This is a genomic window from Corynebacterium sp. LK26 (genome assembly GCF_014335085.1).
Taxonomy (GTDB): Bacteria; Actinomycetota; Actinomycetes; order Mycobacteriales; family Mycobacteriaceae; genus Corynebacterium; species Corynebacterium jeikeium_D.
Genome location: NZ_PDHB01000001.1, coordinates 115,343 through 173,013, shown reverse-complemented (window position 1 = coordinate 173,013; position 57,671 = coordinate 115,343). Strand labels below are relative to the sequence as shown.

Below are 57,671 nucleotides of genomic sequence, written 5' to 3'. Positions count from 1 at the left end.
TCGCTTATCGACGGGAATTTGCTGTTTCTGGGCTGTTAGCGGTGAAGCGGAAGCCTAGAGCTGCGCAGCCGCAGCATCGTCAACAAAGACAACGGTTTCCTGAACACCGCGAACCCCGGCCGCTGGCCACTGCGCTGGGTCGTCCTGCTGAGCGATAGCTGCAATTGCCTCAGCCTTTTCGCCGCCCGCTACAAGTAGCCACACACGCTGAGAGCTGGCGATGGCCGGCATCGTCAACGTGATGCGGGTCGGCGGTGGCTTCGGGCAGTTATGCACGTCCACGACCAAGCGTTCCTGCTCAGCCAGCGCTGCGGTATGTGGGAAAATCGAGTTGATGTGTCCCTCTCCGCCCATACCAAGAAGGTGAAGGTCAAAGCCATTTGGAGCCATCTCCCGAACGATAGCTTCGTAGCTTTCGGCGGCCTCCGTGGTGGTCACGCCGCTGTCGGCAGCGGCAAACTCGAAGATGTTTTCCTCCGGCACGCCGACAGGGGACAAGAGACGCTTACGAGCAGCCAACGCATTGCGATCTGCCGAGTCGGCAGCGACAAAACGTTCATCTCCGAAGAACACCAGGACTCGGTTCCAGTCGATGTCTCCGGAATCGTCGGCAAGCGCACTGAGCAAAGCGGTACCCGCGCCGCCACCGGTGAGAACGACGCGTACGAAACCGTCATCGGTGACCGGAGAGGCGTTGCCATGTAGGACGGCGACAACCGCATCGATGAAGCGCTGACGTGCAGCCTCGACGATACCCGCCTGGTCAGCGGCGCGGTGGAACTGAGGGGCAGGGACGGTATTCGACGCGTTATCGGTGGTCACTTGTCAGAGACTCCTGGTTCGTTAGCGAAGCTAGTTGTTGTGGACGTCGGAGGTTGCATTCCCACCGTGTGAATCTGGCTGAGGCCACGCAGGGCACGTCCGTAGGCAGTATCGTGGTCGAGGTGACGCAGCTCCTCTGCCAAACATTCGGAGCGTGTTGGACGCGATACTGCAACCTTGAACGGGGGCTTTTCTCCGTTGGTGACCGATGCAGTGGTGGCGCTTTCAATATCGATGCGCAAAGTCTGGCCATTTTCACGCTCAAAGGCGACGGAGGTCACCGGTGGCTTGGCGCGGCCCTTTTCGTCCACCGGAATCTTCTTCTCACCGGTGGAGTAACGGTTGACCGGCAGCCCCAGGCGATCTGCCAACCATCCAGCGGCGACCTCGACCGATGGCGAGTCCTGTGGGCCGTAGATGGACACGGAGGTCACCGGCGAGTGCGGCGGCAAGTCGAAAGCGGATGCCAACACACCGCGCCAGTTCGTCAGCCGCGACCAGCTCAGGTCGGAATCGCCGGGCGTGTAGCCCGTACGGCGCGTGTAGATAGCGTTGCTATTCGGGTCACAGAGTGAATCGGTGATACGGCGCTGGGCAATTCGGCCGATTGGTGTCGCCGCTGGGACTTGCGGCGCCTCAGAAGGCCACCACGCCACGACCGGCGTATCCGGCAGCAGCAGGGGAGTCACCACAGAGCTGTGGTGCTGACCAATCTCTCCGGACATGTGCATAACGACGATCTCAGCGGCACCGGCATCACCACCGACGCGGAGCTCCGCGTCAAGGCGATTGTCCAGGCGTGGATCATCGGAGACCAATACCAGCACACGGGATGGGTGCTCGCGGGAAACGGAGTTGACCGTGGAAATAATGTTTTCCAGGTCGTCTTCGCTTTTGGCCAAAACAATCAGGGTGAGGACACGGCCCGTGGTAACGATGCCGCCCTGCTCTCGAAGCTGCACCAACTGACGAGCAATGCTCGCGGTGTCAGTGTCTGGCAAATTGACAATCATGAAAGTGTTCTTTCTGTCAGAAAATTCTTAAGAACTGAGAGGTCGGCGGCCTATGGCCGTCGCCAAGCGCGACCGTCGCGCTCGAGCATGTGGTCAGCGGAGGAAGGCCCCCACGAACCTGCGGGGTAGCCCTCGGGACGACCGCGCTTGGCCCAGTACTCGATGATGGGGTCAAGAATCTTCCAGGACAGCTCGACTTCCTCGTTGGTGGGGAAGAGGCTGGCCTCGTCGAGAAGCGCATCCAGAATCAGGCGCTCGTAGGCCTCTGGCGACTGCTCGGTAAACACCTCGGAGTAGGAGAAGTCCATGTTGACATCGCGCACCTCCATGGCCGAGCCCGGGACCTTCGAGCCGAAGCGCATGAGCACGCCTTCGTCTGGCTGAACACGGATGACCATTGCGTTCTGGCCGAGAGCGGCAGTCATTGTCTCTGCGAAGGGAAGGTGAGGTGCGGACTTAAAGACCAGCGCAATTTCAGTGACGCGGCGGCCGAGGCGCTTGCCGGTGCGCAGGTAGAAGGGGACACCGGCCCAGCGACGGGAGTTGATCTGCAGCGTACAGGCGGCGTAGGTCTCGGTCGTGGATTCGGGGTCGAAGCCTTCCTCATCGCGCAGCCCTGGCACGAAGTTGCTGCCCTGCCAATCCGCCGTGTACTGGCCACGAGCGGTGTATTTCGAAAACGGACGCACTGGCTCGACGGCACGCAGAACCTTGATCTTTTCCGCTTGCAGCTCTTCCGGGGTAAAGGCGATGGGCTCTTCCATTGCCACCAGCGCCAGGAGCTGGAGTAGGTGGTTCTGAATCACGTCACGAGCTGCACCGATACCATCGTAGTAGCCGGCGCGACCGCCCAAACCGATATCCTCGGCCATGGTGATTTGAACGTGGTCAATGTAGTGAGAATTCCACATCGGATCGAACAACTGGTTGGCAAAACGCATGGCCAGAATGTTCTGGACGGTTTCCTTGCCCAGGTAGTGGTCGATGCGGAACACAGCGTCTTCTGGGAAGACCGAGTTCACAATCCGGTTGAGTTCCTGAGCGGAGGCCAGGTCGTGTCCGAATGGCTTCTCAATAATCACGCGACGCCAATAATCCTCGCCCGACTGCGCCAGCCCCGAACGATCGAGCTGATGACAGACATCGGGGAAGTTAGCTGGCGGAATGGACAGGTAGTAGGCCCAGTTGCCAGCGGTGCCGCGGGAGCGATCGAGCTCCTCAAGTTGTGCGGCCAGGCGATCGAAGGCCTCGTCATCGGTGAAGGTACCGGTGACAAAGTGAATGCCCTCAGCCAGGCGCTGCCAGACACTCTCACGGAAGTCTGTGCGGGCGCCCTGTTCCACTGCGGTGCGCACATAATCCTCAAAGTCCTGTTTCGACCATTCGCGACGACCGTAGCCAACTAACGCGAAGGAGGCAGGCAGTAGACCGCGGTTGGCCAGATCATAGATGGCAGGCAGAAGCTTCTTTCGGGCCAGATCGCCCGTCACTCCGAAAATCACCATGCCACCCGGGCCGGCAATACGCGGCAGGCGTTTATCCTGCGGGTCGCGCAGCGGGTTGATGTATCCGTCGTGGTTGGTGCTGTCGTCTCCGTTGTGCGGAGAGCTGGCAGTAGGGGAGTTCGAATCGTTGCGTTGCAGAGAATCACTCACGGTTTACATAATGTCATATCGAGAAAAGTCCGGTGGAATCGTTTCCGATTCCTCCGATGGGGCCTTGACGGACCCCTTTCTTCTGCCATAGGTTTATGACCTAGGTGGTATACCCATAAACCACGGAGGTGGATATGCAGGCGAAGGAGGCGGACCCTCGGCCCATCTACGTCCAGATCGCCGAGGATCTGAAATCAATGATTTTGTCCGGGGAGCTCTCGGCTGAGGATCGTGCCCCTTCAACCAAGGAGCTCTCGGAGTTCTATCAGGTCAACCCAACCACGGCCGCCAAGGCCATGACGGAACTGTCGATGGTGGGGCTTGTGGAGAAGAAAAGAGGACTCGGCATGTTTGTCACTCCAGATGCCCGTGAGCGCATTCGCGCTGAGCGTCGTGAAGCGTTCCAGCGCACCTACATCGAGCCATTAAAAGTGGAGGCCGGCATTCTCGGCCTCACGCTCCACGACATCATCGCCATGCTGGAGGAGGAGAAATGAGCATCTACGGCGTGATTGGCCCCAACGGCGCCGGCAAGACTTACTACCTGCGTACCCTCGCGCAGATGCCTACGGCGGCCCTGGCGAAGGCTGCACCCGACACCCAGGTCTTCGGTGCCACCCCGCGCGAATATTTCCAGATCCTGCGCACCGGCTGGGATCAGCTCGATGTGCCCCACGCGGAGTCCCTCCTCGATTTCCCCGCTGACACCCCTATCAAAAAGCTCAGCCTGGGCCAGCGCCAGCTGCTTATCGCCGCTGCCACCCTGGCATCGGGCAAGGAAGCATTGCTTTTCGACGAGCCCTTCAACGGCCTCGATGTCGAGCACCGCGCCACATTGCGCGGCATGCTTATCGACTCGGCCGAATCGGCCAACCTTGTGGTCACCTCGCAGCACTCCCAGGATCTAGCCGGCCTAGTCGACACCTTGATTGTCATCCACAAGCAGGATGCGTACGGGCCCTATGACGTCGATAAGCTGCGCGCTAGCCATCCGGTGCTGCGCGGCCCTACGGATCTCGTGGCGCAGGTGGCCGGCCCAGTGCTCGCTAAGAAAACCCTCGGCGAGCGCTGCGAGGCAATCCTGTCTACAGAGCTCAGTTCGTCTGCCGCTGCGCATGCCCGCGCCCTCGGCGTTGAGGTGAGCTACCTCGACCCCGCGGCCCTCATCGACCTCGCAAGCACCTCCTCCTACATCGAACGGAGCAAGAAATGAGCACCGGAGCTTTCATCGCGACCAACAAGAAAACCTTCCTCGGTGTTGCCGCCGTGGCCATCCTGTACTCGGCCTTCGGGCGCATGCTCGTAGGCAGCGGAACCGGCAACACCTTGCTTGGCATTATCGCGCTGGGCATCCTCTTCCTCATCACAGCCCGGCGTTCGGTCACCCTGCGTGACTACGGCGTGAGCATCGCCCGCTGGGTACGCTCCGCAATCATCGCAATCTTGGGCACATCGTTGGTGGCTACCGCCTTCATCGTCACGGCGATGGTCATCGAACAGAACAAGTCCGGTTACTACCGCGGATTCGATAGCTTCATTGTCACCTCCGGACCGGCCCTGTTTCCGGACACTAACGGGGAGCTGTACATGATTGAGGATTCCGGGCAGAACTACACCACAGTTCTGCTCACCGCGCTGTGCGTCTTCTTGAGCTTCCTCATGGCTACCGTGGCGAGCACCGCAGTCGGCACCGTCGCCGGCGCGAAGGGCACTCGTGCAGGATCGATCACCATTGGCCTGGCCCTGGTCACGCTCTTCCTCTTCAGCTATCTGCTGGACGTGACCGACTCCGTACCGGGCGCCCCCTGGCCGGCTGTGCCGATCTTTGCCTCAATCATCACCGTAATCTCTGCGTTCGTGATGGCCTGGGCATTAAAGGAAGAGAAACGCCCGCTGCCCACTGTGCGCCCCGCCTTCGCCGCGTCCTAGCTCCATTAAAAAAGCTCCCCTGCGCGGGGAGCTTTTTCATGTCCAACGTTGAACATGCGGGTTAAGTAACACAACAGGCGAACCGAAACTGACAACCCCAAAAGTTACGGGCTGCAGATGTGAAACTGTGCAAGTTTATGACACCTTCAGGCTATTTTTCGGGCCGTTTTTGACATAAACGCAGTCAGTAACTCGGATCGCCAGGCGACCTGCTGGCGCCAGCCAGAAACGCAGCCACTACCAACAGGCACCTAGATAATCAGCAGGCTTACTTCAGCTGCTCCATGCGCTGTGCAATCGACTCGAGCAAGGACTGCCAGGAGTCCACGAACTTCTCCACGCCCTCGCGCTCCAGGACAGCGAAGACGTCATCGAGGTCGATGCCAATCTCGCTGAGCTGAATCATAACGGCGTTGGCTGCGTCACCCTGGCCGCTGACGGCGTCGCGAACCTCGCCCTCGAAGCCCGCGGCAGCACGCAGCGTCTTCTCCGGCATGGTATTCACAGTCTGCGGTGCAGCCAGCTCAGTGACGTAGAGAGTGTCCGGGTAAGCCGGGTTCTTCACACCGGTCGAAGCCCACAGCAGGCGCTGCGGCTTAGCACCGGCGTTTTCCAGCTGTGCCCAGCGAATATTCTGCGCCGAGAAAGTCTCCTCGAACTTGGCGTAAGCTGCACGGGCATTGGCCAGACCAGCCTTGCCGCGCAGAGCCAGGGCCTCCTCGGAGCCGATCTTGTCCAGGCGAGCATCGATTTCGGTGTCAACGCGGGAAACAAACAGCGACGCAACAGAGTGAACCGAAGCCAGGTCTACGCCGTTGTCCTTCGCACGCTCAATGCCCTCGATGAACGCATCAATGACCTGCAGGTAGCGCTCCACCGAGAAAATCAGGGTGACGTTTACCGAGATTCCCTCGGACAGAGCCTGGGTGACAGCCGGCAGGGAAGCATCGGTCGCCGGAATCTTAATCATCGCGTTCTGCTTGCCGACGCGCTCCCAGAGCTTACGGGCCTGCGCAATCGTGGCCTCGTAGTTGTCGGCGTAGCGAGGATCGACCTCGATGGACACACGGCCATCGACACCGTCGGTTTCTTCGGATACACCAGCGAAAAGGTCACAGGCATCGCGGACGTCGTCGATTGCCATCGCGAACACAGCATCTGCCGGGTTCGCACCCTCTGCAGTGAGCTGCGCCAGCTGAGAGTCGTAATCCTCACCGGCGGTCATCGCCGAAGAGAAGATTGCCGGGTTAGTAGTGACACCGACAACCCGAAGCTCTTCAATAAGATTTTTCAAATCGCCCGAGGTGAGGCGCTGGCGCGAAAGATCGTCGAGCCACGCCGAAGTCCCTACCTTGGCGAGCGCTTCCATCGTGGTGTTTCCCATAGTGTTTAACGCCTTTCTGTCAATACCGCTTCGTTGCCTAAAGACTTCGCTAAAAGTTGTATGTCCTTAAACTACTGTGCGTCACAAACAATACTGGCGCTACCGGAGCGCGGTACGGTTTTCACAAATCCCGTCCCGACAACGGCCGATAGCGCCAGGTTTTAACAAACTTACTTAGCAGCCTCGATGGACTCCTTGGCGGCATCGACAACAGCCTCTGCTGTGATGCCGAACTTCTCGAACAGCTCCTTGTACGGAGCCGATGCACCGAAGTGCTCCAGGGAGACAGCGCGACCAGCATCACCCAGGTGGCGGTACCACGGCATTGCAATACCGGCCTCAACCGAGACACGAGCGCGGACGGACTTCGGCAGAACCTGCTCGCGGTAGGCATCGTCCTGCTGCTCGAACCAGTCAAGACACGGAACGGAGACAACGCGGGCGCTGACGCCTTCCTCAGCCAGCTTGTCAGCAGCTTCGACAGCGAGGTGAACTTCCGAACCGGTAGCCATCAGGATGACGTCCGGGGTCTCCTTGGCGCCGTCGACAAGCACGTACGCACCACGACGGACGCCCTCAGCGGCCTTCTCCTTGGTGCCTTCCAGGACCGGAACGTTCTGGCGGGTCAGAGCCAGAGCCTTCGGGCCTGCCTCTCCCTGAAGAACAGCGGCCCAAGCCTGAGCGGTCTCGTTAGCGTCAGCCGGGCGGACAGTGGACACACCCGGGATAGCGCGCAGCGAAGCCAGCTGCTCAACAGGCTGGTGCGTCGGACCGTCTTCGCCCAGACCAATGGAGTCGTGAGTCCAGACATAAATAGGGGAGATGCCCATCAGCGATGCTAGGCGGACAGCCGGACGCATGTAGTCCGAGAAGATAAGGAAGGTGCCACCGTACGGACGGGTACCACCGTGGAGCAGAATGCCGTTGAGGATCGAGCCCATGGCGTGCTCACGAATACCGAAGTGCAGGTTGCGGCCGTACGGGTCGGTGGTCCAGGTGCCGGTGGTGATGGACTTCGGACCGAAGGACGGCTCGCCCTTCAGGACGGTGTTGTTGGAGCCAGCCAGGTCAGCCGAGCCACCCCACAGCTCCGGCAGGGTCTTGCCCAGTGCCTGCAGCGCGGCCTCAGAGGCCTTGCGGGTAGCAACGCCCTTCTCGTCCGGCTCCCAGGTCGGCAGCTCAGCGTCGAAGCCCTCCGGCAGCTCGCCAGCGGTCAGACGGTCCAGCAGAGCCTTGCGCTCCGGGTTAGCCGCAGCCCACTCGTCGAACTTGACCTGCCACTGTGCGTGAGCCTCAGCACCACGCTCAACCAGCTTGCGGGTGTGCTCAATGACCTCGTCAGCGACGTTAAAGCTCTTGTCGGTATCGAAGCCAAGAGCTTCCTTGATGCCGACAATCTCCTCGCCACCAAGAGCAGCACCGTGCGAAGCGCCGGTGTTCATCTTCGTCGGAGCCGGGTAAGCGATCACAGTGCGAACGCGAATGAAGGTCGGACGCTCCGTATCCTTCTTGGCCTCCTCGACAGCAGCCTCGAGTGCTGCGACGTCCTCGCCGCCGTCGACCTCAATGACCTGCCAGCCGTAAGCACGGTAGCGATCCGCGACATTCTCGGTGAAGGCAATGGTGGTGTCGTCCTCGATGGAGATGCCGTTGTCATCCCAGAAGACAATCAGGTTGCCCAGCTGCTGAGTGCCGGCCAGCGAGCCGGCCTCGGCAGTGACACCCTCCTGAACGTCACCATCAGAAGCGATGACGTACACGTAGTGGTCGAACGGAGACTCACCCGGAGCAGCTTCCGGGTCGAACAGCCCACGTTCCCGTCGCGAAGCCATGGCAAAACCGACAGCCGACGCCAGCCCCTGACCCAGCGGGCCAGTGGTGATTTCCACGCCGTCAGTGTGGCCGTACTCCGGGTGACCCGGGGTGAGTGCATCCCACGTACGCAGCGCCTTCAGGTCATCGAGCTCCAGGCCAAAACCGCCGAGGTAGAGCTGGACGTACTGCGTCAGAGAGGTGTGACCACAGGAGAGAATGAAACGGTCACGGCCAATCCACTTCGTATCCTTCGGGTCATGGCGCATAACGCGCTGGTAAAGAGAGTAAGCCAGCGGTGCGAGGCTCATCGCAGTGCCGGGGTGCCCCGAACCTGCCTTTTCAACGGCGTCTGCAGCCAGCACACGGGCCGTATCTACGGCCTTCGTATCCAAGTCAGACCAGTCCGAGGGGTAGTTGCGCACAACCCGTGCTTCATGCTCAGTCGACAGTGTCACGTGAATGACTCCTAGTATCCAAATGGATTAGTAAAATTCTCTTCCATACTAACTAGGATTGCGCGCTCCGGGTTCAAACCGGGCCGAATAGCTGAGAGATAAGTCTCAGAGGGCGCGCCGCACATGCTTTACGACGGTCATTATTGGAACCGTTATGATTACCGGTAAACTGATTGCCTGCCCCTCATTTAATTTTGCGGAAAAACTCGTCGGGAACTTTCCGACCGTTACATCCGACTATCTGTAAACGGGGGGTTTGTTTATGGCGCGTGAAAGGGACATTGCTTTGTTGGAAACAGTCAAGGCGTATATTGCACTGACTAAGCCAAGAATTATCGAGCTCCTGCTCGTCGCGGCCATTCCCGCAATGCTTCAGGCTGATCGCGGTCATGTTCACGTTGGACTGATTCTTCTCACCTTGTTCGGTGGTTGGTTGGGTGCCGCAGCTGCGCACACCTTCAACATGGTCATGGATTACGACATTGACCAGAAGATGCGCCGTACTCGCCGTCGCCCGCTCGCGCGCAACCAGGTTAGCCGTCGAGCGGCAGCGATTTTCGGCACTGTCTTGATGATTGCGTCGTTCCTATGGCTGTGGTTGCTGTGTAACTCGCTGCTGGCCGCCGTTTTCATTCTGATTACGATTGCCTTCTACATCTTCGTCTACACGTTGTGGCTGAAGCGCCGTACTGATCAGAACGTAATTTGGGGTGGCGCTGCGGGTTGTATGCCGGTGATGGTCGGCTGGGCCGTAATCACTGACAACAACCCGGAGATTACGGGGCTCGCTCACTGGTGGCAGGCATTCATCCTGTTCCTGCTTATCTTCTTCTGGACTCCGCCGCACACCTGGGCATTGGGCCTGCGCTACAAGGAGGACTACAAGGCCGCTGGCGTGCCGATGATGCCAGTGGTCAAGCCGGCAATCGTCGTTTCCAAGCGCATTATTTACTACACCGCCGCGACCGTGATTACCACTCTGCTGTTGGTTCCGTACGCGGGTTGGATTTATCTGATTGGCGCCGTTGGCGCTGGTGCCTGGTTCCTGTGGGGCGCCATTGACCTGCACCGCCACGTTAAGACCGGTGGCAAGATCAAGCCGATGAAGCTGTTCTTCATGTCGAACAACTACTTGTCTATCGTCTGTGTGGCGCTTTCTCTCGATGCCGTACTCGGATTGCAGACAATTTCGAGCATGTTCTAGGGCAGTTGCTGAGCTCCTTTGAAGAGGCCCTTTCCGGTTGCGGGAAGGGTCTCTTTTTGTGTGTGGAGATGGGCACGGGCTGCAAATGTGAAACTGTGCGAGTTTATGACACTTTCAGGCCATTTTTCGCGCGATTTCTGTCATAAACATAGTCAGTAACTCGGATCGATAAGTGGGCAGACCGCCCCCTTGCACCGCCCGCGCAGCCCGCACCGCCCGCGCAGCCCGCTAGCCACTGGGAAACGCACATCCGAGCACACGGAGCCGAGCAGACAGCAGAACCGCCTAAACACGCACAACCAAAGCGCGTGTTTAGGCGGTTCGAGAAGGAATCAACGGCCGGTAACCACAGTCGTTAACACAGCCGCTGACCGGCAGCTAGCTACGCGGTAACCTCGACGTTCTTCTCCGAAGCAACAGTGGCGGCAGCCGCATCGCCTTCAAGCGAGCCAGTGACTTCTGCGCTCCCACCGACAGTGCGGTAACCGTGCTGGAAAAGTACTGCAGTCAAAGCGGTGCAGATACCAGATCCGGCAACGTGAACCGGCACCAATGCCTCCGGTACACCGGACCAATACTGAATCATTCCAACTACGCCCTGAGCCAAAATGAACACAACGAGTGCGATGGCAACCTTACGCACAGGTGCAAAGGCTTCCGAGGCCAGCAGACCGAAAATGAGGCCGATAACCAGGCCAAGGTAGAGGTACATAAAACCAGCGTGGATATGTGCCAGGTCAACAATCGGTAGCTGGAGGCGATCCTCCGGGAGCACCGAAGCATCTCCAGCGTGTGGTCCCGCACCGGTGACCATAGTTCCGGTAATCAGCGTCATCGTCAGGGCCAAGCCGGAGGCGGCAGCCAGATAGCGCAGATAGCGCGGGTACATGCGGGTAGCAGTGCCGTCGTCAGGCTCCGAAATCTTGACGAAAAGCATGCCAGCGAGCCAGACCAGAATCATCGAAGGCAGGAAGTGCAGCGCTACGGCGTACCACTTCAGGTCAACCCAAACGGAGATACCGCCGATAACAGCCTGGACGATAACGCCGAGACCGTTGAGGAAGGCCAGCAACTTTATTTCCTGACGGCGACCGACACGCATAACCGAAAGGAAGAGCAGAAGTGTCAGAGCAACCAGCACAAAGGTGAGCAGCCGGTTGCCAAACTCAATAATCTGATGGAGCATTTCTGCTTCCCCCGCGACAGGAACGAAGCTGCCTGGGTGACATTCAGGCCACGAAGCACAACCGAGACCTGAACCAGTAACACGGACGATAGAACCGGTTACCGCAATTGCCGCCTGTGCAATCAAAACCAGCAGGGCATAGAGCTTCTGGCGCCCGATTGGTGTCAGCGGCAAAAACGATAGGGGCAAACTTCGATCTGCAGTATTCACATTAAGAAATTCTACCCATGCTGGCGGAAAATGGTAATAAGCGAAACCCCTGCGTTGGGCTGCGCTTTTCTATGCAGATTTCCCGACAGATTCCTAGTCATTCGGCATATCAAAACGGAACCAGCGAGCCGCCAGTGCAGCGCCAAGGACACCCCATGCGATTAGCACCCCGATAGCTGACCAATGGACGGACATGGCCAATGCCGCGGAGATCACGTCGGTAAGCGCGACGGACGGCAAGAGGTGTAGCAGTACAGAGCTGATGTCATCTAACGATGGCGCGACGGCCACATACGTAGTAGCACCAATGAGGATGAACCAGATCAGGTTGGCCAGACCTAGGATTAGCTCGGCTCCCAACGTACCGCCCATGAGCAAGCCCAATGAGGTAAAGACGAACGTTCCCAGAAGCATCCCCACATAAGCCAGCAGCCAGCCGCCAATCGACAGCTCTGCGCCAAGGGAGAGCCCCACGAGACTAAACAGTACGTACTGCAACGTGACGGTGGTGCAGACCGACACAATCTTGCCAGCGATAATGCCCCAGGGTGGCACACCTGAGGCACCGATGCGCTTCAGGGCTCCGTAACGGCGGTCAAAGCCCACGGCAATTGCCTGCCCGGTAAACCCTGCAGACATGACGGAAATCGCCAGCACCATGGGGAAGATACGCTCGAGCGGATCATCGAGCTCCAACACCGGCACCATCACCAGGCCGATGAGCATCGCCAACGGGATAATGATGGTGAGGAGCATTTGCTCACCGTGTCGCCAGAAGAGCTTCGTCTCCAACCACGCCTGCGACATGACCAACTTCGCCATGTCCGAACGCTGTGGCGCTGGGGCGAAAGTGCCCTTCGCAAAGCGGGAGGCATCAGACCTCGGTGCGGTAGTCATTAGCTCCTCATCTCCGTTCCAGTGATCTGCAAGAAGACATCTTCAAGCGATTGCGTCGCCCTATTCATCGAGGTGATCAGCACCTCTTGCTGCTCGCAACTCTGCGCCAAGACAGTCAAGGCGCGCGGTGAAGCCTCACCAATCAGGGAAAACTCTCCACCGCCAGAACGCTGCAGACGCTGTGGAAGACCGGACTCGCTGAAGTTGCGGTTGACCTCTTCGAAGTCAAGGCTGCCTCGAACGCTGATCTTCATAGCAGTGCTTGACGACGTTCCCTGGAGAGCCGATGCGCCTGCGCTAGTGATCTCCTCGGTGGTACCGGCCACAACTAAATGGCCCCGGTCGATAATCGCAACGTCGTCGGCAAGCGATTCGGCCTCGTCCATGAGGTGCGTTGTCAGGACCACGGTGACCCCATCACGGCGCAGCGACGAGATGAGATCCCAGACGGCTAGACGGGACTGAGCATCGAGGCCTGCTGTCGGCTCGTCGAGGAACACAAGCTCCGGGCGTCCGACCAGGGCACATGCGAGCGACAGTCGCTGCTGCTGACCGCCAGAGAGCCTGCGGTAGTTCGTCTTACGATGGCGTTCTAGGCCAACGACTTCAAGGAGCCAATCAGTGTCCAGCGGGTTTGCGGAGTAACTGGCAACGAGGTTCAGCATTTCGCCAACGCGAACACCGGGGTAGGCACCTCCGCCCTGGAGCATGATGCCAATGCGACTGCGCAGTGCTGTGGTTTGAGTGACCGGGTCGAGATCAAGAATGCGAATTCGCCCTTCATCCGGCTTGATGAAGCCCTCACACATTTCAACGGTTGTGGTCTTACCAGCACCGTTGGGGCCGAGGAGCGCAAGAACCCTACCTCGATCCAGGGAAAGCGAAAGGTCTGATACAGCCTCAACGTCATCGAATTTCTTCGTTACGTTCTCAAGGCGCAGAGCAGGAGAATTGGCAGCGTTATTCACGGTTAGTCAGTCTAATCTCACAGTTTTAATGAAGGCGAAATACCTTAGATCGCGTCGAGTACGCCAAGATGACGAACATGACTGCGACGAAGAATACCAACGCCAGTAGGTAAATCTGAGCGACGGTGCCCGGAGGCAACCCCAGGCCGCGTGGTAGTACTACAAAACTGAAAATTGCCGAGTACAGAACCACGGCAATGCGAAATTGTACCCGGTTGGCCCAAGCGGACAGGGGCACGATGGCCCATAGCAGGTACCAGGGGTGCACGACGGGGAAGAGGATTACTAGAGCGAACATCGCGAGGCCGTAGCCGCCGAGCGGGTGAATGCGCCCACGGAACGTCGCTAACAGCATGCGCAGGAGCCAGGCAGCCACCAGCACTACGCCAATGCCGCGGGTAAACAGCAAAGCACTGTCGCTGATATCGCCGAGCCCCAGAAGCCTGCCGAAGAAACCAGCGATAATCCCGAGCAGGGTAGTCAACGACATCCAACTGCGCACCGTTGCGGCGCCACCCTGCGCGGTGATCCAACCAAAGCCCAGACCAGTTGCTAAGGAAACAACGACTGCCGTGACGACGGTTATTGCGCCCGTCACTACCGCGGAAAGAGCAACGGCCTTCCAGGTGCTGCCAAACTTTCGGGCCAGCCACATGCCGGCAAAGCCGAGCGCCACGAAACCGGTGACTTTGACCATTCCGGCGAGGCTGATGAGCACGATACCGCCTGCATACAGCGCCCACGATCTACCTCGGCTTTGGTTCTCGTGTCCGATCGGTCCGGGTTCTGGCAGCTCATCGGGCACCATCGATTGCGCAGGGCCGTGGATAGCTCGCAGACACAGTTCGAGACCAACGAGCAGGAGAGCCAGCAGCAGGGCCTCATTGTGGATACCGCCCACCAGGTGCAGCAATACCAGCGGATTGAGCGTGCCCAGCCAGAGCGTGAACTGAGAGCTAACGCCGCAGCGGCGACCAAGCTGCACCAGCGCCCAGGACACCACGAGAAGCGAAACAATGGCGACGAGTCGATGCAGAAAGACGGAAGCGATCACCCCGTCGCTGGTTATTTTGGCGATACCCCATGCCACTGCGAGGGCTGTGGGGCCGTATGGGCTCGGAGAGTGCGACCAAATCAATGGCACCGATCGGGCAAGTGGGTCGTTGGCTCCCAATAGGTCAACAGGCCCTGCGAGGTAGGGATCCATACCCCGCTCCACAATTGCAGCCTGCGCCAAATAGGAATAGATATCCTGCGTAAACAGGGGAGCGGTAAACATCAAGGGCAATACCCATGCCGCGTAGGTGCGTATGAGCATCGGAGTAGTCACTGCGGTGACGCGAGTCCGCGCACCGGCCAGAACGAAAGCGCCGACACCCAACCAGGCTGTGACTAACATGCCAATGCCCACGAAGGTGACGATTGTCGTTGCCACCAACATTCGACCGAGGATTAGCCCAAGTGGTGTACCCCAAAACTCATTTCCAACCACCGGTGTCGCGCCTGCGCCGATCCCGGCGACCATAATAAAGACCGCCCCGAGAGCACCCAGCCAACGCAGCCAGGTGAAGCGTCGGAGTTCGCGGTAATTGATGCGGTGTTGGAGCGGCTGTTCTGAGCCCTGGTGGAGGGTTGCCGACCTAGAACCGGCCAGACCAATCTTCGGAATGGCGTCACGCACCCCGAGAGCGTCGTCGAAGGTGGACGAGCGGCGCGGGGTAGGTCGGTTAGTTTTCACAAGGTCACATAGTAGACGATTCGACACGCCGAAAGGGCGTTCTAATCAGCGACGTTGCATTGATATTTAAATGCGTTGGACATTGTGACCCAATTACGACACAATTATGTTGTCTAATACACCAGCGGCGCAAGTGGGATACTTGCCTCGCTGAGCCACCTAGACACCCATTATTATCCAGCAGTCCAATCGCAGGAGGTGACTCACCAGTCATGGCAGATCGGAAGCCGACAGTCAATGATGGTGATACGCGCAAGCGCATTCTCCAATTGCTTCTGGAACACAACCCGGCGTCCGCGACTTTTATCGCAGACACCCTGGGACTATCCGCTGCAGGCGTCCGCCGTCATATTGACATTCTGGTGGACGAAGGTCTTGCCGAAACCGCTCCGGCACCCAGCACCGGCCCCCGGGGCCGAGGCAGGCCAGCAAAGTCCTATCGCCTGACAGATCGGGGCCGCGCTAGATTCGGGCACGCTTACGACGATCTTGCCAGTGCAGCTCTGACCGCACTGCGCAAGGCCGGTGGTGAGCAGGCAGTTGCCCAGTTTGCCCGTCAGCGCATTGATGACATTCTGCTCGGCGTCACGCCAGTGGGGCAGGACGCAGAGAAGGAAGAGGTCGTAGAGGCCGTCGTCGATGCTTTCCGACGGGCCGGGTACGCGGCAACTATCAACCAGAACACTGGCGGCGTGCAAATTTGCCAGCACCATTGCCCAATTAGCCACGTAGCCTCCGAGTTTCCGGAGCTCTGCGCGGCGGAGCATGAAGCCGTTAGTAAATTATTAGGTCAGCACACCCAACCGTTGGCGACTATCGCTGATGGAAACGGTATCTGCACTACGAATATCCCACTCACTCCCGTAACAAAGACACTTACTGAATCGCCACAAGAAAGGAGCGGAGAATGACCCTCGCCCATGAGAACTCCACCGACGTGGCTGAATCCACGAAGGCTGCCACTCCGCAGACTGACGAAGAGATTATCGAGTCCATTGGTGCCTACCAGTTCGGTTGGCACGACCCGGATACCGCTGGCGCTTCCGCGAAGCGTGGCCTGTCTGAAGCGGTCGTTCGCGATATTTCGGCTAAGAAGAACGAGCCGGAGTGGATGCTTGAACGTCGCTTGAAGGCTTTGGAAATCTTCGACCGCAAGCCGCTGCCCACCTGGGGCGCGGATTTGTCGGGCATCGACTTCGACAACATTAAGTACTTCGTTCGCTCCACCGAGAAGCAGGCCCAGACCTGGGAAGACCTGCCGGAGGATATTAAGAACACCTACGACAAGCTCGGCATTCCGGAGGCTGAGAAGCAGCGCCTGGTCGCAGGTGTCGCCGCTCAGTACGAGTCTGAGGTTGTCTACCACCAGATTCGCGAGGATCTGGAGGCCCAGGGCGTTATCTTCCTGGACACCGACACCGCTCTCAAGGAGCACCCGGAGCTGTTTAAGGAGTACTTCGGCACCGTCATTCCGTCCGGTGACAACAAGTTCTCCGCTCTTAACACCGCAGTCTGGTCCGGCGGCTCCTTCATTTACGTGCCGAAGGGCGTCCACGTGGACATCCCACTGCAGGCATACTTCCGTATCAACACGGAAAACATGGGACAGTTCGAGCGCACGCTCATTATTGTCGACGAAGATGCCTACGTGCACTACGTCGAGGGCTGTACCGCTCCGATTTACAAGTCCGACTCGCTGCACTCGGCTGTTGTGGAGATCATCGTGAAGAAGGGTGGCCGCTGCCGCTACACCACGATCCAGAACTGGTCGAACAACGTCTACAACCTGGTTACCAAGCGCACCAAGTGCGAAGAGGGCGCAACCATGGAGTGGATTGACGGCAACATCGGTTCCAAGGTCACCATGAAGTACCCGGCAGTGTGGATGACCGGTCCGCATGCCAAGGGCGAGGTGCTGTCCGTGGCTATGGCTGGCGAGGGCCAGTTCCAGGACACCGGCGCCAAGATGGTGCACATGGCTCCGCACACGAGCTCCAACATCGTGTCCAAGTCCGTGGCCCGCAACGGTGGCCGCGCTGCCTACCGCGGGCTGGTGCAGGTCAACAAGGGTGCCAAGCACTCGCACTCCAACGTCGAGTGTGACGCACTCCTGGTGGACACGATTTCACGTTCGGACACGTACCCATACGTGGATGTCCGCGAGGACGACGTCACCCTCGGCCACGAGGCAACGGTTTCCAAGGTCTCTGACGATCAGCTTTTCTACCTGATGAGCCGCGGCATCGAGGAAGAAGATGCAATGGCCATGGTCGTGCGCGGCTTTGTCGAGCCCATCGCCAAGGAGCTCCCGATGGAATACGCCCTCGAGCTCAACCGCCTCATTGAACTGCAGATGGAAGGTTCGGTCGGTTAATACCAATGACTACGACGATTAACAACGAAAACCAGGCTGCTCATAGCCGCCGCGTGCTGGCGAACAAGGGCGACGTTTTCTCATCCTTCAACGTGGAGGACTTCGCCGTGCCACATGGCAAGGATGAAGAGTGGAAGTTCACGCCGCTGCGTAAGCTCCGCGGTCTCCACAACGGCACCGCAGCAGAGCCGGTTGCAGCCTCCATTTCGGTCGAGACTGCTGGTCAGGATGGCGTCGCTGTGGACGTCGTTAAGCGTGACGACGAGCGCCTTGGTCGCGCCGGCGCCCCAACGGACCGCGTGGCAGCACAGGCGTACTCCAACTTCGACGATGCGCACATCGTTACCTTCGCGAAGAACTCGGTGTCCAAGGAGCCTGTCGTCATCGACATCGATGGTCCGGGCGAGGACAACGTGTCCTACGGCCACATCGTCATTGACGTGCAGTCTCACGCCGAGGCCGTCTGCGTCATTAACTACCGAGGCAGTGGCACGTTCGCGGACAACATCGAGTTCGTAATCGGCGACGGCGCCAAGCTGGGTGTCGTGACCATGGTGAACTGGAACGAAGATGCCGTTCATGGCTCTGCGCACCACGTTCGTGTCGGCCGGGATGCTACGCTGCGCCACACTGTCGCAACGTTTGGCGGCGAGGTTGTCCGTATCGTTCCGCGCGTTGCTTTCACGGCACCCGGCGGCGACGTCGATCTGCTGGGCGTGTACTTCGCCGATGCCGGTCAGTACTTTGAAAACCGCATGCTGGTCGACCACGCTGTGCCGAACTGCCGCTCCAACGTAATGTACAAGGGCGCGCTGCAGGGCGAGCCGAATGTCGCTCATCGTGAGGCCCGCACCGCGTGGGTGGGAGACGTGCTCATTCGTGCAGAAGCTACGGGCACCGACACCTACGAGCTCAACCGCAACCTGCTGCTCACCGAGGGCGCGCGTGCCGACGCAGTTCCGAACCTGGAAATTGAAACCGGTGAGATTGCCGGTGCTGGTCACGCTGCCACCGTTGGCCGCTTCGACGAGGAACAGCTCTTCTACCTGCTCTCGCGTGGTATTCCGGAGCTGGCCGCTCGCCGTCTGGTGGTTCGCGGCTTCTTCAGCGAGGTCATCAACCTGATTCCGGTCGAGTCCGTTCGCGAGAAGCTTGAAAAGCTCGTTGACGAAGAGCTCAACACCGCTGGCTTCTAACCGCTTATCTTCTTTCTCACCCTTTCCGTCCTGTCACCCCGGAAGTGCCGGGGGACAGGCCACTTACACCGATTAAAGGAAAAGATTTCACTATGAGCACTTTGGAAATCCGTAACCTCCACGCGCAGGTGCTGCCGACCGACGAGTCCGCCGAGCCCAAGGAGATTTTGAAGGGCGTCAACCTGACGATCAACTCCGGCGAAACCCACGCTGTGATGGGGCCGAACGGCTCTGGTAAATCCACCCTGAGCTACACCATCGCAGGTCACCCGCGTTACGAAGTCACCGAGGGCGAGATTCTCCTCGACGGCGAAAACGTGCTGGAGATGAGCGTCGACGAGCGCGCTCGCGCTGGCCTCTTCCTGGCAATGCAGTACCCGGTCGAGGTCACCGGCGTGTCCATGTCCAACTTCCTGCGCTCTGCAGCAACCGCTGTCCGCGGCGAGGCTCCGAAGCTGCGCCACTGGGTCAAGGAGGTCCGTGAGGCAATGGCTGACCTGGAGATCGATTCGTCGTTCTCCGAGCGCTCCGTCAACGAGGGCTTCTCCGGTGGCGAGAAGAAGCGTCACGAGATTCTGCAGCTCGACCTGCTGAAGCCGAAGTTCGCCATCCTGGACGAGACCGACTCCGGCCTGGACGTCGACGCTCTGCGCGTTGTCTCTGACGGCATTAACCGCTACCAGGACGAAAACGACGGCGGCATTCTGATCATTACTCACTACCAGCGCATCCTGAACTACGTGAAGCCGGACTTCGTCCACGTCTTCCACGATGGTCGCTTCATCACCTCCGGTGGCCCGGAGCTTGCAGACGAGCTGGAAGAGCACGGCTACGAGAAGTACATCAATGCCTAACGCCGAACTACTCAGCCCATCACTCCGGGAGGACTTTCCGATTCTGTCGCGCACTGTCCGTGACGGAAAGCGGCTGGTCTACCTGGACTCCGGAGCGACCTCGCAGCGCCCCAAGCAAGTCATCGATGCTGAGGTGGAGTTCCTAACCCACCACAATGCACCGGTGCACCGCGGTGCCTACGAGATTGCTGAGGAGGCCACGGACGCCTACGAAGATGCCCGCGAAGCCATTGCAGGCTTCATCGGCGCCGACTATGACGAGCTGGTCTTCACCAAGAACGCCACCGAAGCGTTGAACACAGTGGCATTCGTGCTTGGCGACGACCGCGCAGGTCAGTACCAGGTCGGCGAGGGTGACGAGATTGTCGTCACTGAGCTGGAGCATCACGCGAACTTGGTGCCGTGGCAGGAGCTGGCTCGCCGCACTGGTGCGACACTGCGTTGGTATGGCGTGACTGAAGACGGCCGCATTGATATGGACTCGCTGGAGCTCAGCGAGAAGACCAAAGTTGTGGCCTTTACCCATCAGTCAAACGTCACCGGTGCAGTAACCGATGTGAAGGAAATGGTGCGCCGTGCTCGCGAGGTCGGAGCGCTGGTAGTCCTCGATGCCTGCCAGTCGGTGCCGCATATGCCTGTCGACGTCAAGGAGCTCGATGTGGACTTCCTGGCGTTCTCCGGCCACAAGATGCTCGGCCCCAACGGGGTCGGCGCGCTCTACGGTCGCCGGGAACTGCTCGAGGCACTGCCGCCGTTCCTCACTGGTGGCTCGATGATTGAGGTCGTCACCATGGAGAAGACCACCTTCGCGGCGCCTCCGCAGCGCTTCGAGGCGGGTACCATGATGACCTCCCAGGTCGTCGGCCTGGGGGCTGCGGTGAAGTACCTGGATGCCATCGGTATGGATAAGGTAGCTGCTCATGAGCACCACCTGACCGCGCTCGCACTGGAGAAGCTGCAGGAAATTGATGGCGTGACCATCATCGGTCCGACTACTCCAGAACAGCGTGGCTCTGCAGTCTCCTTCAAGGTCGAGGGCATTCACCCGCACGATCTTGGCCAGGTTTTAGACGACCAGGGCGTGTGCATCCGCGTCGGTCACCATTGCGCGTGGCCAATTCACCAAATCCTCAACGCCCAGTCGACCGCCCGGGCATCCTTCTACATCTACAACACGGAAGAGGACGTTCAGGCGCTTGCCGACGCAGTGCGCCATGCACAGAAGTTCTTCGGTGTCACCCCGTAACTTTAAGAAAGGAGAAGGACATGAAGCTCGAGCAGATGTACCAGGAAGTTATCCTGGATCACTACAAGCATCCGCAGCATGCGGGTTTGCGGGAGCCTTTCAATACGGAAGTGCATCACGTCAACCCGTCGTGTGGCGATGAACTCACGCTTCGCGTCACTCTGAACGACGACCTCACCGTCGTCAATGACGTCTCCTATGACGCCGTGGGCTGTTCTATCTCGCAAGCCTCTACCTCAGTTATGGCTGAGGAGATTGTCGGCAAGACTGTCGACGAGGCCATGGCCAAGCTTGCCGAGTTCGAGAAGATGGTCACCTCCCGAGGCAAGATTGAGGGCGATGAGGACATTATCGGCGATGGGATTGCCTTCGCTGGAGTTTCTAAGTACCCCGCCCGCGTGAAGTGCGCACTTCTCGGATGGAAAGCTTTCCAGGCCGCAACCGCTGAGGCCCTGGCCAACGCTGCTGAAGGCAACGGCGTTGGTACCGCGACTGTAACCGTTACCAATGACGAGGAAGGCCATCGCCATGACTGAACCAATCGCTAATGACGCCACCTCGCCCGCACAGCCTGATGCTGTCGACGAGGACACCATGACTACTGGTGCTCCCATTGATGAGGGGGATGCGTACGAGTCCATCACCGTCCCGCCGGCACCGGAGCAGACCGAAGCCGATAACAAGCTGGCCATCCAGGTTGAAGAGGCAATGTACGAGGTTGTTGATCCGGAACTCGGAGTCAACGTCGTGGACCTGGGCCTGGTATATGACATCTGGATTGAAGAAGGCGACATTGCCGCTATCTTCATGACACTCACGTCCCCGGCCTGCCCGCTGACCGATATGCTCACCGACCAGACTGCCTCCGAGGTTATGAAGGTCGAGGGTATCCGCGACTTCCGCCTCAACTGGGTCTGGTCTCCGGCATGGGGCCCACACATGATCACTGAGGACGGCCGCGAGCAGATGCGCGCTCTCGGCTTCTCGGTCTAGATGATCAGTGACAGCGGTGATTAGAGAACCGCTACGTTAAAAGTGCTTGGCGACGAGCTCCTGGCTCGTTCAGCTAGGCACTTTTTCGTTTGTTTATGAGTTGCTGACTGCGTTTATGGCCGGGATCGGTAGGGCGATGCGAGTTACTGACTGCATTTATGTCAAAAATGGCTCAAAAAATGGCCTGAAAGCGTCATAAACTTGCACAGTTTCACATCTGCAGCCCGTATTCACACGAGCATCCCCGCAATTTTTTCAAGCTGTCCGACTCGGAGTTAAAAACGACCCCACCTGGCACTGAAAAGTGCCAAGCGGGGTCGCTATTGTCTTCGACTGCTAATCCAAGTTGTGAGAGTTAGATGCGAGATGCATAGCTACTCGCATCTATTCACAGCCCTTCGCAGCTATTCGCGAGTCATGTCTGCGGTGGCCGGGTCAACGAGCTTGGAGCCCGTGACCTTCTTATGGATGAACCACAGCAGGACGAATACCGGAATACCCAGGTACGGAGTGAGGATAGCAAAGATATTTTCGCCAGTACGGATCGGATCAAGTGCCTGTCCTGCCACCACAAAGAAGCACATAATCAGTGCCAGCACAGCACCGGCGGGGAAAAAGTTCGCCTTGTAGGGAAGCGAATCCAACGGGATATTTTGGGCTTTCAGACACTTGCGGAAGCGGTAGTGGCTGAAAGAGATACCAAACCAGGTGATAAAGCCCGCGAGCGCAGACAGCGTCAGCAAGAAGGTGTACGCCACACCATCGCCTACCAATGAGGTAATGAAGCCAGCCATACCGATGACAGCGGTGGCAATCAGAGCGCGCAGCGGAACGCCATGCCCAGAAAGCTTGCCAAAGTAACGCGGAGCGTGTCCCTGACGGGCCAGGGAAAACAGCATACGAGTGGACACATACATACCGGAGTTACCCGCGGACAACACCGAAGTCAGAATGACAGCGTTCATCAGGCCAGCGGCAATCGCGATACCTGCGCGTTCAAAGACCAGGGTGAACGGTGAAATGGAAATATTGTCCTCGGCGGCATTCAGAAGATTCGGGTCCGTGTACGCAATAAGGAAACCAATAACAGCGATGGCACCGATGTAGAACAGCAAGATACGCCAGAAGATAGTGCGAATCGCGCGGGGAATCGTGCGCTCAGGATCTTCAGCCTCACCTGCTGCTACACCAACCATCTCGGTGCCCTGGAAGGAATAGCCAGCTACGACGAAAACGGCCAGCAGTCCCATTCCGCCATTGACGAATGGGGCGTCGCCCGTGGTCCAGTTTTCGAAGCCGGGGGAGGCCCCACCCAAGATGCCGAAAATCATGCCGACACCAAGAACGAGGAAGACGATGACGGTAATGACCTTGATGGTCGCAAACCAAAACTCACCCTCGCCGAATGCACGTGCGGACAGGGCATTCAGCCCGAATAGAATCGCGAGGAAGAGCGCGGACCAGATGATTGAAGGCACATCCGGGAACCAATAGCGCATCACCAGCGCAGCAGCGACGAGCTCTGCGGCCACAGTAATCGCCCAGTTAAACCAGTAGTTCCAGCCCATGGCAAAGCCGAAGGATTCTGAGACGTATCGGCGACCGTACTCCTGGAAGGAACCGGGCACCGGCAGGTAAGCGGCCATCTCGCCGAGAGACTGCATAACCAGCCACACCATGATGCCGATAAGAGCGTAAGCGATAAGCGCACCGCCTGGACCGGCCTGCGAAATGGTCGCACCGGAGGCAACAAACAGGCCCGTACCAATGGCACCACCAATGGCAATCATGTTCAGGTGGCGAGCTCTCAGCCTGCGCTGAAGCTTATGGTTTTGTGAGGAAGTCTCCTCAGATTGCGTCGAAGTCATTCATTTATCATAAGCGTTTGTACTCCGGTGAATGCAAAAACCACACCGCTTTAATTGTTGGTATCACCCCACAAATCGGCTGATGTATATGCTCCCGGTCAACGAGTTCTCCATCTCCCAGGTCCCCGCACAAACCCAGCGATGAGCTTTCCGCACGTACGCGGACTCATTTTCAGCAAAGGCACGGCCACTTTCGCCATAGCGCGAAGCGTCGTCAGTGGGGATGTCCCTATCAAATAGGCAAAAACGTCCTTCTCCGGCAACGAAAAGAACGCCCGGAAAAACGCACCCGTCTGTCGTGCATCGAACCCCAGCAACGCCGCGAGCCCACGTTCGCGTAGCCATCGCTGCAATCGCATGCTTAACGACGTCCCCAGCGTCCGGCTTCCCTTCTTTTCCATATCGGCCAAGAAGCGGTCGACATCTTCGATAACCGAACCCACCGAGTAACCAGTGGCAGGATGCATCCAACCACCAGCAAAGCCGAAGAGAGTGCCCATGGATGGTCCACTGTGCGTCACGTCACCGCGGCGAGAGGGAAGGTTTGCCAGTAGGGGAAAGGACACCACTTCTTCGTCGATGGCCAGATCTTCCGAAAGCCCCAGGGACTTCAACCGTACACTTTGGCGTCTACGCAACAGCGCTAGAAGTACGGAGTCATCGGCCTCACCGCCGCTGCCGACTGGCGCACCGGCTTCGCCACGATACCCGTCAACCATAGGAGTCGGAGTAGCGAGGATAGTCTCTTCAATGAGGAAGGTCCTGTCATCCAAGAAAATGCGATAGGAGAAACTAGCCGGCTCTGTCGCTGGGGCAACCGGTTCGGCCGGAGTGAAGTCCATGAGGACTGCGCGGCGGTGGGCGCTGGGGACGTCGTCAAGCGAAAAGATGTGCCCGATGGCGAGCTGCCGTACCTGCCCACCTCGCCCGACTGCGGCGTGCGTGCGCCCGGTGGTGACAATTGTGATGTCAGTACCCGTGGTTTCGGAATCGGTGAGTGCGCGGCGTTCGATGTGGAAACCGCCAAGTTCTTGCAGGCAGTCCTTGTTAACAACGCCGTAGTTGCGGGCAAGCTGACGTTCGGTGCCGTCGGCAAGAATGACGCTGGGTTGAAAAGTGGCGGCGAGGAAGTCGCTGGGCAACCAGTCGGGGAGTTGGTCGCACCAGAGACCAATCGTCGAGGGCAGTGTGCCACCGGCTGGGTCATAAGCGGTGACATCCCAGCCGCGAGCGGATGCACGGTGGGCGGCGATTCTTCCGGCGGGCCCGAGGCCGACGACGGAGGCGGTCACGGGAAATGAAGTCATAACTGGTAGGCTACTCGTTCGTGATTGTGACCCATGACCTTGAAGTCCGAGTCGGCGCCCGTACCCTGCTCACTGCTCCGGGTGAGCAGCTGCGCGTCCAGCCGGGAGACCGGATTGGACTCGTCGGGCGAAATGGTGCTGGCAAAACGACGACTATGCGTATTCTCTCCGGTGAAACTGAACCCTATGGCGGTTCAGTAGTGCGCTCTGGCTCGATTGGTTACCTGCCACAGGACTCGCGCGAGGGCAACATCGACATCTCCGCCCGCGACCGTGTGCTGTCGGCGCGAGGTCTTGACCAAATCCGCCGCAGCATGGATCGCCAACAGGAGATCATGGAGACCGCGACCACTGACACGAAACGCGATGCGGCGATTCGGAAGTTTTCGCGTCTCGAGGAGCGCTACCACGATCTCGGCGGCTACGAGGCGAACGCCGAGGCAGCCCGCATTTGCGACGCGCTGGGGTTGCCGGAGCGCGTACTCGACCAGCCGCTGAAGACGCTTTCGGGTGGTCAGCGCCGCCGCGTCGAGCTTGCTCAGATTCTCTTCGCCGCTACCGAAGGCTCGGGCAAGTCCGCCACGACGCTGCTTCTCGACGAGCCGACGAACCACCTCGATGCGGATTCGATTACCTGGCTGCGCGAATTCCTCAGTAAGCATGAGGGCGGCTTGATTATGATTTCGCACGATGTCGAGCTGCTCGAGGCCGTGTGTAACAAAGTCTGGTTCCTCGATGCGGTGCGCGCCGAAGCTGATGTGTACAACATGGGCTGGAAGAACTACCTGTCGGCACGCGCGACCGATGAGGCTCGACGTCGCCGTGAGTTCGCCAACGCGGAGAAGAAGGCCAGCGCACTGCGCAAGCAGGCCGAGAAGCTAGGCGCGAAGGCGACGAAGGCCCGTGCGGCCAAGCAGATGGTGGCTCGTGCTGAGCGCATGATGGACAGTCTCGACGAGGTCCGTGTCGAGGATAAGGTCGCTCATATTTCCTTCCCAGAACCGGCGCCCTGTGGCAAGACTCCGCTCAACGCCACGGGACTGACCAAGATGTATGGTTCGTTGGAAGTCTTCGCCGGTGTGGATCTTGCGATTGACAAGGGGTCCCGCGTGGTTGTCCTCGGCTTCAATGGCGCTGGTAAGACGACGCTGCTGAAGCTACTCGCCGGTGTGGAGCGCACCGATGGCGAAGGCGGCATTGTCTCCGGCCACGGCCTGCGCATCGGCTACTTCGCCCAGGAGCATGACACGATTGACCCGGACAAGACTGTCTGGGAAAACACGGTCTACGCCTGCCCTGACGTCAACGAGCCGGAACTGCGGAGCCTGCTCGGTGCCTTTATGTTCTCCGGCGACAAGCTGCAGCAGCCAGCCGGAACCCTCTCCGGTGGTGAGAAGACACGTCTGGCGCTGGCGACGCTGGTTAGCTCCCGCGCAAACGTCCTGCTTCTCGACGAGCCCACTAACAACCTCGACCCGCAGTCCCGCGAACAGGTTCTCGATGCACTTCGCACTTACACCGGGGCCGTCGTTCTGGTTACCCACGATCCAGGTGCGGTCAAGGCGCTAGAGCCCGAGCGCGTCATCGTGCTTCCCGACGGCACCGAAGACCTCTGGAGCGACGACTACATGGAAATCGTCGAGCTGGCTTAAGACGGATCCATTGGCCCTGGCAGGTAACCGTCCTGCTGAGCGAGCCTATACATCTCCGACTTGTTAAGGCTGTTCTCGGCCCGGCCAGCTGCCGCATACTTGGCTCGAATACGACCCAAGTAGTCCAACACGGTGTTCGGTGTCAGCCCTGTCATCGACGCGACTCGCTTCGTCGACTCACCGGAGGCGTAAAGCTCCAGTACCTCACGCTGGCGTTCTGACAAATCGACAGAGTCGAGCAGGGGATCAGAGTCAACTACCGATGCCCATTCTGTAGTCAGCGCACCCTTGCCAAGTGCCGCCAGCCGTACTGCAGACACGATTGTCTCCGGGGTTTCCGATTTTTGCACAACCCCCATCACTCCGGTACGCACTGCCTTTCGGACAAGGTATGGGCTTTCAGCTGACGAGAGGATGAGCACGTGATCGGTAACCAATTCCAGCGACAGAACGTTCTGCGCTGGATCTGAATTATCCGCCAGCCGTAGATCCAGCACGACCACATCCAGGCGGTCATCGGTGCCCACATCGGCCAGTAGCTCCGGCACAGTTTGATAACAGCCGACGAGCTCAAAGTCTGGCTCTGCAGAAAGCAGGGTTTCGAGCCCCTGCAGAGTCAAGGCATGATCATCAATCGCAGCAACGCGAAGCAAACGATCCGACTGCACGCTGTAATCTCCGATGTTGTCGGAGTCAATTGCAGCCGAGACGTCGATGGAAGCATTGCTCATTCCCGCAATATTCTCCCTAGTCACGTGACATCACTATCCTCTCACCGGCTTCATCAAACCTTTGCACTCCATTGTCATCAGAAATAGATGCAAATGCACGTCTGCCCGGGGGCAATAGGCGAATTGTTACCGATCCTTCTTCGGCGTTATCGATTGCTTCGAGGAAGTTCGGCATCAACTTGGCCACCGCGGAATCGTCGTCGACAAGCGGAATACGGCGCACATCGGTGCTATCGGAAACGGCCTGCGTGTGATTGCGGTCATCGAGGAGCCGGACATGAACACCTCTTGCGCGGGCATCCCAAACAGCTTGGTGAAGGGACCCAACATTTAGATGCGGCGAACGTAGGACGTCTCGGAGAAGCTGCTCTGTAAGCCGCGCACGCAACTGCAGTCGCGGGGTCGGTTCTTCCAAAACTGCAGCGGCGCTAAAAATGGGGCCGACCCGGCGCTGCAGCCATTCGTAGTTACTCTGGCTGCTAATTTCGTACTCTTTTGCGGCCCCGGCAGCGTACAGCGCACGATTATAATCCTGAATAGACTGCGGAACGGTGCGCATAAAAAAGCGGACCATGATGGACGTCAAAATTCCCGCGACCAACATCACGGAGCGAACTAACAGGTCAACTCCAGAGATACTGATGTGGGTCGTATCCGAGGGGGCAAAGGGGAAGAACTTGAGAAGCTCCACCATGATCGCGCCACCGAGCACTGAATTCAGCGCAACCCAGGGGCGGCCGCGGATGGCGAGCAATGCAGATGCAAAAGAAATTAAGCTAAAGTGCCAGAAATACGACCATTCCAAATTATTTGGAATGGGCTGGTAGAGCCCCACCACAGCTAATACAACGATCGCGACACCAGTTACGATTGCACGGGCTAACGGCAATTGTGAATGGCGGCCATACATAATCAGCCCGAGAAGGCCGATCGCTAATGCCAGACTGATTTGCCCGGCCGCGGTAAATAATTGTCCATTACTGACTAGAACCATGAACAACACGCCGACGATCGCGCCGTAGAACTGCCAGGAAAAAACAATTGACATTCCCATGAGGTCATACAGCGATGTCGTGTGAGCGGAGGAATCGACTACATCTTCCTCTTCCACAGGAGAGGTATTACCGTGCCATTTGAGAATAACCTGAGTACCTTTCCCAGGCTTTGAGTTAACGAGAGCATCTCCACCGCGAAGGGCCTCCATTCGCCCTTTAACGCTCAACCGGATACCTGCACGATGCGGGTCAATTCCCTCGGGGTCGAACCCGGTGCCATCGTCACGAAAATCAATGGACACCTCTCCCGAGGCAACACGAATGTGGCATTTCTTTTCCGCTGCGGCACCTGCGTGACGCTTGGCATTATTTGCCACCTCGGTTGCGGCTAATAGGAACGTGTTAGCAACTTCTCCTGGCAGCCGAACTGGACCGCCTTCTTCGCTGGTGTCTAGCGTTACCGAAATGTCGGGGCTCACCGACATCAATTGCGCCCGTACAGCCTCAGCAAAAGTTCTACCGCTTACTGTTTGCCGAGGCGAGAAAAACAGCCCAGTCTGCTCGTCTAGCGAGAAGTCAATCTTAGAGCCCTTACCGATTGCAGACAGTGCGGCCAATACATAGTCATGGACATAGGCGTTGAAGCTGCTCATCGCCTCGCCGCGGACACGCATACGCTCCGCTCTCTCATTGACCTTCCGAGAGTTCTCGTAGGTGAAGTCAATAAGCCTTGCGACGGGTTGTGCAGAGCCTGCAATAATCACAAATGGAAAAGTGTTGATGAGATTGAAACCAACATCCGACAACATGTCGAGCCAAAAAGTGTGTCCCAGCAACCACGAATTAATGACCGCAATAAGTCCGGGAACAAATACCATCACGGACAAACTGATGTGGAGTGGCACTGTCAGAGCAAATGCAGCGAGGGCTAAACCTGAAAATGGGCTATACCAGAGCGCATTTCCAACGAGGTTATGAGGGAGATCCCAATAGGTTGAAACCAACATCAGGAAAACCAACATGATGTACATCGGCACACGCAGTGCGGTAATAAGGCCTCGCCGCGTATTATTAATCACAGCCCAAATCAGCAACATATCGCTGAGAATGAATATGAGCAGTGATGCAAAAGGGAACCAGTGGCTCAGAAAGTTTTCAAAGGGGACAGAACGAACAGCCGATTCAACCTGCCACAAAAAGCCGGTGACGGCAATAATAATCGCGCCGGATCGCAGCACAGACATTTCAATTGATGGTGACTGTCCGGCAAGTGCCGAATCGGGATTCCACCTCTCCATGCGACAATCACATTCCTTTTGCTTATTGCCACTAGATAAAACTAATTAGTCTCTACATGCGGTATGGAGCCGAGCGAAATTCTGAAGAATACGCCCACTTCGAGCAACATCCAACTGTCGCGCGGCCGACACCGCTTTAAGATCTGTTCCTGGTAAATAGTAGCCCTCATTTGCGTAAATCTGGAGACGCTGGGCAAATGTGTTGGCATCTAATTCCGGGTGAAACTGCGTCGCATATGCATTGCGGCCCAACCGAAACATCTGTACGGGGCAGTCCTTACCAGTTGCCAACAACGTAGCGTCGCCAGGCAGTTCTTCGATGGCCTCCTTGTGGCCGACGATGGCGTGAAAGTGGGCCGGTAAACCATCAAGAATTGGATCTGATTCGCCATCTGGAGTTGCAGCTACTTCGATTACAGCTGCCTGCTCCCCGTGCTTGCGGGAGACACGGCCATGGCCAGCAGTACCGAGCAGGCCGACGCCATAACAAGCTCCGAAGAAGGGGAAGTCTCGTTCGAGCACTTCTGCCAACAAATCCTCGAACCAGGTCTCGACTTCCTTCTGTAGATAGCTCTTATCGTCATCAGAGGCGTTAAAGGGTCCTCCGCCAACGATTACGCCCGAGTAGTTATCTAGATTCAGATTCCCCGGACGAGACTGTTCCAGGCGAATTTGATGCAACTTTGCCGGCGCCAATGCACACCTCCTGGCAAATGAGAGATGTTCAGCGTGAGCTGCGGCATCTTCGCCGCGTGTGGAAAGCAAGAGGAAGGGCTTGGCGGAGGTAGACATTTGCGGGAACAAATTTCGTGAAAAAGGGAGCTAGAGGGGGACGGAGACTACTGCACCACTAGCAGGCTCGGATTGGCTGCATGCGTACATACGTGCATAAATCGGGGGATGATTGACGAGACGGCCTGGAGGTCCACATCAGATACCTTTAGTCGAATCGCGTCGACTTCCAACGGGTCAAAGTAACCGACGTCGGTGTAGAAAGACATTCTGCGGAGCAGTCCGTTAGCATTCATCTCCGGATGAAATTGGGTAACCCAGTTATTCGATCCGATCGAGTACATCTGCACCGGACAGGTTGGACCTGTGGCAAGCAAAGTTGCGTGATTGGGAAGTTCCGCAACGGATTCCTTGTGGCCAGTCAACGCATAAAAAACCGGAGGCAACACCGAAGCTATTGGATCTTGAGTGGCGGCTTCGGTGAGCTCTACCCGGGTAGAACCCGCTACTTCGCCGTGGCGCAGGTTAACCAAACCACCCGAAGTAAAGGCTGTGTAGCTAGCGCCGTAGCAGATAAGCAGTGCGGGGACAGGACTCCTAAGTACGTCGTAAAGCACATCGTGCGAATACTTCTGCAAACCCGAATGCTCAAGGTCGGTGATGTTAAATGGGCTGCCTCCGACAAATACGCCGTCATAGGAGGTCAGGTCGGGCAACTTAGCGCCGACAGCGTCGATGGTAAACAGATCCAACTGGCTGGGCTCAAGCCCGGTGGAATCCAGAAAGTCCTGGTACTCGGCTTGCCCCGCACCATCTGCGGGGCGGAGCGCCACCAACAAAAACTTACCCACACTCATAAATAGACAGCTTAGTCCATATTGAGTGAAATCTATGCATCTTCACCGGTCAAACGGGGTAAATGCACGGCAGAAAGCCGAAACCCGCTCCCGTATTAGGGGAGCGGGTGGTACGTAACGCTATCAGGCCTAGCCTGAGTGGCTAGTCCTTGCGCCGTAAGCTGTCTTCAACTAAATCAAGCACGGAATCCAATTCGTCGACAGTGCGACCAGATGCCAGACGAACGATGATGCCATCGAGCATCAGCTCGAGAAAAAGCTGCATCGTGCGAACCGAATAATCCGACCGTAGGGAGCCGGATGAGGATGTCTGGGTCAATCGGTGGGCAACAGCGTCATCCAATTGATCCTGATGGCCCAACCATTGGCCCTTAAACTCCGGATCGCTGCGAAGGCGACGGGCAATCTCAAGGCGAGTTCCCAGCCAGCCATGCTTGTCTGGGTTCGCCACGATGTCACGCATTACTTCCACTAAGCCGGAAGCCTCCGCGACTTCCGCCATATTTGCGGCATCTTCTTCGGCCAATGCTAAGAACAGACCTTCTTTGGATCCGAAGTGATGGAAAATAGCACCGCGAGACTTACCGGTAGCGGACTCCAGACGAGAGACCGTTGCGCCGTCGTAGCCGAATTCTGCAAAGCACTGCCGAGCGCCGTCGAGAATTCCGTGCCGCCGTTGAGCTAAATCCTGGTTACTCACTTTTGGCATAAGGAAACTCTTTTCTTGCCGGCGACGCCCAGGGACATGTTTCACTGCATGACGTGGCAGCGCCATTCCTATACTTCCCAAGCCTCATTTTGGTTGGGGTAGAGAAACCCGAGGCCGGCAGGGCGCTAGCCCGTGGGGTATGAATCCGCGGGCTAGCGCTACCTACCGGCCTCTAGAAGCGCTGCTTGTAACAAGCCCTAGCGCGCACGAGTCAAAGGGAAACTAGTTGCCCTTGATCATGTTGCGCAGGACGTACTGCAGAATACCGCCGTGGCGGTAGTAGTCAGCCTCACCAGGGGTATCGATGCGGACCACAGCGTCGAAGTCGAAGGACTCGCCGTTTTCCTTGGTAACCGTAACCTTGACGGTCTTCGGGATGGAGCCGTTGTTCAGCTCCTCCAGACCAGCGATGTCGAAGGTCTCAGTGCCATCGATGCCCAGGGACTTCCAGGACTCACCCTCCGGGAACTGCAGCGGAACAACGCCCATGCCGATGAGGTTCGAGCGGTGGATACGCTCGAAGGACTCAGCGATAACAGCCTTGACGCCCAGCAGCAGGGTGCCCTTAGCTGCCCAGTCACGGGAGGAACCGGTGCCGTATTCCTTACCACCAACGACGACCAGCGGAGTGCCAGCCTCCTTGTAGTTCATGGCAGCGTCGTAGATGAAGGCCTGCGGGCCACCCTCCTGGGTGAAGTCGCGGGTGTAGCCACCGGTAACACCGTCAAGCAGCTGGTTCTGCAGGCGGATGTTAGCGAAGGTGCCGCGCACCATGACCTCGTGGTTACCACGACGGGAACCCAGGGAGTTGTAGTCCTTGCGCTCAACGCCCATGGAGTCGAGGTACTGAGCAGCCGGGGTGCCCGGCTTAATGGAGGAAGCCGGGGAGATGTGGTCGGTGGTCACCGAGTCACCCAGGGCAGCAAGGACGCGAGCGCCCTTGATGTCGGAAACCGGTGCCGGCTCCATTTCCATCTCGTCGAAGTACGGTGCCTTGCGGATGTAGGAGGACTTGTCGTCCCAAGCGAAGGTCTTGCCCTCCGGGGTCGGCAGGTTCTGCCAGCGCTCGTCACCAGCGAAGACATCCTTGTAGTCCTCGTCGTACAGCTCGGAAGAGATGGAGGCCTCGATGGTTGCTTCGATCTCTTCGGTGGACGGCCAAATGTCGCGCAGGAAGACATCGTTGCCCTCTGCGTCCTGACCCAGGGCGTCGGTTTCAAAGTCGAAGTCCATGGTACCGGCGATCGAGTAGGCGATAACCAGGATCGGGGAGGCCAGGTAGTTCATCTTCACGTCAGGGGAGATGCGGCCTTCGAAGTTACGGTTACCGGACAGAACCGCGGTAGCAGCCAGGTCGGCCTCGTTGATGGCGGAGGAAATCTCAGCCGGCAGCGGACCGGAGTTACCGATACAGGTTGCACAACCGAAGCCGGACAGGTAGAAGCCCAGAGCCTCGAGGTCCTTCCACAGGTCAGCACGCTTGAAGTAGCCGTTAACAACCTGGGAGCCCGGAGCACAAATGGTCTTGACCCACGGCTTAGCCTGCAGACCCTTCTCGACTGCCTTGCGTGCCAACAGACCAGCACCAATCATGACCGACGGGTTGGAGGTGTTGGTACAAGAGGTGATGGAAGCGATAGCGACCATACCGTGGTCGAGCGTGTACTCGCCGCCCTTCGGGGAAGTGACGGTAATCGGGGAGCTCGGGCGACCTTCAGCGCCGTTAGCGGCGGACTCGCCGTGGCCCTCGCGGGACTCGTTGTAGTCTGCGGCCAGCTCGGAGGTCGGTGCGGAAGCCTTGACAGCGCCCTTAATCTCGCCGTCGGAGTAGTTGTGCAGGTCCTTGCGGAACTGCTCCTTGGCGGAAGCCAACTCGATGCGGTCCTGCGGGCGCTTCGGGCCAGCGATGGACGGAACGACGGTGGACAGGTCCAGCTCGAGGTACTCGGAGTACTCAGCCTCCGGAGTGTTCTCGTCCAACCACATGCCCTGAGCCTTGGCGTAAGCCTCGACGCGCTCCAGGGTCTCCTTGTCACGGCCAGTCAGGGCCAGGTACTTGACGGTCTCATCGTCGATCGGGAAGATTGCGGCGGTGGAACCGAACTCTGGCGACATGTTACCGATGGTCGCACGGTTGGCCAGCGGCAGCTTGGAGACGCCAGCGCCGTAGAACTCTACGAACTTGCCGACGACGCCGTGCTGGCGCAGCATATCGGTGACGGTGAGCACAACGTCGGTTGCGGTAACACCCGGCTGAATGTCGCCAGTCAGCTTGAAGCCAACGACGCGCGGAATGAGCATGGAGATTGGCTGGCCAAGCATTGCGGCCTCAGCCTCAATACCACCGACACCCCAGCCCAGGATGCCCAGGCCGTTCTGCATGGTCGTGTGAGAGTCAGTACCAACACAGGTGTCCGGGTATGCCAGGCCGTTGTTCTCGAAGACGACGCGAGCCAGGTACTCGATGTTGACCTGGTGGACAATACCGGTTCCCGGAGGAACAACGCGGAAGTTGGAGAATGCGCCAGTACCCCAACGGAGGAACTTGTAGCGCTCATCATTGCGCTGGTACTCAATTTCGACGTTCTTAGCCAGAGCGTCTTCGCTACCGAAGGCCTCGATGATGACCGAGTGGTCGATGACCATCTCTGCCGGGTTCAGCGGGTTAACCTGATCCGGGTCGCCGCCGAGAGTCTTAACAGCCTCACGCATGGTAGCCAGGTCAACAACACAGGCGACGCCGGTGAAGTCCTGCATAATAACGCGAGCAGGGGTGAACTGAATCTCGATCGACGGATCAGCCGAAGGAACCCAGTTGGCGACAGCCTTGATGTGCTCCTCAGTGATGTTGGCGCCATCTTCGTTGCGCAGCAGGTTCTCACCGAGAACCTTCAACGAGTAAGGCAGCTTCTCCATACCCGGCACGGCGTCAAGAGCGAAGTAGTCATAAGACTTGTCTCCGACCTCAAGCTTGCGCAGGGCGTTGAAAGAGTTCTTGCTTTCAGCCACAGTCAGCTCCATTTCTATTCGGGTGAATTGTCGCCTTAACTGAAGAGTCCGGCACTCGAATTTCGGCTCTCCACAAGGCATAGGTGCGATCACGCCGCCCCTTATCAACCAATTAAAGCAATAATCACGACGCGGGGCACACGAGCCCACACACACGTTTTTAAGGAAGCGTTACCGTCCTTGCATTAACAATAACAGTACGAACGTTCTGTATGTAGATTGCTCGCGGCGCGCCGAGTCACGCTACCCCCGTTCACATCCAGAGCAGGCCATTATAGATAGGACAAACGAAGCAGCATCTCCGCCAAATTGGGGCGCGTGGAAACCATTCTCACGCAAAACAGGAGCACGATACGGAAGGCAGTTAATGCATACGCCAGCAGATTCACAGGCAGCGAAAGAAACCGTCGAAAAGGCGGTCGCTCAGCTACGCACCGACAACATCGTGACAAATAACCCACAGCTCCGAGAAGCAGTCCAGCCAATTGTCGACGATACAGCAAATCGGGGGGTGCCCAATTTCAATATCATCTACCTAGATAGCGAGAAGATTTACCCCGTCGCCGAACAAAAGAACACCGACATCTTTTCCTTTGCCCGCCAAGTAGCGGACCAAGTCGGCGGCACCACTGTCGTGCGCACACCGGGCAATGTGGCCACCGCATCTGCCGATTTCCCCCGCGCAGCCATTGAACGCGCCGACCACGCAATGATGGAGACTCCACGAGACTATCCGGCGGGTCTCGATGCCTATTTGCACGAGCTCACTAACTACGTCGTTCCGTGGACTCTTTACAGCCTCATCGCAGGCGTCGTTATCGTCGCACTCTTCGTCGGACTGACGTTCTACTGGCTACGCACACGCCCAACCGCCTAAGAGTTCGCTTTACGACGGACGCTGAAGCTAACGGTCTCACTGAATACATTCACCGTCCCCGGTTTTCCACCCCCAGGCGAAAGACAGGGCAAATGCCCCAAAAACTGGTAGCAGTAGAGAAATCAGCCACTATCTGAATTGGATAACACTGTTGCAGCCACCGTAACCGTGTCAACGATTTTCACAAAGGTCAAGCATTAAAACTTGACCTTTTCTTATGTCCGGTACCCCAGGTAAAGGCCTACGACACTCCGGCACGCCGATAAGTCATCTAATAGTGACATAATTCACATAGAAACCTAGGGCTCACCATAACCGCAGGCCACGACATATAACGAAACGGTCACAAAGTGGGGGACAGTTGGTAATTTTGTTACTTATGTTTTTTTAGAGCTTTTTGACCCGTAAAGTGCTTCGTGATGCCAATAGTGGACTCAAGGGTCCAGTATTGACCGAAGAAAACTCGCGGGAGCGCCGCTGTTGCTTTTGGTTCTGGTTTCGGTTCGACGTTTTTCGAAGTTCCACTCAAGACCTGGAGGCAACAACAGGAAGATATCCAACGATGGGGAAGTCGCTGGTGTCGATTCTGAGGCGTGAACGCACCCATAGGAGAAATGTAGGAGTAACGCGGTGCCGAGTAATCGCAAAGTCCGTGCATCATATTGGACTCGTCCAATTGCCGGTATTATCACGGCGGGTCTTCTGGCGACGAACACTCAGGTCGCAGCTGCACAACCACTAAATCCGAGCGACGCCCAGATCCGTCAAGCGCGCGAGGCGGCCTCTAACGCCGAGTCGTACTTGCAGTCCCTGGTCGCCGAGGTAACTTCCAGCGAGCGCCGGGTATCTGACCTCGAGCTACGCATGGGCACTCTCCGCGAGGATGTCAACAAGGCCATGGTAGACCTTGAGAACGCTCGAGATGCCGCTAACCGTGCGCGCGAGGCGGTCGACGAGGCACGGATCCAACTCGACCGTTCCCGCGCTGAGCTCGCTAGTGCCCAGAAGCAGTTCGACGAGCTAGCACGCACCATCATGCGCCAGGGACGTTCCAGCGGCTCGATTCTCGAGGGTGCGCGAGATGCATCCGAGGCTATTAACCGCCTGTCCGCTTTGCGTCGCGAAGCTGATCGTCAAGAGCAGACCGTTGACTCTCTGGATAAGAATCGAACCGAGGCTGCTAACCAAGAGTCCACGCTTCGCAAGAAGAGTGACGAGGCTCAGCAGGCGGAAGCCACCGCAAACCAGCGAAACACCGATGCTCAGAACGCGTACTCCGAGGCAAACGAGGAGCTTCAAAAGGAGCAAGCTGATTACCAGCAGGCTCAGGTCGATCGCGATGCCGCAAAGGCATCTTTGGATGCAGCCCGAAACGCGGTCAACGAGCTGAACTCCCAGCGCCAGAATTATGAGAACGAGCAGGCCCGCAAGGAAGCGGAAGACGCCGCTGCCAAGAAGGCCGCTGAGGAAGCCGCAGCTAAGACTCGCGCCGAGGCGCAGTCGAACCAGACTGATGAGGATTCCTCTTCTGAGTCCACAGATGAAAGCTCTAGCACCTCTGGTTCTACGGGCTCGACTGATTCCACTAGCTCTACCGACTCGACTGGTTCTACGGCCTCCACTGGCTCTGACAGCTCCACTGGCTCCACTGGCTCTAGCAGCTCCACCGGCTCCACCAGTTCCTCTGAGACGACCGAATCTTCGGACTCCTCTGAGTCCACCGAGACTTCGGAATCGTCTAGCACCGGCAGCTCGTCGTCAAGCGGCACCCCGGCACAGACTGTGGCGCCAACGAATCCGGAGACCGGTCAGAGCACCTCGGGTTCTTCCAGCCAGAAGGTTGAGACTGTCATCGCACGTGCGATGGGGCAGCTCGGTGTCCCATACGCATGGGGTGGCGGCAACGCCAACGGCCCGACCAAGGGCATCCGTGATGGCGGAGTAGCTGACTCCCACGGCGACTACAACAAGATTGGTTTCGACTGCTCGGGCCTGACTCTGTACGCCTACGCCGCTGTCGGCATTGACCTGCCTCACTACACCGGCTACCAGTACCAGCGCGGAAAGCACTACCCGGCATCTCAGATGAAGCGTGGTGACCTGCTGTTCTGGGGCCCGAATGGTCATGGCCACGTCGCTATCTACCTGGGCGATGGCAAGATGATTGAGGCACCGCAGTCCGGTTCTGTGGTTAAGATCTCGCCAGTCCGTTATAACGGAATGACACCGAACGTTGTCCGCCTCGTCTAGTTTCTAACGACGTGTTCTACAGGTCGGGCGACCGACCTAAAGAAGGGTTTCTCTGTGACCTACCCAACGCCCACTGACCACACGGACCTCGAGCGCGCATACGCGGAGCTGGGGAAGGTTGTGGTTGGCCAGGAGCACCTGATTAAGCAGCTCTTCATCGCGATGCTCGCAGGAGGTCATGTCCTGCTCGAAGGTGTTCCGGGTGTTGCGAAAACTCTGGCAGTGTCTACTTTTGCCACAGTGATGGGTGGGTCCTACTCCCGCATCCAGTTCACTCCGGATTTGGTGCCATCAGATATTGTCGGCACCCGGATTTTCCGCCAGGACACCTCGGAGTTCATTGTCGAGCCCGGCCCGGTCATGTCAAATATCGTGCTCGCTGATGAAATCAACCGCGCACCGGCGAAGGTGCAGTCGGCTCTGCTGGAAGTCATGGCAGAGCACCAGGTGTCCATCGCAGGGGAGTCCACGCCAGTACCGGAGCCGTTTTTGGTTCTGGCCACGCAAAACCCAATCGAAAACCAGGGTGTCTACCCACTGCCGGAGGCCCAGCGGGACCGTTTCCTATTTAAGGTCCTCGTGGGTTACCCCACTCCGGCGGAAGAGCGGGAGATTGTCTACCGCATGGGAGCCACCCCTCCAGTCGCGCAGCAGATTCTCACCCCAGAGAGTGTTCGGGAACTGCAGCGCGCTACCCGCGAAGTCTTTGTCCACCACACACTGATTGACTACATCGTGGCCGTCATCGAACTCACCCGCAATCCGATGCGGGCGGAGTTGAAGGATGTCGACCGCTGGCTTTCCTATGGCGCATCACCGCGTGCAACTCTTGGTGCTGTCGCGGCTGCCCGCGCCCACGCGCTGTTTTCCGGTCGCGACTATGTCGTGCCGGACGATGTGGTTTCCGTGCTTCCCGACGTGCTGCGTCATCGCTTGGTCCTGTCCTATGAGGGCCTGGCCGATGGCGTTACTCCCGAACGGATTATTGACATCGTGTTGTCTCACGTGCGCCTTCCCCAAGGCGCGAGCACTGGCTCCGATGAGGGCACTGCCTCCTAATGTCAGCTCGTGAAGACGATCTTGCACGCGTCCTGGCGTACTTAGAGCTAACTGTTACGCGTAAGCTCAACGGACTTTTGCGCGGCAGCTTTCTCTCCACCGCTACTGGAGATGGCTCTGAGCCGGTTGGCTCCCGCGAATATGTCATCGGCGATGATGTTCGCCAGATGAACTGGGCAGTGACAGCCCGTACTGGAGTGCCGCATGTTCGCACCTCCGAGGCCGAGCGTGAGCTGGAGTGCTGGATTGTCGCCGAACCCGCCGCACGTCTGTCCACGGGATTGGCCGATACCACCAAACGACATCTGCTCACCGCCGCTGCCGGCGCTGTGACTATGCTTAACGACGCCCCGGGGTCCCGAACTGGATTAATCGCCGGTGGCACTCCAGTGCCCGCGGGCCAGGGCCGTGCCCACAGCTTGATGCTGCTCAAGCAGTTGGCTGACGCGACTGCTGAGCATAACCTCGCAGCGGATATTGACACAGTAATGACTCAGGCTCCGCGCGCTGGGCTGTTGGTTGTCATCTCGGATTTCCTTGGATCACTCGATTGGGCGCGCCCGCTGCGCGTTGCCTCGGCCTCGACAGAGATTATGGCGATTCGCCTGGTAGATCCAGCCGATGAAGCCCTGCCCGGCGAAGGCCCGGTGGTCATGGCGGATTCAGCAACCGGCGAGACCATTGAACTCAACATCAACGACAAGACCCGCGCCGAGTATACAGCTCAGGCTCGTGCCCACCACGAGCGTGTAATCAATGAACTGCGCAAATGCCGTGCTCGCGTTATTACCTTGCGTACGGATTCCGATTGGGTACTGGATTTTGCTCGACAAATTGGCCAACATTAGCGTCTGAGTAACCGCTTGTTAGTGCTATCTTTTTTGGGCCACCGACTAACCGGCTATAGCCACTGGTTTATACGCGACTGTTTAGGCGACTGGATGTGAGGAAACTGATACCGCGATGACGTTCCTAAACTCAACTTTTGCGCACCCAGGGTGGCTGCTCGCACTCGCTCTGCCTCTCGTGGCAGCCGTGGCCTATTGGATCAGCACTAAGCAGCGAAAGCAACGTGCCATTGCCTTTGGCAACTTCACCATCGTTGGATCACTAGGGAATAAGTCGTCGGCACGCCTGCGCCATGTCGTAGCTATCAGTGCGCTGTTGTCGCTAGTTCTGGTCATCATTTCATTGGCTGGTCCGATTTCGGAGACCAAAGTCGCCCGCAACCGAGCGACGGTTATGCTGGTGGTCGACGTTTCGCTGTCCATGTCGGCGACAGACGTTGCGCCAGACCGCATCACTGCAGCTAAAGAAGCCGGCCAAGAGTTCGTGGAGAACCTTCCCGACGACCTCAATATCGGCCTGGTGACGTTCTCTGGTCGTGCTCGCACTGCTGTCAGCCCGACTACCAACCATGACACCGTGAATCGAGCGCTCCAGGCTGCTGAGTTAGATCAGGCGACTGCGACCGGTGATGCCATCGCAGCCGCGCTCGATGCCATCAATCAGTTCAGCGACTCAGTTCAGGGCGGGGGAGAAGGCGCCCCACCAGCTACAATCGTGCTGCTTTCCGACGGCAAACAGACCGTCCCACAAGAACTCGACGATCCCCGCGGCGCATATACCGCCGCCGCCGAAGCCGCCAAGGCCGGGGTGCCAGTCAACACGATTTCGTTCGGTACCGCGCAAGGCGCAATCACGGTTCAGGGCGAATTAATTCCAGTGCCTAACGACGACGATTCGCTGCGAGAGATCGCCCGTCGAACAAAAGGTGAGTTCTTCAGCGCTGGTTCCCTCGAGCAGCTCCGCGATGCCTATGGCTCACTGGAAGATGACATCGGTTACGAACTCAAGCGGGCCGAGAATCCGAGGCCCTATCTGATCGCAGCCTTCGCGATGCTGCTAGTGACCGTGGGCTCACTGCTTGTGACCAATCGTCGAATTCCGCAGTAGGGCTGGGTTAGGGTGCCGTCGTAAAGCGATTTGTATGGAACCCGATTGGCAGGAGACGCCGGGGGCATTGAGCAGTCGTCTTATGGAGTCCTCAGACTGCGCTACTAACATGATTAGCTATGTCTTCTGATAATTTTGACGCTATTTTGCTGTTGTCTTTCGGCGGTCCCGAAAAGATGGCCGATGTGCGTCCCTTCCTGGAGAATGTCACCCGCGGCCGCGGAATTCCGCCGGAGAGGTTGGACGAAGTCGGTGCACACTACGCGCACTTTGGCGGTAAGTCCCCGCTCAACGATTTAAACCGCGAAATTGTCTCCAACCTTAAGGCTGAGCTCACTCGCCGTGGCTATGACTTGCCTGTTTATTTCGGCAATCGCAATTGGCATCCGATGGCTGAAGACACCGCGGCAAAGATGGCTGATGACGGTGTTAAGCGAGCGCTCGTTTTCGCCACTAGCGCCTGGGGCGGCTACTCCGGCTGCCGCCAGTATCACGAAGACATTGCTCGGATGCGCGAATCTCTGGGCGACCGTGCTTTTGACATGGAGAAAATCCGGAGCTTCTACGATCATCCGCTCTTTATAAAAGCCTATGCAGACGCAGTGCGTGAGGCGTTTGCCAAGCTACCGGATGACCGCCGTGAGGACACCCGGCTTATTTTCACCGCTCACTCTATTCCGGTCTCTGCGGACAAGGCATCCGGGCCGGTAGAGCTCGGCGGAAATCTTTACTCCCGCCAGGTCAACGAAGCAGCACGGCTCGTCGCCGACGCAGTGGGTATCACCGACTTTGACGTCGTCTGGCAGTCCCGCTCTGGCCCGGAGCACGTGCCGTGGTTGGAGCCTGACATCGTCGACCACGTTGAAGCGAAGGTCGCCAACGGCCTCCGATCCGCAATAGTGTGCCCGATTGGCTTCATCTCGGATCATGTTGAGGTCGCCTGGGATTTGGATGCTGAGCTTCAGGATGAAATGGCTCATCACGACATCGTCATCGAGCGGGTCGCAACGCCTGGTCCGACGGCTACTTTCACCGACATGCTCGTGGAGCTCATCGAAGAGCGCATCGCAGATGTCAAGCCCCGCCGTCTGGGAAGTGAACCGCTACTCGGCTCGGCCTGCAACGGCGCCCCCTGCGCCGCATCCTGTTGTACCCCGGCAAAGCGCCGCCCACACTGATTCCTTTGGCGGCAATGGGGCCGCGGGGCAAGGCAAATCCCTAGCGAGTCCACTCCTGAATCGCGTATTCCACCGCGCTCATCCGCGCCTGCCGAATCTTCCGCCACAGCGGGATGAGCTGCGCATCAAACGCGGCGCTGCCGTGCCCCGACTCGCTGCCCTGTGCCACCGCCAGAATCGACGACACCCGATCAGCTCTGGCGAGCACTCCCAGTGCACGGCGTGGCACATCATCCGGCACAAAGGCCATGTCCAGGTGGTCATCGAGCATGCCGACCATCAGCCGGGGATCCACTTTCGGGGCACCACTGCTTGACGACGTCAGCGGTGAACGCGGCATCGCCGCAATCGTGGCAGCCGCAACCCGCGCCGCATCTGCCAGCTGTAAATCCGCCTCGCCAGGGGAGAGATAGGCCGGCTCGGGAATGTGGCCTTCCAGTGTGTACCAATGCCACTGCGGTAGGCCTGGCACCGGCGTTGTCACTGGTATGAGCACATGGTTCCAGCCCGGCTCCGCATCCGCAATCACAATGGCCGAGCCTGCTGCGCGTGCAGCTTCAGCGGCGTCGGTTCCCGCAGGCAGTGCAGGTGCATCACCGGGCCCGGAGAGAATGAGGCGGACGAGGGGACGGTGGTCACTGTGCCAATCTCCCGCTTCAGTAACCGCTCGAAGAAGGCGGAGCATGTCGCTTCGATCGAGATCAGCGTCGCAATCGATGACATTCGGAACCGTGGCGTCGGCAAGCACGAACGTCCCCGGAACTGACGTGGGTCCGCCGAGCGAGTCTAGCGCGTCGAGGAGATGATCGTAGTTTTCCAAACCCGACAACCACGCGCCCAGCCAAAGGGCGATGTGCTGAGTTGGACTCCAGACCTGGTCGAGAACACTGCGCTGCATAGTGCAGCTCATCCTAGTGCAGCGTGTCGTTGGTCCCGTAACCGATGCTGTTAATCTCAGTACCCATGAGCTTTCAAGACCCGTACCGCAATCAGGACGTGTTCGCTGGCGCACGTGGCCACCGCCGTCGTATCCCGCAGCCAGCACGCGAGGTGACAGCAGAAAATGGTGTTGTCGTCGAGGCGTCCTATGACGGATTCGTCGGTGCAATTATCGGGTTGGAGAAAACTTTCGACGGCTGGTGCGTCCGGCTGGAGGACCGCCACGGCAAGTCTCGGCTGTTTCCCATGCACGAGCGCGGTTTTCTCATCGACGGCAAACCTGTGACTCTGGTGCGCCCGAAAGCACAACCGAAAAAGCCCTCGCAGGATCTGTCGGCATCGGGCTCGCGCAAGGTCCACAACGTCAAGGCCAAGGTTGCTCTCCCCAGCCGTATCTGGGTCGAGGGTATTCATGACGCGGCAATCGTCGAGAAGGTGTGGGGCCACGATCTGCGTGTTGAGGGCGTAGTCGTGGAGTATCTGGAGGGCTTGGACAACCTTCCAGAACGCTTGGCCGAATTTGGTCCGGGTCCGAAGCGCCGCGTCGGAGTCCTGGCAGACCACTTGGTGGAGGGCAGTAAGGAAAGCCGCATGACTCAGCAGCTCGGCCCGCACGTGATGGTCACAGGCCACCCGTTTATCGATGTCTGGCAAGCGGTCAAACCCTCGTCGGTAGGCATCGAGGCATGGCCGGAAGTTCCCTACGGGGAGGACTGGAAGACAGGAATCTGCCGTCGCTTGGGCTGGGGAGACGACCCCAAGGAGGGCTGGCGACGTGTCTACGCAGGTGTACACACCTACCGTGATCTGGAGTCAGATTTGATTGGAGCAGTTGAGCGCCTGGTCGACTTCGTAACTGAGCCACATATGCAGTACTGACCCCGGAATACTGGCTCCACTCGCCCCACATTTGTTCTGCAAAGTAGGTAGGGTGAGGGCGTGATTCCTCTCCTTTGGCTCGGAGCAAGCCTCCTACTGGTTCTCGGTGAACTCGCAGTCGGAGATTTAGCACTGTTAATGCTCGGAGGTGGTGCACTGGCAGCGTCCGGTGCGAGCCAGCTTGGAGCGCCGCTTTGGCTATCAGTGGTTATCTTCGCCGTTGTGTCCGCCGCACTTGTGCTGACAGTTCGCCCTGTGTTGCGCAAAAAGATGGCAAAACCGGACAAGTCCGCCGAACTGGAGTCGCGTCCGGAACTGCTAGCGGGCCGTCATGCTGAGGTCATCGAGCCAGTTTCTTCGTCAGCGGGTCTGATTAAGGTCAACGGCGAGTTGTGGAGCGCGCGCAGTCTTCTGACTGCGCAGACCTTCGATGCGAAGGAAAGAGTCACGATTGTAGAGATTTCGGGCAATACCGCAGTAGTGGACAAGCTGCTCTGAGCAGTCAACTCACTTAAAGGGCGCTCGGAGCACTCTTAGTTACTGACCATTAAATAACTGACCACACAGTTTCTAGCTACGGGGGAATCTCATGGAAGGCTTTATCATCCTCGTCGTTTTCATTCTCGTGGTTGTTACCTTGGTTCTCAAAGCGATTGTCCTGGTCCCTCAGGGTGAAGCGGCAATCGTAGAGCGACTGGGACGATACACGCAGACACTGAATAGCGGCCTGAACTTCATCATCCCGATCATTGACCGAGTGCGCGAGAAGGTCGATACCCGTGAGCGTATGGTTACCTTCCCGCCACAGGCAGTGATCACCGAAGACAACCTGACTGTGGCTATCGATACCGTCGTGACCTTCCAGGTCAATGAACCGGATCGGGCAATTTACGGTATCGATGACTACATCTTCGGTGTCGAACAGATCACCACCGCAACGCTTCGCGACGTCGTGGGTGGCCTGACACTGGAAGAGACACTGACTTCCCGTGACTACATCAACCGCCGTCTCCGCGGCGAGCTGGACGAGGCCACTGCCAAGTGGGGTCTTCGTATCGCTCGTGTGGAGCTGAAGGCCATTGAGCCGCCACCGTCGATTCAGCAGTCGATGGAAAAGCAGATGAAGGCCGATCGCGAGAAGCGCGCCATGATTCTGACTGCGGAAGGTACCCGCGAAGCCGATATTAAAACTGCTGAGGGCCGTAAGCAGGCACAGATTCTCGCCGCCGAAGGTAACAAGCACGCAGCAATTCTGGCTGCTGAAGCTGAGCGTCAGGCAACCATTCTGCGCGCTGAGGGTACTCGCGCCGCTACCTACCTTGAGGCACAGGGTAATGCTCGCGCTATCCAGAAGGTCAACGCAGCTGTTAAGGCTTCACAGTTGACACCTGAGATTCTTGCCTGGCAATACCTGGAGAAGCTGCCTGAGCTGGCAAATAAGGACGGCAATACTGTTTGGATGATTCCGTCGCAGTTCGGCGACAGTCTCGAGAGCTTCGCTAGGGCTTTCGGCAAGAAGGATGCCGACGGTGTCTTCCGCTACGAGCCTCCGGCCGTGAGCCGAGAGACCAAGGAAGAGGCTGAGCAGGGCCGCGACGAGAACTGGTTCGACATGTCGACTAACCCGGAGTTGGCTCGTGCAGTTGCCGCGGCGAACGAGGTCGCTAACCGCCCGGTTGATGATCCGGTGGCTGCAGCAGCTGGTAATACCCCTGAGAGGAAGAAGAATCGCCGCGCTGATTCGGCTCAGCCCGCTCAGCCTGAACAGTTGGGTGGCCAGAACGGTCCGGCAGCGGTTGAACCTGCGACACCGGCTGCGCCCGCTGCGCCGGCCACACCGGCTGCGCCGTCGGTTCCTTCCGGCAAACGTGACCTGCCCTCGGCTCCTGGCACCGGCAATACCAATGCAGGCGGCGGTGCGCACTCCACCGATCGTCCAGATTTTTCAGGATGGTCACGTGACCCTTACGCCCCAGAAAATGGGCAGTAAGTTTTTATAACTCATCAGCTCGCTGGAGCAGGTGGACGGCCAGGTTCCATCCGGCCAGCTCCGCCTGCCAGCCAGCTGCTGCGAGGCGTTGATTGACGGCCTGCTTAGAAACTCCCAATTCTTCCGCGGCCTCTACCTGTGAATAACCAGCGCGAACCAAACCAGTTGCCTCGCGCCCTTCGGGGGACCTGCGAGAGATAACGTGGTGCAGCAATGTGAATGCTGCACCAATATCCTCCGAGTAGTCCTTACCACGCGGATCGTTAGTCCGAATGCGGGTTTTTACCGTACCGGCTCTGCCTCCCTTACCGACGACTGAGCTCGATGCCAGATGCGCTTGCTCAATGTCGTCCTGAGGACAAACACCGATACCTATCGCCCAGTCACCTGCGGCCAATAGCGCCAGCACAAGCGTGGTGACTCCCACAGCATTTTCAGGAGCTGCGCGAAGCTCTTCGATACCTGCAACCTCAACAGTTCCTACGCCTTCCAGGCCGGAAAGTGCCTGCGCAGAGGCCTGAACGTGATCTGCCCTGCGAGTAGATCGACCGCGATACCTGGCAAAGACTGAGTACATACGCTCTAGTCTAGCCCCACCCCTTGACAGTTGGGCTAAGACACGTTCCTTCGCTCCGCAAACTCACAGGCAACCAACACCAGCTCGCCGAAAAACTCACGCCTAGCTCAAGAGCGCCAAGCGGTGTTTTAACGTTTCGAAGAACCGGTTACGACAGGGAACTTGGCGTCCGCAAGAAGTCCCAGCAAACCAAGCACGAGCAGAATTCCCGTGGCCACCGCAAAGCGCACGTCGAAGCCGACCAACAGCGCGTCGCCAAGCAGAACGACGGCGAGTGTGTTCGGCGCCGAACCTAGGGCAGTGGCGATGATATACGGCACGATGCGTATCGACGACAGCCCACAGGCGTAGTTGAGAAACGAAAATGGCACGCCAGCAATCATGCGCAAGCTGAGCACTGTGAGCCAGCCGCGTTGCTCCAACCGATGGTCGAGACTGAGAAGACGGCGGTTGGTCAGGTGCGTGCGAAACCAATCGCGTCCCAAAAACCGCACAATGCATAGGGAGAGAAGGGCAGAAACCGTCGTCGCAGTAATTGCCAGCAGGAAACCGAGCACTGGCCCGAAGAGGATTCCGGAAGCCAAAGTGAATACGGTGCGGGGGATTGGGAACTGAGTCAGTGCAACGTATGCGAGGAAGTAGAGGAGCGGGAACCAGTCACCGGCATCGATGGACCACTGCCGGATGGTAGCGACCGTGGGAACATCGACGTACAGCGTGACGACGACCCCCACACCTACGGCTAGCACCAGTAGAACCTTTTTGAGTGTAGGGGTAATTCGCACATCGGATACGTTCACCCATTTGAGGTTACCGGGGATTGCGGGGAAGCGTGTGACCTGCGCATTGGAGGCTCTGCGAGGAGGGCTAGTCAGCGGCTAAAGGCGTTTGCCCATTATTTCACTAGGATGGGAATCAAGGTCACTATGCCTTAGCTCGAGCACTTGACGTGCCCGTCAGCACAAAACCGAACGTAAGGGTATTGCACAAATAGCTGAAAAGTTCAGTGCATGGACACTCGGGTGAGTCTTAGCGTCTGACTAGTGGCTCTTATTGACTATTGGAGGAAGCCAACGCCTTTAGATCCCTTTCCGTCGCGGAGAATTCGGAAATTGTCGCAGCCGAATTTCCTCGGCCGTGGATTGATAGGGGCGTTGCTTAGAACATGTAAGGGAGAAGGTCTGTCGTGACTGACCGAACGACCCCCGAATCACCTTCCACGCTGCCACCAAACTTCGAGGAATTGCAGAATTCCTGGTATCAGGGCGTGGCCAAGGTATTCGCGCGGGTGCACAAGCAAGACGTTGCAGATGTACCGCTCGATATTTGGAAACGACTGATTCAGACCACCTATGACGGTGTCGATGTTCGCCCGCTCTACACCCGCGCGGACGAGCTCGCGGAAAGCCCAGCTCCGGGCCAGTTCCCATTCGTCCGTGGCGCAAAGGTCACTTCGGACAACACCAACGGTTGGGGCGTTCGGGAAACCTTCGGTCGCCAGTACCCAGGTGAGGATGCACTTGACCCAAAGGCCGTCAACGAGACTCTGCTGACTGCCCTGGAAAACGGCACCACGGACATCCGCCTGGACTTCACCGGCTCCCTCGAAGCCGCTGATGTGCCGGCTCTGCTCAACAACGTCTACGTCGACCTTGCTCCGATTGCCGTGCATGCCGGTAAGAAGACTGCGCAGGTTGCGGAAGCACTGACGTCCTACATCGAGCAGGCAAACCCGACTAATCCGGACGCCGTCGCAGTCGAGCTTTCCGCGGCTCCGCTGACCTCCGCTTTTGCCGGTATTGACGATATTTCTCTCGACGAGGCCACGCAGCTGGCCGTCAAGGCGGCTAAGCAGCCGGGCGACGTCCGTGCCCTGCTTGTCGACGGCGTTGTTTTCTCCAACCTGGGTGCAAACAACATCCAGGAGATTGGCTACAGTCTCGCCGTTGGTGTCGCCTACTTGCGTGCGCTGACCGACGCGGGCTTGAGCGCTGAAGAAGCCCTCGGCCAGATCGCTTTCCGCTTTGCCGCTACCGACGACCAGTTCGACACCATTGCGAAGTTCCGCGCCGCTCGCGTTCTCTGGGCCCGCGTTGCTGAGGTTATCGGCGCCCCTGAAGCTGGCCGCGCTCCGATGCACGCCGTGACAGCCCCGGTCATGTTCAGCCAGCGCGATCCGTGGGTCAACATGCTGCGTGTGACTGTCGCCTCCTTCGCCGCAGGTGTCGGCGGTGCCTCCTCAGTTGAGGTTCTGCCGTTTGATTACGCAGTTGTCGGCGGCATGCCGAACGTCTCCAAGACTTTCAAGGCTCGCATCGCTCGCAACACCAATCTGTTGCTGCTGGAAGAGTCTCACCTTGGTTACGTCGCCGACCCAGCAGGTGGCTCCTACTTCGTCGAAGACCTGACCGAAGAAATGGCCGACAAGGCATGGGAGATCTTTACCGGCACTGAGGCCGGCGGCGGTTTCGCCTCCGCGGAGGCCGATATTCGCGCCGCCCTGGACGCTACCTGGGAAAAGCGCCGCGCCGACATCGCACACCGCCGCACCAAGGTCACCGCCATCAACGAGTTCCCGAACCTGGCTGAGGCCCCACTGGCTCCTGAGGCCCGCCCGGAGGGCGACCCGATTCGCCGTTGGGCCAGCGACTTCGAGGCGCTGCGCAACCGCTCCGATGACTTCCTGGCTGAAAAGGGCAACCGTCCGCTGATTGCCATGCTGCCGCTGGGTCCGCTGGCCAAGCACAACATCCGCACTGGTTTTACCTCCAACCTGCTGGCTTCCGGCGGTATCGCCGTCGCCAACCCCGGCCAGGTTGTGCCGGGCGAGGCAGGTTTCGAAGAGGCAGTGAAGGCCTCTCCGATTGTCGTGCTGTGCGCAGCCGACAGCGAGTACGAGGCCTCGGGCCAGGACGCTGTCAAGGCCGCCCGCGCCGCCGGCGCTAAGGAGGTCTTGGTGGCCGGCTCCGAGAAGAGCTTCGCCAATGCCGCTGAGGACGCTCGCCCCGACGGATACCTGAACATGACCATCGATGCTGTCGCGGAGCTGTCCCGACTGCTGAACGAACTGGGAGCGTGAAGGAAGTAATGACCACCATCCCAAATTTCGCTGACATCTCCCGCAACACCGACGACGCAGCCGCTGCCACCAACAAGGCAGCTGCCGCGGAAGCTGGTGAAGTGTGGACCATTCCAGAGGGCATCGATGTCAAGCGCGTCTACGATCGCGCTGACCGCGACGCCGCTGCTGCCGAGGGCCACCCGGTAGATTCTTTCCCGGGTATCGCCCCATTCATGCGCGGGCCGTACCCGACCATGTACACCAACCAACCGTGGACTATTCGCCAGTACGCTGGCTTCTCCACCGCAGCTGAGTCCAATGCCTTCTACCGCCGCAACCTCGCGGCCGGCCAGAAGGGCCTTTCGGTCGCTTTCGACCTGGCTACCCACCGTGGCTACGACTCGGACAACCCGCGTGTGTCTGGCGACGTCGGTATGGCCGGCGTGGCAATTGACTCGATTTACGACATGCGTGAGCTCTTCCAGGGCATTGACCTGGGCGGCGTCTCGGTGTCTATGACCATGAACGGCGCTGTGCTGCCGATTCTGGCCTTCTACATTGTCACCGCTGAAGAGCAGGGCGTTTCGACCGAGCAGCTGCGCGGTACGATCCAGAACGACATTCTCAAGGAGTTCATGGTTCGTAACACGTACATCTACCCGCCGAAGCCTTCGATGCGAATCATCTCCTCAATCTTCGAGTACACCTCGGCAAAGATGCCGAAGTTCAACTCGATTTCGATTTCCGGCTACCACATTCAGGAAGCCGGCGCGACGGCCGACCTTGAGCTCGCTTACACGCTTGCCGACGGCATCGAGTACCTGCGGGCCGGTATTGACGCTGGCCTTGAAGTTGATAAGTTCGCTCCGCGTCTGTCCTTCTTCTGGGGCATCTCGATGAACACCTTCACCGAGATCGCCAAGCTGCGTGCAGGCCGTATCCTCTGGTCTGAGCTAGTTGGCAAGTTTGGCCCGAAGAACCCGAAGTCGCAGTCCCTGCGTACTCACTCGCAGACCTCCGGTTGGTCGCTGACCGCTCAGGATGTCTACAACAACGTCGCGCGTACTGCTGTTGAGGCTATGGCCGCAACACAGGGCCACACCCAGTCGCTGCACACCAACGCACTGGACGAGGCCCTGGCACTGCCGACTGACTTCTCAGCCCGTATTGCTCGTAACACTCAGCTGCTGCTTCAGCAGGAGTCCAACACCACGCGTCCGGTTGATCCGTGGGCTGGTTCCTACTACATCGAGTGGCTGACTAATGAGCTGGTCAAGCGTGCACGCCAGCACATCGACGAGGTCGAAGAGGCCGGCGGTATGGCACAGGCCACCATCGAAGGCATTCCGAAGCTGCGTATTGAAGAGGCCGCAGCTCGTACGCAGGCCCGTATTGACTCGGGTCGTCAGGCTCTCATCGGCGTGAATAAGTACCAGGTCGAAGAGGACGAGGCCATCGAGGTTCTCAAGGTTGAGAACTCCCGCGTACGCCAAGAGCAGATTGACAAGCTGGCTCGCCTGCGCGCCGAGCGCGACGAGGAAGAGGTTCAGAAGGCACTGGCCGCTCTGACCGACGCTTGCCGTAACCCGGGTGAACCGGGGGACCTGGACAAGAACCTGTTGAAGCTCGCTGTCGACTGTGCTCGCGCCATGGCCTCCATCGGTGAAATCTCCGACGCCATGGAAGAGGTCTTTGGCCGCCATCAGGCCGAGATCCGTACTCTCTCCGGCGTCTACAAGGACGAAGTTGGCAAGGAGGGAGCCGTGTCCAACGTCTCCAAGGCCATCGCCATGGCCGATAAGTTCGAAGAGCAGGAAGGTCGCCGTCCCCGTATCTTCCTGGCCAAGATGGGCCAGGATGGTCACGACCGTGGCCAGAAGGTCATCGCGTCCGCCTACGCGGACCTCGGCATGGACGTTGACGTGGGACCGCTGTTCCAAACTCCGGAGGAGGCCGCCAAGTCGGCAGTCGACTCGGATGTCCACGTCGTCGGTGTTTCTTCGCTGGCCGCCGGACACCTGACGCTCGTTCCTGCCCTGCGCGATGAGCTGGCAAAACTGGGTCGTGAGGACATCATGATTGTTGTCGGTGGTGTTATCCCACCGGGCGACTTCCAGGAACTCTACGATGCCGGCGCCGCGGCTATTTACCCGCCGGGCACTGTCATCGCTGATTCGGCAATCGACATGATGACCAAGCTCTCTAACGAGCTGGGCCTCGACCTTGCCGTTGACGAAGAGTCCTAAATAACTACCGCATCCGCGCTGGGCTGACTGTTCAGCTCAGCGCGTTGTCGGAATTGAGAAGTAGCGATGAACGAGTATCTTGAAGAAAACCTGGGCACCCTCGTCACTACCGCTGGCACGGTCGTTGAGGGAAAGACCGCTGTAGCCCCCGAAGTCGTCCGCCGTGCGCGACGACGGATCGATGTCGACGACCTCTTTGAGGGCGTGCGGGCTGGAAACCGCACTAAGTTGGCCCGGGCAATCACGCTGCTGGAGTCGACTGCTCCGGCGCATAAGGTGCTGGCTCAGGAACTACTGGTGAAGTTGCTGCCATTTTCCGGCAAGGCCATGCGTGTCGGCCTTACCGGCGTCCCCGGCGTCGGTAAATCAACCACGATTGAAACCCTCGGACTGAAGCTGATCGAGGAGGGCCACCGCGTTGCAGTGCTGGCCATCGACCCGTCGTCGACGAAGTCCGGTGGTTCGATTCTGGGCGACAAGACCCGTATGTCCCGACTCTCGGCCGCGGATGAAGCCTTCATTCGTCCGTCGCCCTCTGCGGGCACACTCGGTGGTGTCGCCAAGGCAACGCGTGAGGCCATGGTGGTGCTCGAGGCCGCAGGCTACGACATTGTCATCGTCGAAACTGTCGGCGTCGGTCAGTCCGAGGTCGCGGTGGCCCAGATGGTGGATACGTTTGCGTTTCTGGCACTCGCCGGCGCTGGTGACCAGCTCCAGGGCATCAAGAAGGGTGTGCTGGAGATGGCCGACGTGATTTCTATCAACAAGGCGGATGGTAAGAACTTGCGCCCGGCAAAGCGCGCTGCGCGTGATCTGATGACGGCCATGAAGATGGTTCGTTCCTCAGACCAAGTCTGGACGCCACCGGTACTGACTATGTCGGCATTGGAGGACGACGGCATCGACAAGTTCTGGCAGGCCATCGAAGACCATGTCGAGGCTATGCACGAGAATCATCTCTTTGATGAAAACCGCGCTAACCAGCAGATTAAGTGGATGTGGTCCATGGTTCACGAGACGCTCTTGCAGCGGCTCAACACCAACGAGGCTGTGCAGACAGAGAGCACCCTGGTGGAAAAACAACTCCGCTCGGGGCTGCTCACACCGACGCTCGCCGCCCAGCGCATCATGGAGGCATTTGACCAGGGAAGGGCATCGAACGCCGGGCTCGCCAACTAGGTTCAGAAAGGCGCGGGGTTTTCGTCGTAAAGCGAGTAAAGCGGGCGTATCCGTGTGCGCCTACTGACCGCGGTGATGGGGCGGATCGCTGTAGAGCGTGTGTTCGGCGAAGTGGAGAGCGTTGACCACGAGGTTGGTAAGGTGCTCGTCGGGCTGAGAGTAGAAGCTAGACGTGCCCTCCTTGCGGGTCTGCACCATATTGGCCATGCGCAACTTCGCCAGGTGCTGAGAAATCGCGGGGACGGGGCGATCGAGCGCGCTAGCGATGGCGGTGACGGTCATCTCCCCGTCACGGAGGAGCGACAGGATCGAGAGACGCGTCTTGTCGGCCATCAACTTCAGTACGTTAGTGGCAACGTCGAGCTCGGTGCTCGTAGGAGCCTTCTCAGTCATTTGGAGGGGTAGTCCTTTCGAAGTCGACATGCCAAACGCTTGCGATGTTCAATGAGTTGAACCTTACTACGTATTGATACCAGTATTCAATTTCAGATGTCACAATAGGCTGTCACGAAAAGGGGAGAGTGCACCTAAGGGGCCGCGACCAAAGGTACTGAAAATTCCTTCAGTAATATCATCTGCATGGATTGGTTGATGGGTACCTTCCCGTGGCTGGTGGAGGACTTAACGTGGTGGCAAGTACTATTTTTCGCACTCGACTACACGATTAAGTTCATCGCGATTGGATGGGTGCCGGAAAACCGAAGCCCATCGGCTTCGACGGCGTGGCTGCTGCTGATTCTGCTGATTCCATTTATCGGCCTACCTCTGTTCCTCTTCCTGGGCTCGCAGCAGATTACGGGCCGTCGGCATGAGGTACAGGCACTGGCACAGGAGCTCATTGCGGAACGTACCGAGCATCTGCCCGACGTACCGGACGATGCCGAGATAGAAGATGACGTTGTCAACGTATTCAAGCTCTCGCGCCAGCTCACGGGAATGCCGGCAATTGCCAGCGCGGAAAAGGGACTTTTCACCGAATTCGACGCCTCCATTGACCGCATGATTGAGACCATCGATGCGGCCCAGAAATCAATCCACGTGCAGTCCTACATCTTTGCACTGGATTCCAGCACGGAGCCTTTCATACAGGCTCTTGAACGCGCGCACGACAGGGGACTAGAGGTCAAGGTACTGGTCGATCCAATTGGTTCGTGGAAGTACCCCGGCTACTACAAGCTGAAAAAGCGCCTGGACCAGGCTAAAATCTCCTGGCACCCGATGCTGCCCGTGAGCTTGCTGAAGCTCACCTGGCGCCGCCTGGATCTGCGTAATCACCGCAAGCTCGTAGTTGTTGACGGCGACATTGTATTCATGGGCTCGCAGAATTTGATTGAGCCCGAATATCAGAAGAAAAAGAACCATAAGATCGGCCGTCGCTGGGTGGACACGTGGATTGAGCTCGAGGGCGATATTGCGCTGGCCTTCGACGCAATTTTCGCGGTTGATTGGACCAGCGAGCTATACAAGACCCCAGACGCCACCAGGGACTATTCACTCCACAACACCGAAGTCAACGACAACTACAACGTTGTCCAGGTGCTGCCGTCGGGTCCGGGCTTCAGCACGGAGCCGAACCTGCGCGTCTTCAATAACATGATCTACCAGGCACACGAGCGGATTATCGCCGTCAGCCCGTACTTCGTCCCCGACGAATCCATGCTCATGGCGCTGACCTCTGCCGCATATGGAGGCATCGACGTCCAGCTCTACGTCAACGAAGAGTCCGATCAGTTCATGGTCGGCCACGCGCAGCAGTCCTACTACCAGGCACTGCTAACCGCTGGCGTGAAGATCTACCGCTATCCGGCGCCTGCGGTCCTGCACTCCAAGTTCATGGTTATCGACGACCGCATGGCCATGTTCGGCTCCTCCAATCTGGATATGCGCTCGTTCGGCCTCAACTACGAGATCACGCTTCTTTCCGCCGCCGGTTCCATCGTGGACAAACTGATCATGCTTGCCGACGAGTACCGCGACAAATCTTTCCTGCTCACCCAGGAGGAATGGAATGACCGGCCCCTTCGTCAGCGCTACCTGGACTCTGTTTTCCGCTTGACCTCGGCGCTGCAATAGGGCAGTCCCATTGGTCCGACAGACAAAGCAAAAATCCCGAGAGCTGCACTAATTGCAGTTTCTCGGGATTTATCTTGTGTCCGGAGGGGGACTTGAACCCCCACGCCCGTTAATAGGGCACTAGCACCTCAAGCTAGCGCGTCTGCCATTCCGCCACCCGGACCGGGTAGGAAGCACTTCCGTGCTGACCTGTGATACTGTATCCCGACTACATAATGAAACACAAATTGGCAGGTCAGAGGGGCATTAGCGCGCCAAACCTGGGTGTAATTACATCAGCGGTGTTAGCCCCGCATCCGCCTTGGATTCGCACTGAGAATCAGGCCCTGCAGATAGGGAGTCTTGTAAAGTCCCTGCAGCGCGCTCATAAAGTAGGCACACTGGTAGTTATGACTACGAATTCCAACGACACCGCAAACGACACTGCAAATGCTCCGGTTTTCCCGGGCCCAGATCCGTACGCACCGCTGAAGGATTTGCCAACCTTCGAGCTGTCCTCGCCAGATATCAAGGACGGCGTGAAGATTGCAGATGAATTCCGCGCTCCGTCGAATGTTTCCCCACAACTGGATTGGGCAAATCTGCCGGAGGGCACTAAGTCCATTGCCGTGACCTGCTTCGATCCGGATGCTCCGACCGCTTCGGGCTTCTGGCACTGGGCTGTCTTCAACATTCCAGCGACCGAAAAGGGTCTGCCACAGGGAGCTGGCTCCGAAGACGGCTCTAAGCTGCCAGAAGGCGCTATCCAGCTTGTCGGCGACTCGGGCATGCGTGGTCACTACGGAGCTAACCCACCGGCGCAGCATGCCCCACACCGTTACATGTATGCGGTGCACGCGGTCGACGTGGAGAAGCTTGAAGTTCCGGAAGATGCGACGCCGACCGTGCTTGGCTTCAATCTGTACCTCCACTCGATTGCGCGTGCCATCATCACGCCGTGGTGGGAGAACGTCGGGGAGTAGGGATACGACGCCCACACGGGCAACTCAACCGACCGGGCACGCTACTCATACAGAAAACCCCGGGGCCAGCGCCTTCATGGCCGCTGGCCCCGGGGTCACGTGTTTATTGGGTTAGGAAGCCTCAACGGCTTTCAGCAATTAACCACGCCACGGCAGACCACAGCCGACTGCCTCCGAAATGGAGTAGAATCCCTGAGCTCGAATCTGGCGAGCCAACCCTTGGTGAATGTCACGAATCCAGTCTGGACCGCCATAAATCAACGGTGTGTAGCCCTGCAGTAGGGATGCGCCGTTGGCAATCCGCTCCCACGCCTGCTCAGCAGTTTCAATGCCGCCGACGCTGATGAGAACTAGTTTGTCTCCGACGCGCTCGTGCAGCAGCTTCAGCACCTCTAGTGACCGAGCTGCCACAGGAGCACCCGAGACTCCACCGGCCCCCATCTCCGCGACCTCATCCGCGGGCGTACGCAGACCCTCACGAGAAATGGTGGTGTTGGTAGCCACAATGCCTGCCAGCCCCAGGTCAACAGCCAGGTCAGCAACTGCGATGACATCATCGTCGGAGAGATCAGGAGCAATCTTGACCAGCACCGGCGAGTCGGTCTCCTCAGTCACCGCTGCCAGAATCGGGCGCAGTGACTCCACCGCCTGAAGGTCGCGCAGACCCGGCGTGTTCGGTGAGGAGACGTTAACAACAACGTAGTCCGCCAAGCCGCCGAGCTGGCTAGCCGATTCTCGATAGTCATCGACGGCCTCTTCCAGCGGAGTCACCTTGGTCTTACCAATGTTGATACCAATCACGTCGTCACTGCGACGCGCCCGCAAGTTCTCCGCTACAGCAGCGGCGCCGGGGTTGTTGAAACCCATACGGTTCAAAATGGCGCGATCTTCCTTCAGACGGAACAGACGCGGGCGATCATTGCCCGGCTGCGGCTTGGCAGTCACGGTTCCCAGTTCCGCGTAGCCAAAACCAATTGGCCCCCAGCAATCCGGGGCAATAGCAGCCTTGTCGAAGCCCGCGGCGAGCCCCAGCGGACGCGGGAAGTCCACACCGAACACGGTTTGACGCAGCACAGCATCGTCAACAACGAGTAACTTGCTCACCGCCCGCTGTAGACTCTCCGACTTCTGCAGCCCCTTCAGGGTCTTCGAGATGGCCTCGTGAATCTGCTCCGGTGGGACCTGGAACATTGCCTTTAGCGCGAGTTGATAGGACTTGGCGCGAAGTTTCGAAGGCATCTACTTAGTCTCTCCCTCGGAGTCGTCTGCTCCCTTGGTGTCACCTGCACCGGTCGGTAGTTTATCGGCTGGTTCCCGAACCGACATCTCCTCACGAATCTTCTCTGCA

Annotated in this window: 49 protein-coding genes and 1 tRNA gene (1 of these 50 cut by a window edge); 26 read left to right on the top strand and 24 right to left on the bottom strand. The window is 58.4% G+C overall.

Annotated elements, in window-relative coordinates; all coding sequences use genetic code 11:
* Positions 1 to 54 precede the first annotated feature (54 nt).
* Genes pgl through zwf form a run of 3 tightly spaced genes read right to left on the bottom strand, consistent with a single transcriptional unit; the run spans position 55 to position 3,490 of the window.
* Positions 55 to 822, bottom strand: coding sequence for a 6-phosphogluconolactonase (pgl, locus tag CRD13_RS00730; RefSeq protein ID WP_049172945.1), 768 nt, complete (start codon positions 820 to 822; stop codon positions 55 to 57).
* Complete coding sequence (locus CRD13_RS00725; RefSeq protein ID WP_016422736.1) at positions 819 to 1,835, bottom strand: glucose-6-phosphate dehydrogenase assembly protein OpcA; 1,017 nt, start codon at positions 1,833 to 1,835, stop codon at positions 819 to 821. The genes pgl and CRD13_RS00725 overlap by 4 nt, the downstream gene beginning before the upstream one ends.
* A 50-nt stretch (positions 1,836 to 1,885) precedes the next feature.
* Positions 1,886 to 3,490 (bottom strand): glucose-6-phosphate dehydrogenase, encoded by a 1,605-nt coding sequence (gene zwf, locus CRD13_RS00720; RefSeq protein ID WP_016422737.1) that lies wholly within the window; start codon positions 3,488 to 3,490, stop codon positions 1,886 to 1,888.
* Positions 3,491 to 3,624: 134 nt separating this feature from the next.
* On the opposite strand from zwf, the gene CRD13_RS00715 reads away from it, so the two are divergent.
* From CRD13_RS00715 to CRD13_RS00705, 3 genes are read left to right on the top strand one after another with little or no spacing between them, the layout of a single operon-like run.
* Positions 3,625 to 3,987 carry a GntR family transcriptional regulator gene (locus CRD13_RS00715; RefSeq protein WP_070549601.1) on the top strand — a complete coding sequence of 121 codons (363 nt, stop codon included), beginning with the start codon at positions 3,625 to 3,627 and terminating at the stop codon, positions 3,985 to 3,987.
* On the top strand, positions 3,984 to 4,703 hold the full coding sequence (locus CRD13_RS00710; RefSeq protein ID WP_049193710.1) for an ABC transporter ATPase: 720 nt from the start codon (positions 3,984 to 3,986) through the stop codon (positions 4,701 to 4,703). Before CRD13_RS00715 ends, CRD13_RS00710 begins: the two co-directional genes overlap by 4 nt.
* Positions 4,700 to 5,419 carry a hypothetical protein gene (locus CRD13_RS00705; protein ID WP_049193708.1) on the top strand — a complete coding sequence of 240 codons (720 nt, stop codon included), beginning with the start codon at positions 4,700 to 4,702 and terminating at the stop codon, positions 5,417 to 5,419. The genes CRD13_RS00710 and CRD13_RS00705 overlap by 4 nt, the downstream gene beginning before the upstream one ends.
* Positions 5,420 to 5,687: 268 nt before the next feature.
* Here CRD13_RS00705 and tal read toward each other — a convergent pair whose 3' ends face one another.
* Positions 5,688 to 6,803 carry a transaldolase gene (gene tal / locus CRD13_RS00700; RefSeq protein ID WP_049193475.1) on the bottom strand — a complete coding sequence of 372 codons (1,116 nt, stop codon included), beginning with the start codon at positions 6,801 to 6,803 and terminating at the stop codon, positions 5,688 to 5,690.
* A 170-nt stretch (positions 6,804 to 6,973) separates the two neighbouring features.
* Positions 6,974 to 9,073, bottom strand: a complete 2,100-nt coding sequence (gene tkt, locus CRD13_RS00695; RefSeq protein WP_049170630.1) for a transketolase — start codon at positions 9,071 to 9,073, stop codon at positions 6,974 to 6,976.
* Between the two features lie 289 nt (positions 9,074 to 9,362).
* On the opposite strand from tkt, the gene CRD13_RS00690 reads away from it, so the two are divergent.
* Positions 9,363 to 10,277 carry a heme o synthase gene (locus tag CRD13_RS00690; RefSeq protein ID WP_172954651.1) on the top strand — a complete coding sequence of 305 codons (915 nt, stop codon included), beginning with the start codon at positions 9,363 to 9,365 and terminating at the stop codon, positions 10,275 to 10,277.
* Positions 10,278 to 10,659: 382 nt separating this feature from the next.
* Here CRD13_RS00690 and CRD13_RS00685 read toward each other — a convergent pair whose 3' ends face one another.
* The 4 genes from CRD13_RS00685 to mptB form a co-directional block, all read right to left on the bottom strand.
* Positions 10,660 to 11,673 carry a heme A synthase gene (locus CRD13_RS00685; RefSeq protein WP_016422745.1) on the bottom strand — a complete coding sequence of 338 codons (1,014 nt, stop codon included), beginning with the start codon at positions 11,671 to 11,673 and terminating at the stop codon, positions 10,660 to 10,662.
* Between the two features lie 93 nt (positions 11,674 to 11,766).
* Positions 11,767 to 12,570, bottom strand: coding sequence for an ABC transporter permease (locus tag CRD13_RS00680; protein ID WP_070549503.1), 804 nt, complete (start codon positions 12,568 to 12,570; stop codon positions 11,767 to 11,769).
* Complete coding sequence (locus tag CRD13_RS00675) at positions 12,570 to 13,538, bottom strand: ABC transporter ATP-binding protein (protein ID WP_070547106.1); 969 nt, start codon at positions 13,536 to 13,538, stop codon at positions 12,570 to 12,572. Before CRD13_RS00675 ends, CRD13_RS00680 begins: the two co-directional genes overlap by 1 nt.
* 25 nt (positions 13,539 to 13,563) lie before the next feature.
* Positions 13,564 to 15,303: a polyprenol phosphomannose-dependent alpha 1,6 mannosyltransferase MptB gene (mptB, locus tag CRD13_RS00670; protein ID WP_049193480.1), complete on the bottom strand. Its 1,740-nt coding sequence runs from the start codon at positions 15,301 to 15,303 to the stop codon at positions 13,564 to 13,566.
* A gap of 185 nt (positions 15,304 to 15,488) precedes the next feature.
* On the opposite strand from mptB, the gene CRD13_RS00665 reads away from it, so the two are divergent.
* The 7 genes from CRD13_RS00665 to CRD13_RS00635 all read left to right on the top strand — a co-directional run bounded on the left by CRD13_RS00665 (position 15,489) and on the right by CRD13_RS00635 (position 21,939).
* A complete protein-coding gene (locus CRD13_RS00665; RefSeq protein WP_048734176.1) occupies positions 15,489 to 16,187 on the top strand; it encodes a metalloregulator ArsR/SmtB family transcription factor in 699 nt (232 codons plus the stop codon).
* Positions 16,184 to 17,650: a Fe-S cluster assembly protein SufB gene (gene sufB, locus CRD13_RS00660; RefSeq protein WP_016422750.1), complete on the top strand. Its 1,467-nt coding sequence runs from the start codon at positions 16,184 to 16,186 to the stop codon at positions 17,648 to 17,650. Before CRD13_RS00665 ends, sufB begins: the two co-directional genes overlap by 4 nt.
* Positions 17,651 to 17,655: 5 nt before the next feature.
* Positions 17,656 to 18,846 carry a Fe-S cluster assembly protein SufD gene (gene sufD, locus CRD13_RS00655; RefSeq protein WP_070438417.1) on the top strand — a complete coding sequence of 397 codons (1,191 nt, stop codon included), beginning with the start codon at positions 17,656 to 17,658 and terminating at the stop codon, positions 18,844 to 18,846.
* Positions 18,847 to 18,938: 92 nt separating this feature from the next.
* Entirely contained in the window at positions 18,939 to 19,700 is a 762-nt protein-coding gene (sufC, locus tag CRD13_RS00650) for a Fe-S cluster assembly ATPase SufC (RefSeq protein ID WP_016422752.1), read from the top strand.
* Positions 19,693 to 20,946, top strand: a complete 1,254-nt coding sequence (locus tag CRD13_RS00645; protein ID WP_016422753.1) for a cysteine desulfurase — start codon at positions 19,693 to 19,695, stop codon at positions 20,944 to 20,946. The genes sufC and CRD13_RS00645 overlap by 8 nt, the downstream gene beginning before the upstream one ends.
* Positions 20,947 to 20,966: 20 nt before the next feature.
* Positions 20,967 to 21,482 carry a Fe-S cluster assembly sulfur transfer protein SufU gene (sufU, locus tag CRD13_RS00640; protein WP_016422754.1) on the top strand — a complete coding sequence of 172 codons (516 nt, stop codon included), beginning with the start codon at positions 20,967 to 20,969 and terminating at the stop codon, positions 21,480 to 21,482.
* Positions 21,475 to 21,939 carry a metal-sulfur cluster assembly factor gene (locus CRD13_RS00635; RefSeq protein WP_016422755.1) on the top strand — a complete coding sequence of 155 codons (465 nt, stop codon included), beginning with the start codon at positions 21,475 to 21,477 and terminating at the stop codon, positions 21,937 to 21,939. Before sufU ends, CRD13_RS00635 begins: the two co-directional genes overlap by 8 nt.
* Positions 21,940 to 22,343: 404 nt before the next feature.
* Here CRD13_RS00635 and CRD13_RS00630 read toward each other — a convergent pair whose 3' ends face one another.
* The gene (locus CRD13_RS00630; RefSeq protein WP_070429720.1) at positions 22,344 to 23,807 is read right to left on the bottom strand and encodes an amino acid permease; all 1,464 of its coding nucleotides are present in this window, start codon (positions 23,805 to 23,807) and stop codon (positions 22,344 to 22,346) included.
* Positions 23,808 to 23,905: 98 nt separating this feature from the next.
* Complete coding sequence (locus tag CRD13_RS00625; RefSeq protein WP_101738631.1) at positions 23,906 to 25,114, bottom strand: lycopene cyclase family protein; 1,209 nt, start codon at positions 25,112 to 25,114, stop codon at positions 23,906 to 23,908.
* Between the two features lie 20 nt (positions 25,115 to 25,134).
* Here CRD13_RS00625 and CRD13_RS00620 point away from each other — a divergent pair, with 20 nt between their 5' ends.
* Complete coding sequence (locus CRD13_RS00620; RefSeq protein ID WP_038625400.1) at positions 25,135 to 26,766, top strand: ABC-F family ATP-binding cassette domain-containing protein; 1,632 nt, start codon at positions 25,135 to 25,137, stop codon at positions 26,764 to 26,766.
* On the opposite strand, the gene CRD13_RS00615 is transcribed toward CRD13_RS00620, so the two are convergent.
* From CRD13_RS00615 to acnA, 6 genes are all read right to left on the bottom strand, one after another.
* On the bottom strand, positions 26,763 to 27,521 hold the full coding sequence (locus tag CRD13_RS00615; RefSeq protein WP_224433497.1) for a response regulator transcription factor: 759 nt from the start codon (positions 27,519 to 27,521) through the stop codon (positions 26,763 to 26,765). The two genes, CRD13_RS00620 and CRD13_RS00615, sit on opposite strands and share 4 nt — an antisense overlap.
* Positions 27,514 to 29,790, bottom strand: a complete 2,277-nt coding sequence (locus CRD13_RS00610; RefSeq protein ID WP_016422760.1) for a sensor histidine kinase — start codon at positions 29,788 to 29,790, stop codon at positions 27,514 to 27,516. Before CRD13_RS00610 ends, CRD13_RS00615 begins: the two co-directional genes overlap by 8 nt.
* A gap of 45 nt (positions 29,791 to 29,835) precedes the next feature.
* Positions 29,836 to 30,582, bottom strand: coding sequence for a glutamine amidotransferase (locus CRD13_RS00605; protein ID WP_080969614.1), 747 nt, complete (start codon positions 30,580 to 30,582; stop codon positions 29,836 to 29,838).
* 47 nt (positions 30,583 to 30,629) lie between these two features.
* On the bottom strand, positions 30,630 to 31,379 hold the full coding sequence (locus CRD13_RS00600; RefSeq protein WP_016422762.1) for a hypothetical protein: 750 nt from the start codon (positions 31,377 to 31,379) through the stop codon (positions 30,630 to 30,632).
* A 142-nt stretch (positions 31,380 to 31,521) separates the two neighbouring features.
* Positions 31,522 to 32,088, bottom strand: coding sequence for a TetR/AcrR family transcriptional regulator (locus tag CRD13_RS00595; protein ID WP_187401170.1), 567 nt, complete (start codon positions 32,086 to 32,088; stop codon positions 31,522 to 31,524).
* 222 nt (positions 32,089 to 32,310) lie between these two features.
* Entirely contained in the window at positions 32,311 to 35,097 is a 2,787-nt protein-coding gene (acnA, locus tag CRD13_RS00590; RefSeq protein ID WP_080971469.1) for an aconitate hydratase AcnA, read from the bottom strand.
* A gap of 367 nt (positions 35,098 to 35,464) precedes the next feature.
* Here acnA and CRD13_RS00585 point away from each other — a divergent pair, with 367 nt between their 5' ends.
* From CRD13_RS00585 to CRD13_RS00560, 6 genes are all read left to right on the top strand, one after another.
* On the top strand, positions 35,465 to 35,974 hold the full coding sequence (locus CRD13_RS00585) for a DUF6676 family protein (protein ID WP_187401169.1): 510 nt from the start codon (positions 35,465 to 35,467) through the stop codon (positions 35,972 to 35,974).
* 630 nt (positions 35,975 to 36,604) lie between these two features.
* Positions 36,605 to 38,224: a DIP1281 family NlpC/P60 protein gene (locus CRD13_RS11115; RefSeq protein WP_187401168.1), complete on the top strand. Its 1,620-nt coding sequence runs from the start codon at positions 36,605 to 36,607 to the stop codon at positions 38,222 to 38,224.
* A 54-nt stretch (positions 38,225 to 38,278) separates the two neighbouring features.
* Positions 38,279 to 39,283: a MoxR family ATPase gene (locus tag CRD13_RS00575; RefSeq protein WP_016422767.1), complete on the top strand. Its 1,005-nt coding sequence runs from the start codon at positions 38,279 to 38,281 to the stop codon at positions 39,281 to 39,283.
* Positions 39,283 to 40,131 (top strand): DUF58 domain-containing protein, encoded by an 849-nt coding sequence (locus CRD13_RS00570; RefSeq protein ID WP_150961398.1) that lies wholly within the window; start codon positions 39,283 to 39,285, stop codon positions 40,129 to 40,131. The genes CRD13_RS00575 and CRD13_RS00570 overlap by 1 nt, the downstream gene beginning before the upstream one ends.
* Positions 40,132 to 40,246: 115 nt before the next feature.
* Positions 40,247 to 41,239: a VWA domain-containing protein gene (locus tag CRD13_RS00565; RefSeq protein WP_049190713.1), complete on the top strand. Its 993-nt coding sequence runs from the start codon at positions 40,247 to 40,249 to the stop codon at positions 41,237 to 41,239.
* Between the two features lie 119 nt (positions 41,240 to 41,358).
* A complete protein-coding gene (locus CRD13_RS00560) occupies positions 41,359 to 42,417 on the top strand; it encodes a ferrochelatase (protein ID WP_049170588.1) in 1,059 nt (352 codons plus the stop codon).
* 40 nt (positions 42,418 to 42,457) lie between these two features.
* Here CRD13_RS00560 and CRD13_RS00555 read toward each other — a convergent pair whose 3' ends face one another.
* Positions 42,458 to 43,315 carry a hypothetical protein gene (locus CRD13_RS00555; protein WP_016422771.1) on the bottom strand — a complete coding sequence of 286 codons (858 nt, stop codon included), beginning with the start codon at positions 43,313 to 43,315 and terminating at the stop codon, positions 42,458 to 42,460.
* Positions 43,316 to 43,380: 65 nt separating this feature from the next.
* Between CRD13_RS00555 and CRD13_RS00550 the strand changes: the two genes are divergently transcribed.
* The 3 genes from CRD13_RS00550 to CRD13_RS00540 all read left to right on the top strand — a co-directional run bounded on the left by CRD13_RS00550 (position 43,381) and on the right by CRD13_RS00540 (position 46,225).
* On the top strand, positions 43,381 to 44,235 hold the full coding sequence (locus CRD13_RS00550; RefSeq protein WP_048734135.1) for a DUF3097 domain-containing protein: 855 nt from the start codon (positions 43,381 to 43,383) through the stop codon (positions 44,233 to 44,235).
* A 60-nt stretch (positions 44,236 to 44,295) separates the two neighbouring features.
* Complete coding sequence (locus CRD13_RS00545) at positions 44,296 to 44,733, top strand: NfeD family protein (protein WP_042388696.1); 438 nt, start codon at positions 44,296 to 44,298, stop codon at positions 44,731 to 44,733.
* A 91-nt stretch (positions 44,734 to 44,824) separates the two neighbouring features.
* Positions 44,825 to 46,225 (top strand): SPFH domain-containing protein, encoded by a 1,401-nt coding sequence (locus CRD13_RS00540; protein ID WP_070858594.1) that lies wholly within the window; start codon positions 44,825 to 44,827, stop codon positions 46,223 to 46,225.
* A 4-nt stretch (positions 46,226 to 46,229) separates the two neighbouring features.
* Here the strand turns inward: CRD13_RS00540 and CRD13_RS00535 are convergent, their stop codons facing one another.
* Both CRD13_RS00535 and CRD13_RS00530 read right to left on the bottom strand, forming a co-directional pair.
* Complete coding sequence (locus tag CRD13_RS00535) at positions 46,230 to 46,802, bottom strand: hypothetical protein (RefSeq protein ID WP_049193497.1); 573 nt, start codon at positions 46,800 to 46,802, stop codon at positions 46,230 to 46,232.
* Positions 46,803 to 46,930: 128 nt separating this feature from the next.
* On the bottom strand, positions 46,931 to 47,602 hold the full coding sequence (locus tag CRD13_RS00530) for a TVP38/TMEM64 family protein (RefSeq protein ID WP_052317814.1): 672 nt from the start codon (positions 47,600 to 47,602) through the stop codon (positions 46,931 to 46,933).
* Positions 47,603 to 47,988: 386 nt separating this feature from the next.
* Between CRD13_RS00530 and CRD13_RS00525 the strand changes: the two genes are divergently transcribed.
* The 3 genes from CRD13_RS00525 (at position 47,989) to meaB (ending at position 53,288) form a co-directional block, all read left to right on the top strand.
* Entirely contained in the window at positions 47,989 to 49,881 is a 1,893-nt protein-coding gene (locus tag CRD13_RS00525; RefSeq protein WP_048734125.1) for a methylmalonyl-CoA mutase family protein, read from the top strand.
* An 8-nt stretch (positions 49,882 to 49,889) separates the two neighbouring features.
* The gene (gene scpA / locus CRD13_RS00520; protein WP_005510731.1) at positions 49,890 to 52,109 is read left to right on the top strand and encodes a methylmalonyl-CoA mutase; all 2,220 of its coding nucleotides are present in this window, start codon (positions 49,890 to 49,892) and stop codon (positions 52,107 to 52,109) included.
* Positions 52,110 to 52,175: 66 nt separating this feature from the next.
* Positions 52,176 to 53,288 carry a methylmalonyl Co-A mutase-associated GTPase MeaB gene (gene meaB, locus CRD13_RS00515; RefSeq protein WP_048734122.1) on the top strand — a complete coding sequence of 371 codons (1,113 nt, stop codon included), beginning with the start codon at positions 52,176 to 52,178 and terminating at the stop codon, positions 53,286 to 53,288.
* A gap of 60 nt (positions 53,289 to 53,348) precedes the next feature.
* Here the strand turns inward: meaB and CRD13_RS00510 are convergent, their stop codons facing one another.
* Positions 53,349 to 53,681 (bottom strand): metalloregulator ArsR/SmtB family transcription factor, encoded by a 333-nt coding sequence (locus CRD13_RS00510; RefSeq protein ID WP_070643490.1) that lies wholly within the window; start codon positions 53,679 to 53,681, stop codon positions 53,349 to 53,351.
* 186 nt (positions 53,682 to 53,867) lie between these two features.
* Here CRD13_RS00510 and cls point away from each other — a divergent pair, with 186 nt between their 5' ends.
* Positions 53,868 to 55,361 (top strand): cardiolipin synthase, encoded by a 1,494-nt coding sequence (gene cls, locus CRD13_RS00505; RefSeq protein WP_070547124.1) that lies wholly within the window; start codon positions 53,868 to 53,870, stop codon positions 55,359 to 55,361.
* A 77-nt stretch (positions 55,362 to 55,438) separates the two neighbouring features.
* Here cls and CRD13_RS00500 read toward each other — a convergent pair.
* Positions 55,439 to 55,524, bottom strand: a tRNA-Leu gene (locus tag CRD13_RS00500).
* A 226-nt stretch (positions 55,525 to 55,750) separates the two neighbouring features.
* On the opposite strand from CRD13_RS00500, the gene CRD13_RS00495 reads away from it, so the two are divergent.
* A complete protein-coding gene (locus CRD13_RS00495) occupies positions 55,751 to 56,323 on the top strand; it encodes a YbhB/YbcL family Raf kinase inhibitor-like protein (RefSeq protein ID WP_187401167.1) in 573 nt (190 codons plus the stop codon).
* Positions 56,324 to 56,461: 138 nt separating this feature from the next.
* On the opposite strand, the gene CRD13_RS00490 is transcribed toward CRD13_RS00495, so the two are convergent.
* A complete protein-coding gene (locus tag CRD13_RS00490; protein WP_016422783.1) occupies positions 56,462 to 57,562 on the bottom strand; it encodes a quinone-dependent dihydroorotate dehydrogenase in 1,101 nt (366 codons plus the stop codon).
* Positions 57,563 to 57,671 carry the end of a hypothetical protein gene (locus tag CRD13_RS00485; protein WP_187401166.1) on the bottom strand. The gene runs 1,055 nt beyond the window's last position, so the window shows 109 of its 1,164 coding nt (coding positions 1,056–1,164); the start codon falls outside the window, past its right edge — the gene reads right to left on this strand; its stop codon occupies positions 57,563 to 57,565.

What these genes read in the sequence shown, in the direction of transcription:
- CRD13_RS00490 (WP_016422783.1), bottom strand. Translation starts at nt 57,562, where the DNA reads ATGCCTTCGAAACTTCGCGCCAAGTCCTATCAACTCGCGCTAAAGGCA.
- CRD13_RS00495 (WP_187401167.1), top strand. Translation starts at nt 55,751, where the DNA reads ATGACTACGAATTCCAACGACACCGCAAACGACACTGCAAATGCTCCG.
- CRD13_RS00705 (WP_049193708.1), top strand. Translation starts at nt 4,700, where the DNA reads ATGAGCACCGGAGCTTTCATCGCGACCAACAAGAAAACCTTCCTCGGT.
- CRD13_RS00635 (WP_016422755.1), top strand. Translation starts at nt 21,475, where the DNA reads ATGACTGAACCAATCGCTAATGACGCCACCTCGCCCGCACAGCCTGAT.
- CRD13_RS00550 (WP_048734135.1), top strand. Translation starts at nt 43,381, where the DNA reads ATGAGCTTTCAAGACCCGTACCGCAATCAGGACGTGTTCGCTGGCGCA.
- CRD13_RS00585 (WP_187401169.1), top strand. Translation starts at nt 35,465, where the DNA reads ATGCATACGCCAGCAGATTCACAGGCAGCGAAAGAAACCGTCGAAAAG.
- CRD13_RS00645 (WP_016422753.1), top strand. Translation starts at nt 19,693, where the DNA reads ATGCCTAACGCCGAACTACTCAGCCCATCACTCCGGGAGGACTTTCCG.
- CRD13_RS00510 (WP_070643490.1), bottom strand. Translation starts at nt 53,681, where the DNA reads ATGACTGAGAAGGCTCCTACGAGCACCGAGCTCGACGTTGCCACTAAC.
- tal (WP_049193475.1), bottom strand. Translation starts at nt 6,803, where the DNA reads ATGGGAAACACCACGATGGAAGCGCTCGCCAAGGTAGGGACTTCGGCG.
- CRD13_RS00605 (WP_080969614.1), bottom strand. Translation starts at nt 30,582, where the DNA reads ATGTCTACCTCCGCCAAGCCCTTCCTCTTGCTTTCCACACGCGGCGAA.
- CRD13_RS00535 (WP_049193497.1), bottom strand. Translation starts at nt 46,802, where the DNA reads ATGTACTCAGTCTTTGCCAGGTATCGCGGTCGATCTACTCGCAGGGCA.
- CRD13_RS00665 (WP_048734176.1), top strand. Translation starts at nt 15,489, where the DNA reads ATGGCAGATCGGAAGCCGACAGTCAATGATGGTGATACGCGCAAGCGC.
- CRD13_RS00540 (WP_070858594.1), top strand. Translation starts at nt 44,825, where the DNA reads ATGGAAGGCTTTATCATCCTCGTCGTTTTCATTCTCGTGGTTGTTACC.
- CRD13_RS00610 (WP_016422760.1), bottom strand. Translation starts at nt 29,790, where the DNA reads ATGGAGAGGTGGAATCCCGATTCGGCACTTGCCGGACAGTCACCATCA.
- CRD13_RS00560 (WP_049170588.1), top strand. Translation starts at nt 41,359, where the DNA reads ATGTCTTCTGATAATTTTGACGCTATTTTGCTGTTGTCTTTCGGCGGT.
- CRD13_RS00710 (WP_049193710.1), top strand. Translation starts at nt 3,984, where the DNA reads ATGAGCATCTACGGCGTGATTGGCCCCAACGGCGCCGGCAAGACTTAC.
- CRD13_RS00595 (WP_187401170.1), bottom strand. Translation starts at nt 32,088, where the DNA reads ATGCCAAAAGTGAGTAACCAGGATTTAGCTCAACGGCGGCACGGAATT.
- cls (WP_070547124.1), top strand. Translation starts at nt 53,868, where the DNA reads ATGGATTGGTTGATGGGTACCTTCCCGTGGCTGGTGGAGGACTTAACG.
- CRD13_RS00680 (WP_070549503.1), bottom strand. Translation starts at nt 12,570, where the DNA reads ATGACTACCGCACCGAGGTCTGATGCCTCCCGCTTTGCGAAGGGCACT.
- sufB (WP_016422750.1), top strand. Translation starts at nt 16,184, where the DNA reads ATGACCCTCGCCCATGAGAACTCCACCGACGTGGCTGAATCCACGAAG.
- sufU (WP_016422754.1), top strand. Translation starts at nt 20,967, where the DNA reads ATGAAGCTCGAGCAGATGTACCAGGAAGTTATCCTGGATCACTACAAG.
- CRD13_RS00570 (WP_150961398.1), top strand. Translation starts at nt 39,283, where the DNA reads ATGTCAGCTCGTGAAGACGATCTTGCACGCGTCCTGGCGTACTTAGAG.
- CRD13_RS00630 (WP_070429720.1), bottom strand. Translation starts at nt 23,807, where the DNA reads ATGACTTCGACGCAATCTGAGGAGACTTCCTCACAAAACCATAAGCTT.
- CRD13_RS00555 (WP_016422771.1), bottom strand. Translation starts at nt 43,315, where the DNA reads ATGCAGCGCAGTGTTCTCGACCAGGTCTGGAGTCCAACTCAGCACATC.
- scpA (WP_005510731.1), top strand. Translation starts at nt 49,890, where the DNA reads ATGACCACCATCCCAAATTTCGCTGACATCTCCCGCAACACCGACGAC.
- CRD13_RS00625 (WP_101738631.1), bottom strand. Translation starts at nt 25,114, where the DNA reads ATGACTTCATTTCCCGTGACCGCCTCCGTCGTCGGCCTCGGGCCCGCC.
- sufC (WP_016422752.1), top strand. Translation starts at nt 18,939, where the DNA reads ATGAGCACTTTGGAAATCCGTAACCTCCACGCGCAGGTGCTGCCGACC.
- CRD13_RS00725 (WP_016422736.1), bottom strand. Translation starts at nt 1,835, where the DNA reads ATGATTGTCAATTTGCCAGACACTGACACCGCGAGCATTGCTCGTCAG.
- meaB (WP_048734122.1), top strand. Translation starts at nt 52,176, where the DNA reads ATGAACGAGTATCTTGAAGAAAACCTGGGCACCCTCGTCACTACCGCT.
- CRD13_RS00565 (WP_049190713.1), top strand. Translation starts at nt 40,247, where the DNA reads ATGACGTTCCTAAACTCAACTTTTGCGCACCCAGGGTGGCTGCTCGCA.
- CRD13_RS00600 (WP_016422762.1), bottom strand. Translation starts at nt 31,379, where the DNA reads ATGAGTGTGGGTAAGTTTTTGTTGGTGGCGCTCCGCCCCGCAGATGGT.
- CRD13_RS00715 (WP_070549601.1), top strand. Translation starts at nt 3,625, where the DNA reads ATGCAGGCGAAGGAGGCGGACCCTCGGCCCATCTACGTCCAGATCGCC.
- sufD (WP_070438417.1), top strand. Translation starts at nt 17,656, where the DNA reads ATGACTACGACGATTAACAACGAAAACCAGGCTGCTCATAGCCGCCGC.